The sequence below is a fragment of the Haematomicrobium sanguinis DSM 21259 genome (assembly GCF_000688395.1).
Taxonomy (GTDB): Bacteria; Actinomycetota; Actinomycetes; order Actinomycetales; family Micrococcaceae; genus Haematomicrobium; species Haematomicrobium sanguinis.
This window is the reverse complement of sequence record NZ_JIAG01000004.1, coordinates 1-57,234: the sequence shown is the minus strand read 5'-3', so window position 1 is coordinate 57,234 and position 57,234 is coordinate 1. Positions and strand designations below refer to the sequence as shown.

At 61.9% G+C, this 57,234-nt stretch carries 52 protein-coding genes, 1 tRNA gene, 1 other RNA gene and 1 pseudogene; 28 read left to right on the top strand and 27 right to left on the bottom strand.

The genetic code is table 11. The annotated features are described in order from the left end of the window. Positions 1-27 precede the first annotated feature (27 nt). The 3 genes from fbaA (at position 28) to O148_RS0104475 (ending at position 2,274) form a co-directional block, all read left to right on the top strand. Positions 28-1,047: a class II fructose-bisphosphate aldolase gene (gene fbaA / locus O148_RS0104485; protein WP_026529952.1), complete on the top strand. Its 1,020-nt coding sequence runs from the start codon at positions 28-30 to the stop codon at positions 1,045-1,047. A gap of 18 nt (positions 1,048-1,065) precedes the next feature. Beyond that, positions 1,066-1,485 carry a DUF3151 domain-containing protein gene (locus O148_RS0104480; protein WP_026529951.1) on the top strand — a complete coding sequence of 140 codons (420 nt, stop codon included), beginning with the start codon at positions 1,066-1,068 and terminating at the stop codon, positions 1,483-1,485. Between the two features lie 207 nt (positions 1,486-1,692). Beyond that, entirely contained in the window at positions 1,693-2,274 is a 582-nt protein-coding gene (locus O148_RS0104475) for a type 1 glutamine amidotransferase domain-containing protein (RefSeq protein WP_026529950.1), read from the top strand. A gap of 91 nt (positions 2,275-2,365) precedes the next feature. On the opposite strand, the gene O148_RS14845 is transcribed toward O148_RS0104475, so the two are convergent. Then, the gene (locus tag O148_RS14845; protein ID WP_084157073.1) at positions 2,366-3,493 is read right to left on the bottom strand and encodes a mechanosensitive ion channel family protein; all 1,128 of its coding nucleotides are present in this window, start codon (positions 3,491-3,493) and stop codon (positions 2,366-2,368) included. A gap of 197 nt (positions 3,494-3,690) precedes the next feature. On the opposite strand from O148_RS14845, the gene O148_RS0104465 reads away from it, so the two are divergent. The 3 genes from O148_RS0104465 to O148_RS0104455 are packed head-to-tail and all read left to right on the top strand — an operon-like array spanning position 3,691 to position 6,853. Further along, positions 3,691-5,019 (top strand): ABC transporter substrate-binding protein, encoded by a 1,329-nt coding sequence (locus O148_RS0104465; RefSeq protein WP_026529949.1) that lies wholly within the window; start codon positions 3,691-3,693, stop codon positions 5,017-5,019. After that, positions 5,016-5,960, top strand: coding sequence for a carbohydrate ABC transporter permease (locus O148_RS0104460; RefSeq protein WP_084157071.1), 945 nt, complete (start codon positions 5,016-5,018; stop codon positions 5,958-5,960). Before O148_RS0104465 ends, O148_RS0104460 begins: the two co-directional genes overlap by 4 nt. After that, on the top strand, positions 5,960-6,853 hold the full coding sequence (locus O148_RS0104455) for a carbohydrate ABC transporter permease (RefSeq protein ID WP_026529947.1): 894 nt from the start codon (positions 5,960-5,962) through the stop codon (positions 6,851-6,853). Before O148_RS0104460 ends, O148_RS0104455 begins: the two co-directional genes overlap by 1 nt. On the opposite strand, the gene O148_RS14840 is transcribed toward O148_RS0104455, so the two are convergent. Next, on the bottom strand, positions 6,846-8,099 hold the full coding sequence (locus tag O148_RS14840) for a low temperature requirement protein A (RefSeq protein ID WP_075204282.1): 1,254 nt from the start codon (positions 8,097-8,099) through the stop codon (positions 6,846-6,848). The two genes, O148_RS0104455 and O148_RS14840, sit on opposite strands and share 8 nt — an antisense overlap. 403 nt (positions 8,100-8,502) lie before the next feature. Here O148_RS14840 and O148_RS0104445 point away from each other — a divergent pair, with 403 nt between their 5' ends. From O148_RS0104445 to O148_RS0104410, 8 genes are all read left to right on the top strand, one after another. Further along, positions 8,503-9,792 (top strand): adenylosuccinate synthase, encoded by a 1,290-nt coding sequence (locus tag O148_RS0104445; protein ID WP_026529946.1) that lies wholly within the window; start codon positions 8,503-8,505, stop codon positions 9,790-9,792. A 3-nt stretch (positions 9,793-9,795) separates the two neighbouring features. Beyond that, positions 9,796-10,593, top strand: coding sequence for a carbon-nitrogen hydrolase family protein (locus tag O148_RS0104440; RefSeq protein ID WP_026529945.1), 798 nt, complete (start codon positions 9,796-9,798; stop codon positions 10,591-10,593). A gap of 122 nt (positions 10,594-10,715) precedes the next feature. Beyond that, positions 10,716-12,704, top strand: coding sequence for an ABC1 kinase family protein (locus O148_RS0104435; RefSeq protein WP_026529944.1), 1,989 nt, complete (start codon positions 10,716-10,718; stop codon positions 12,702-12,704). 90 nt (positions 12,705-12,794) lie between these two features. Next, on the top strand, positions 12,795-13,856 hold the full coding sequence (gene fepD, locus O148_RS0104430; RefSeq protein ID WP_026529943.1) for a Fe(3+)-siderophore ABC transporter permease: 1,062 nt from the start codon (positions 12,795-12,797) through the stop codon (positions 13,854-13,856). Further along, the gene (gene fepG, locus O148_RS0104425; protein WP_026529942.1) at positions 13,853-14,905 is read left to right on the top strand and encodes an iron-enterobactin ABC transporter permease; all 1,053 of its coding nucleotides are present in this window, start codon (positions 13,853-13,855) and stop codon (positions 14,903-14,905) included. The genes fepD and fepG overlap by 4 nt, the downstream gene beginning before the upstream one ends. After that, a complete protein-coding gene (locus O148_RS0104420) occupies positions 14,902-15,714 on the top strand; it encodes an ABC transporter ATP-binding protein (protein ID WP_026529941.1) in 813 nt (270 codons plus the stop codon). Before fepG ends, O148_RS0104420 begins: the two co-directional genes overlap by 4 nt. 21 nt (positions 15,715-15,735) lie before the next feature. After that, positions 15,736-16,701, top strand: a complete 966-nt coding sequence (locus tag O148_RS0104415) for an ABC transporter substrate-binding protein (protein ID WP_035744941.1) — start codon at positions 15,736-15,738, stop codon at positions 16,699-16,701. Positions 16,702-16,823: 122 nt separating this feature from the next. Continuing rightward, positions 16,824-17,228, top strand: coding sequence for an MmcQ/YjbR family DNA-binding protein (locus tag O148_RS0104410; protein WP_026529939.1), 405 nt, complete (start codon positions 16,824-16,826; stop codon positions 17,226-17,228). Between the two features lie 115 nt (positions 17,229-17,343). Here the strand turns inward: O148_RS0104410 and sph are convergent, their stop codons facing one another. Both sph and O148_RS0104400 read right to left on the bottom strand, forming a co-directional pair. Then, positions 17,344-18,348 (bottom strand): sphingomyelin phosphodiesterase, encoded by a 1,005-nt coding sequence (gene sph, locus O148_RS0104405; RefSeq protein ID WP_205618167.1) that lies wholly within the window; start codon positions 18,346-18,348, stop codon positions 17,344-17,346. A gap of 77 nt (positions 18,349-18,425) precedes the next feature. After that, positions 18,426-20,213 carry a glycoside hydrolase family 15 protein gene (locus tag O148_RS0104400; RefSeq protein WP_026529937.1) on the bottom strand — a complete coding sequence of 596 codons (1,788 nt, stop codon included), beginning with the start codon at positions 20,211-20,213 and terminating at the stop codon, positions 18,426-18,428. Positions 20,214-20,274: 61 nt separating this feature from the next. Here O148_RS0104400 and O148_RS0104395 point away from each other — a divergent pair, with 61 nt between their 5' ends. Next, complete coding sequence (locus tag O148_RS0104395; protein ID WP_026529936.1) at positions 20,275-21,282, top strand: NAD(P)-dependent alcohol dehydrogenase; 1,008 nt, start codon at positions 20,275-20,277, stop codon at positions 21,280-21,282. Positions 21,283-21,370: 88 nt separating this feature from the next. Here the strand turns inward: O148_RS0104395 and O148_RS0104390 are convergent, their stop codons facing one another. The 10 genes from O148_RS0104390 to O148_RS14825 all read right to left on the bottom strand — a co-directional run bounded on the left by O148_RS0104390 (position 21,371) and on the right by O148_RS14825 (position 33,575). Further along, complete coding sequence (locus tag O148_RS0104390) at positions 21,371-22,498, bottom strand: hypothetical protein (protein ID WP_026529935.1); 1,128 nt, start codon at positions 22,496-22,498, stop codon at positions 21,371-21,373. Between the two features lie 115 nt (positions 22,499-22,613). Beyond that, complete coding sequence (locus O148_RS17725) at positions 22,614-23,372, bottom strand: hypothetical protein (RefSeq protein ID WP_157374492.1); 759 nt, start codon at positions 23,370-23,372, stop codon at positions 22,614-22,616. Between the two features lie 435 nt (positions 23,373-23,807). Then, positions 23,808-26,132: a phosphoribosylformylglycinamidine synthase subunit PurL gene (gene purL / locus O148_RS0104380; protein ID WP_026529934.1), complete on the bottom strand. Its 2,325-nt coding sequence runs from the start codon at positions 26,130-26,132 to the stop codon at positions 23,808-23,810. Beyond that, a complete protein-coding gene (gene purQ / locus O148_RS14830; protein ID WP_051619832.1) occupies positions 26,129-26,944 on the bottom strand; it encodes a phosphoribosylformylglycinamidine synthase subunit PurQ in 816 nt (271 codons plus the stop codon). The genes purL and purQ overlap by 4 nt, the downstream gene beginning before the upstream one ends. Beyond that, entirely contained in the window at positions 26,941-27,222 is a 282-nt protein-coding gene (gene purS / locus O148_RS0104370; protein ID WP_026529933.1) for a phosphoribosylformylglycinamidine synthase subunit PurS, read from the bottom strand. The genes purQ and purS overlap by 4 nt, the downstream gene beginning before the upstream one ends. Before the next feature lie 131 nt (positions 27,223-27,353). Then, on the bottom strand, positions 27,354-27,905 hold the full coding sequence (locus tag O148_RS0104365; protein WP_026529932.1) for a hypothetical protein: 552 nt from the start codon (positions 27,903-27,905) through the stop codon (positions 27,354-27,356). 116 nt (positions 27,906-28,021) lie between these two features. After that, on the bottom strand, positions 28,022-28,930 hold the full coding sequence (locus tag O148_RS0104360; RefSeq protein WP_026529931.1) for a hypothetical protein: 909 nt from the start codon (positions 28,928-28,930) through the stop codon (positions 28,022-28,024). Further along, complete coding sequence (locus tag O148_RS0104355) at positions 28,914-30,200, bottom strand: aspartate kinase (RefSeq protein ID WP_026529930.1); 1,287 nt, start codon at positions 30,198-30,200, stop codon at positions 28,914-28,916. Before O148_RS0104355 ends, O148_RS0104360 begins: the two co-directional genes overlap by 17 nt. A 262-nt stretch (positions 30,201-30,462) precedes the next feature. Beyond that, positions 30,463-31,056, bottom strand: coding sequence for a recombination mediator RecR (gene recR, locus O148_RS0104345; RefSeq protein WP_026529928.1), 594 nt, complete (start codon positions 31,054-31,056; stop codon positions 30,463-30,465). A 38-nt stretch (positions 31,057-31,094) separates the two neighbouring features. Beyond that, on the bottom strand, positions 31,095-33,575 hold the full coding sequence (locus O148_RS14825) for a DNA polymerase III subunit gamma and tau (RefSeq protein WP_420805747.1): 2,481 nt from the start codon (positions 33,573-33,575) through the stop codon (positions 31,095-31,097). A gap of 220 nt (positions 33,576-33,795) precedes the next feature. Between O148_RS14825 and O148_RS14820 the strand changes: the two genes are divergently transcribed. Both O148_RS14820 and O148_RS16960 read left to right on the top strand, forming a co-directional pair. Then, entirely contained in the window at positions 33,796-34,977 is a 1,182-nt protein-coding gene (locus O148_RS14820) for an MFS transporter (RefSeq protein ID WP_051619831.1), read from the top strand. Continuing rightward, positions 34,943-35,161, top strand: a complete 219-nt coding sequence (locus O148_RS16960; protein ID WP_051619830.1) for a hypothetical protein — start codon at positions 34,943-34,945, stop codon at positions 35,159-35,161. The genes O148_RS14820 and O148_RS16960 overlap by 35 nt, the downstream gene beginning before the upstream one ends. On the opposite strand, the gene gluQRS is transcribed toward O148_RS16960, so the two are convergent. Continuing rightward, a complete protein-coding gene (gluQRS, locus tag O148_RS0104330; RefSeq protein ID WP_026529927.1) occupies positions 35,158-36,039 on the bottom strand; it encodes a tRNA glutamyl-Q(34) synthetase GluQRS in 882 nt (293 codons plus the stop codon). The two genes, O148_RS16960 and gluQRS, sit on opposite strands and share 4 nt — an antisense overlap. 28 nt (positions 36,040-36,067) lie before the next feature. Continuing rightward, positions 36,068-36,163, bottom strand: an RNA gene (ffs, locus tag O148_RS17340) — signal recognition particle sRNA small type. Positions 36,164-36,282: 119 nt separating this feature from the next. Here ffs and O148_RS0104325 point away from each other — a divergent pair. Together O148_RS0104325 and O148_RS0104320 are read left to right on the top strand one after the other, a co-directional pair. Then, positions 36,283-36,906, top strand: coding sequence for a hypothetical protein (locus O148_RS0104325; RefSeq protein WP_026529926.1), 624 nt, complete (start codon positions 36,283-36,285; stop codon positions 36,904-36,906). 75 nt (positions 36,907-36,981) lie between these two features. Further along, positions 36,982-37,066, top strand: a tRNA-Ser gene (locus tag O148_RS0104320). 12 nt (positions 37,067-37,078) lie between these two features. Here the strand turns inward: O148_RS0104320 and O148_RS0104315 are convergent. Together O148_RS0104315 and O148_RS0104310 are read right to left on the bottom strand one after the other, a co-directional pair. Then, positions 37,079-38,200 (bottom strand): sensor histidine kinase, encoded by a 1,122-nt coding sequence (locus O148_RS0104315; RefSeq protein WP_026529925.1) that lies wholly within the window; start codon positions 38,198-38,200, stop codon positions 37,079-37,081. Next, entirely contained in the window at positions 38,193-38,861 is a 669-nt protein-coding gene (locus tag O148_RS0104310; protein ID WP_026529924.1) for a response regulator transcription factor, read from the bottom strand. Before O148_RS0104310 ends, O148_RS0104315 begins: the two co-directional genes overlap by 8 nt. Before the next feature lie 117 nt (positions 38,862-38,978). Here O148_RS0104310 and O148_RS0104305 point away from each other — a divergent pair, with 117 nt between their 5' ends. The 3 genes from O148_RS0104305 (at position 38,979) to O148_RS17720 (ending at position 40,531) form a co-directional block, all read left to right on the top strand. Further along, the gene (locus O148_RS0104305; protein ID WP_026529923.1) at positions 38,979-39,614 is read left to right on the top strand and encodes a M15 family metallopeptidase; all 636 of its coding nucleotides are present in this window, start codon (positions 38,979-38,981) and stop codon (positions 39,612-39,614) included. 113 nt (positions 39,615-39,727) lie between these two features. Further along, positions 39,728-40,204 (top strand): MarR family winged helix-turn-helix transcriptional regulator, encoded by a 477-nt coding sequence (locus O148_RS14815; RefSeq protein WP_035744938.1) that lies wholly within the window; start codon positions 39,728-39,730, stop codon positions 40,202-40,204. 84 nt (positions 40,205-40,288) lie between these two features. Continuing rightward, positions 40,289-40,531 carry a hypothetical protein gene (locus O148_RS17720; protein ID WP_157374490.1) on the top strand — a complete coding sequence of 81 codons (243 nt, stop codon included), beginning with the start codon at positions 40,289-40,291 and terminating at the stop codon, positions 40,529-40,531. A gap of 52 nt (positions 40,532-40,583) precedes the next feature. Here O148_RS17720 and O148_RS14810 read toward each other — a convergent pair whose 3' ends face one another. Together O148_RS14810 and O148_RS0104290 are read right to left on the bottom strand one after the other, a co-directional pair. Further along, a complete protein-coding gene (locus tag O148_RS14810) occupies positions 40,584-41,531 on the bottom strand; it encodes an oxygenase MpaB family protein (protein ID WP_240470789.1) in 948 nt (315 codons plus the stop codon). Next, positions 41,528-43,261: a cation:proton antiporter gene (locus tag O148_RS0104290; RefSeq protein ID WP_026529922.1), complete on the bottom strand. Its 1,734-nt coding sequence runs from the start codon at positions 43,259-43,261 to the stop codon at positions 41,528-41,530. The genes O148_RS14810 and O148_RS0104290 overlap by 4 nt, the downstream gene beginning before the upstream one ends. 79 nt (positions 43,262-43,340) lie before the next feature. On the opposite strand from O148_RS0104290, the gene O148_RS0104285 reads away from it, so the two are divergent. Next, a complete protein-coding gene (locus O148_RS0104285) occupies positions 43,341-43,637 on the top strand; it encodes a type II toxin-antitoxin system VapB family antitoxin (protein ID WP_026529921.1) in 297 nt (98 codons plus the stop codon). A 53-nt stretch (positions 43,638-43,690) separates the two neighbouring features. Continuing rightward, positions 43,691-44,356 (top strand): LytR C-terminal domain-containing protein, encoded by a 666-nt coding sequence (locus O148_RS0104280; RefSeq protein ID WP_026529920.1) that lies wholly within the window; start codon positions 43,691-43,693, stop codon positions 44,354-44,356. An 85-nt stretch (positions 44,357-44,441) separates the two neighbouring features. Here O148_RS0104280 and aceB read toward each other — a convergent pair whose 3' ends face one another. Continuing rightward, positions 44,442-46,079 (bottom strand): malate synthase A, encoded by a 1,638-nt coding sequence (gene aceB / locus O148_RS0104275; protein ID WP_026529919.1) that lies wholly within the window; start codon positions 46,077-46,079, stop codon positions 44,442-44,444. Between the two features lie 155 nt (positions 46,080-46,234). Beyond that, positions 46,235-47,557 (bottom strand): isocitrate lyase, encoded by a 1,323-nt coding sequence (gene aceA / locus O148_RS0104270; protein ID WP_026529918.1) that lies wholly within the window; start codon positions 47,555-47,557, stop codon positions 46,235-46,237. A 184-nt stretch (positions 47,558-47,741) separates the two neighbouring features. On the opposite strand from aceA, the gene O148_RS0104265 reads away from it, so the two are divergent. Then, complete coding sequence (locus tag O148_RS0104265) at positions 47,742-49,235, top strand: helix-turn-helix domain-containing protein (protein ID WP_420805746.1); 1,494 nt, start codon at positions 47,742-47,744, stop codon at positions 49,233-49,235. 81 nt (positions 49,236-49,316) lie between these two features. Here the strand turns inward: O148_RS0104265 and O148_RS14805 are convergent, their stop codons facing one another. Continuing rightward, positions 49,317-53,030 carry a S8 family peptidase gene (locus O148_RS14805; RefSeq protein WP_169737500.1) on the bottom strand — a complete coding sequence of 1,238 codons (3,714 nt, stop codon included), beginning with the start codon at positions 53,028-53,030 and terminating at the stop codon, positions 49,317-49,319. Between the two features lie 176 nt (positions 53,031-53,206). Next, positions 53,207-54,034 carry a hydroxymethylpyrimidine/phosphomethylpyrimidine kinase gene (locus O148_RS0104255; protein ID WP_026529916.1) on the bottom strand — a complete coding sequence of 276 codons (828 nt, stop codon included), beginning with the start codon at positions 54,032-54,034 and terminating at the stop codon, positions 53,207-53,209. Between the two features lie 38 nt (positions 54,035-54,072). Here O148_RS0104255 and O148_RS14800 point away from each other — a divergent pair, with 38 nt between their 5' ends. Both O148_RS14800 and O148_RS0104245 read left to right on the top strand, forming a co-directional pair. Beyond that, positions 54,073-54,546, top strand: a complete 474-nt coding sequence (locus O148_RS14800; protein WP_157374489.1) for an SdpI family protein — start codon at positions 54,073-54,075, stop codon at positions 54,544-54,546. After that, entirely contained in the window at positions 54,537-55,085 is a 549-nt protein-coding gene (locus O148_RS0104245; RefSeq protein ID WP_026529915.1) for an AAA family ATPase, read from the top strand. Before O148_RS14800 ends, O148_RS0104245 begins: the two co-directional genes overlap by 10 nt. A gap of 5 nt (positions 55,086-55,090) precedes the next feature. Here the strand turns inward: O148_RS0104245 and O148_RS0104240 are convergent, their stop codons facing one another. The 3 genes from O148_RS0104240 to O148_RS0104230 form a co-directional block, all read right to left on the bottom strand. Further along, the gene (locus tag O148_RS0104240; protein WP_157374488.1) at positions 55,091-55,567 is read right to left on the bottom strand and encodes a hypothetical protein; all 477 of its coding nucleotides are present in this window, start codon (positions 55,565-55,567) and stop codon (positions 55,091-55,093) included. After that, positions 55,536-56,018: a hypothetical protein gene (locus O148_RS0104235; protein ID WP_026529913.1), complete on the bottom strand. Its 483-nt coding sequence runs from the start codon at positions 56,016-56,018 to the stop codon at positions 55,536-55,538. Before O148_RS0104235 ends, O148_RS0104240 begins: the two co-directional genes overlap by 32 nt. Positions 56,019-56,121: 103 nt before the next feature. Next, positions 56,122-56,799 carry a TetR/AcrR family transcriptional regulator gene (locus O148_RS0104230; protein ID WP_026529912.1) on the bottom strand — a complete coding sequence of 226 codons (678 nt, stop codon included), beginning with the start codon at positions 56,797-56,799 and terminating at the stop codon, positions 56,122-56,124. Between the two features lie 200 nt (positions 56,800-56,999). Between O148_RS0104230 and O148_RS17715 the strand changes: the two are divergent. Continuing rightward, a pseudogene (locus tag O148_RS17715) lies at positions 57,000-57,234 on the top strand (hypothetical protein); the annotation flags it as partial.

Sequence of the window (57,234 nt, the reverse complement as noted above, 5' to 3'; positions counted from 1 at the left end):
GAATCTCATGCTTTAGAGGAGTTTGTTGTGCCGATTGCAACACCGGAAATCTACGCGGAAATGATCGACCGGGCGAAAGCTCAAGGCTTCGCCTACCCCGCGGTGAATGTAACCTCGTCTCAAACGCTCAACGCAGCATTGCAGGGTTTTGCGACCGCGGGCTCGGACGGCATTGTGCAGGTTTCCACCGGAGGCGCAGCCTACTGGTCCGGTGCCAAGGTCAAGGACATGGTCACCGGTTCCCTCGCGTTCGCTGCCTATGCGCGCGAAGTGGCCAAGAGCTACCCGGTCAACATTGCGTTGCACACCGACCACTGCCCCAAGGACAAGTTGGACGGGTTTGTGTTGCCGCTGTTGGAAGCCTCGGAGAAGGAAGTGGCCGCCGGTCGCGATCCGCTGTTCCAGTCCCACATGTGGGACGGCTCGGCCGAGACACTGGAAGAAAACCTGCGTATCGCCAAGGAGCTGTTGGCTCGCACCAATAAGGCGAAGATCATTCTCGAGGTAGAAATCGGTACCGTGGGCGGTGAAGAGGATGGCGTGGAGAACGCGATCAATGAGAAGCTCTACACCACCGTCGCCGATGCGCAGGCCACCATTGATGCGCTGGGTACCGGCGAGAATGGCCGCTACCTGACCGCGCTGACCTTCGGTAACGTGCACGGCGTGTACAAGCCGGGCAATGTGAAGCTTCGCCCGGAAATCCTGAAGGAAATCCAGGACGAACTGGGTGCCAAGACCGGCAAGAAGGACCCCTTCGACCTGGTTTTCCACGGCGGTTCCGGGTCCTCGCAACAGGAGATCGCGGATGCGGTGTCCTACGGCGTGGTCAAGATGAACATCGATACCGATACCCAGTACGCCTACACCCGTCCCGTTGCCGGGCACATGTTCACCAAATATGACGGTGTGCTCAAGGTAGACGGCGAAGTCGGAAACAAGAAGGATTACGATCCTCGCGTCTGGGGCGCCCTGGCTGAAGAAGGTATGGCTTCCCGCGTGGTCATCGCCGCCGAAGAGCTCGGCTCTGCGGGCAAGGGCCTCTAGTCTTTCGGGCTGATTGCTATGTCGGACGAGTTCAAGAAAAACCTGATGGGTCCCGAACCGACTCTCCTACCGGAAGAGCCGGACGTGATGCGCGGCTTGGCCGAGGGTAAGAGCGCTCGGGAATTGGTGGCCAAGACACCGACGAGTTCGCTCTTGTGGGCGTTGCTCTCCGATGAGGCGTTCACACGAGGTCAACCGCTTGAGTCCTATGCGTTCGCGCGCACCGGTTATCACCGCGGGCTGGATGCCCTGCGCCGCAACGGTTGGCGCGGTGCGGGCCCCATTCCGTGGGATCACGAGCCGAATCAGGGGTTCTTGCGTTCGCTTTACGCTCTGGGCCGCGCGGCCCGTGCCATCGTGGAAGATGACGAGGCCGAGCGTGTGGACAAGTTCTTGGACGATTCCGACCCCTCTGCCCGCGCACACCTGGAGCCCTAAACCCTCCCCGCGTTTCGCATCCCCGTACCGCATTTTCAGCCCCACATAGGGCTCGTGAAATGCGGTACGGGGATGCGAAACGCGTTTAAACGGGGAGTCTTGTGGACTGTCCTCGCTCTGAGTAGCGTTGAAAGTGGTTCAGCCCGTAGCCCGGCTGGACCGGGCTACCTCTCTCGAGTTGAACCACCAACTACTCAAGGAGGAAACATGGCCGACTATGATCTCACCGGCAAAAAGATTGCCTTCCTGCTCACCGATGGCGTGGAGCAACCCGAACTGACCGAACCGTGGAAAGCGGCCCAGGACGCGGGCGCGCAGACGGTTCTTGTCTCGCCATCGGAAAACGATCGAATTCAAGCATTCAAGGGCGACGTCAACGAAGCAGATACATTCCAAGTTGATGTTCCCGTCGCTACCGCTGACCCCAACGACTATGACGCCTTGGTGTTGCCCGGCGGAGTCGTGAACTCGGATACCTTGCGCACCGACCAGGATTCGGTCCAGTTTGTGCGCTCGTTCTTTGACGCGGGCAAACCGGTGGCCGCCATTTGCCATGCACCGTGGATATTGATCGAGGCCGGCGTAGTGGACAACCGCACCCTGACGTCATATCCCTCGCTGCAAACCGACCTGAAGAATGCCGGCGCCGAGTGGGTGGATGAGGAAGTCGTGGTCGATCAAGGCTTGGTCACGAGCCGCACACCGGATGACCTCGCCGCGTTCAATGACAAGATGCTGGAGGAAATCTCCGAGGGCGAGCACGAGGGTCAGATCCCCGCCAACAACTAACACGTTTCGCATCCCCGCACCGCGTTTTCATCCCTATATACGGCTCTCGATTTGCGGTACGGGGATGCGAAACGAGGGTTGGGTGGGTGGGTTAGTTTTGTTGCGGTGCAGTGCCGTTCGGCTCCATTTCCCAGCGCTGCTTGGGAAGCGCCTCCGGGTAGCGGGCCGCGACAAAGTCGACCAGCTTCTCCCGTACCGCGCAACGCAGGTCCCAGATGTCGGAGGAGTCGCGAGCCGAAACGAGGGCTCGCAGCTGTACGGTTCCGCCCACCGCGTCGGTGACCACGAGCGAACCGACTCGCTTATCCCACAGCGGCTCCTCGGGTAGAATCCGCTCCAACTCGGCGCGCACCTCGGCCACCGGAACGGTCCAGTCCACATCCAAAAACACGGTGCCCAGCAGCTCGGACCCTTTGCGGGACCAGTTCTGAAACGGGGTCGTCGTGAAATAGGTCGAGGGCAGAATGAGTCTCGTCTCGTCAAAAAGCGTCACCACTACGTAGGTCAAGGTGATCTCTTCGACATTGCCCCATTGCTTGTCCACCACGACCACATCATTGATGCGAATCGCGTCGGTAAAGGCTAGCTGCAAACCGGCAAAGACATTGGTCAGCGATGACTGCACCGCCAGGCCCGCAACAATCGAGAGCAGACCGGCTGAGGCCAACACGCCAGCGCCAAGCGCGCGAACTTCAGGGATCGTCAGCAGCATTGCGGCGACCGCCACCGTGATGAGTACCGCCGAGATCACGCGCTTGAGCAACGTCACCTGGGTGCGCAGCTTAGCCATGCGCCGCGCGTCAGAAATCTTGTCGCGGTAACGATGCAGCACCCCGGCCTCGGCGATACCTAACGCCACCACTGCCAACCAGGCAATCGCCGCAATCAACACCAGCGGTCCAATGAAATTCACCGCGGGGAGCCACGGCTTCTCGACACCGATAACGTTGAGCGCGATTAGCGAGGCAATCGTCGTCACCACAATCATGAACGGCCAGCGCATCTTCGCGACCGAGTCCCGAAGCTGTGGGCGATCCCGGAAGATGCGTCCAAAGACCATGCGCAGAACCGTGGCCAAGATAAAGGCACCTACCGCCGCAATGGCCACTGCTACTAACGGCCAGATCCACACCCACGCCTGTGTCGCGGTCTCTGCAACTCCGTCCCCCACGTCCTGTAAGACGTTTGAGGGACTCGGAGAGGGGGTGGGGGAGGGCATAGCTGAACGAGAGAGGAACTCAGGCATTTATCTACATTCGCACGAGTAGATCAATGCTGCCACCATGAAAACGCAACAAACGCTCCAAAGCCGGCGCTAGCCCGCCGTCGTGCTTCACAAGACTGTGGTAAATAGCCGACTTCACTCCAGGATTCAACCCCTAAAAATAGATGTCGATGTGACGTACGCTACTCTCTATGGCCGCACCGAAATCACCCGCCTCCACCCCGCCGCGGGAGCCACATCACCTTTCTCGGCGACAGGCGTTGGGACTTGCCGGGGGCGCCGCGCTGCTTCCGCTGTTGGCCGGATGTGGGAATGACGCGGTCAAGGACATTACCTACCTCAATGCGAAGTCCGAGATTAAAGAATTCCTAGACACATTGGTGGGCGGGTTCAATGAGTCGCAAAATGACGTGCGGGTCAAGGTCGATTTCGATTTCGTGAAATTTGTGCCGAGCCTGGTGCGGGGTAAGCCGTTCAACGCGGTCACCATGAACCTTCGCTGGGACACGGCGCAGTACGGGTTGCGCGGTGTTTTCCGGGATCTTTCGGATTTGCCGATTGTCGCCGACATGAACCCGGACATGATGGAATTGACCCGCGGCTTTGGGGCGTTGGAGGGGCAGACCAGCATCTTGCCGTTTGCGATCGCCGGTGCCGGGGTGCTGTATAACAAGGCGATTTTTCGGGACCTGCGGTTGGAGGTTCCGCGGACGTGGCCGGAGTTCAAGAAGGTCGCCAAAGCGCTCGGCGACGCGGGGAAGATCCCGGTTTACGGAACATTCCGCGATGCTTGGACTTTGCAGCAGGGGCCCTTTGACGCGGCAGCGGGCGGGCTGGTCGATGTCCAGGGGTTCTTCGACCAGATGTACGCGCTCGGGCCCGACTTCAGCCCGGATACCTCACCGGTGTCCTTCCAAAAGGACTACGTGGACGCGGCAATTCGCGTGGTGGAACTGTTTCAATTTTCGCAAAAGGGCGCCTCGACCGCGCTGTACCAGAACGGTCACGCGGCCATGGCTCGCGGAGAGGCCGGAATGTACATCATGGGGCCCTGGGGGATCGCACCCATCATGGCCATTAATCCGGAGCTTGAGTTAGGCACGTTCCCGGCGCCCATGACCGATGATCCCGACGGTGCGAAGGTGAGAGTGAATGTGGACATGTTCGTGGGAATCCCACGAGAGGCCTCGAACCAGGACGCATCGCTCAAGTTCGTAGAATGGCTGGTCAGCAAGCCCGTCATTGATGAATACACGAGCGCCAACGGAGCATACTCCCCGCTCAAAAACGCGCCCGTGCCGACCGATCCCAAAATTGATGGACTCAATGAAGCGATGGCGGCGGGCCGGTTCTTTCAGGGCGCGTCCACCTACATGTTGAGCGGCATGCAATTGGAACCGCTACTGCAACAACTGACGTTTGACCGGAATGTTGACGCGTTTTTGCGCGCGGTCGATGACGATTGGGCGCGCGTGGCCCGCCGGCCCTCCGCAAGCCTGAAAGACGGGAGCGCGTCATGACTCAAATCGTGCAACAGCCAGGACGCCCGGAATCCGGAGAGCCCGAGCGGTCCATCCCGGCAGCGCAACCGAACAGGCGGAAATCGCGCAAGATCGACCCCACGTTCTACTGGATGTTCGTTCCGGCGCTGGTGTTCTTCTTTATATTTTTCACCGCCCCGGCAATCATCGGCCTCTGGTTCTCCTTCACCAACTACCCGGGTTACGGTGTGTGGGACTTTGTCGGCATCGCCAACTTCCTGAGCGTGTTTGTGGACCCGGTGGTGTTGCGTGCGTACGTTTTCACCATTGGTTTTGCCATCGCGACCACGGTGATCGTCAATGTGATCGCGATGTCCCTGGCGATCGCGTTGAACGGCAAGATCAAATTCAAGACCACGTTGCGCACCATGTACTTCATCCCGATGGTGCTCTCCATGATCGTGGTGGCCTACGTCTTCAACTACCTCTTCACCACCACGTTGCCGGGGCTTTTCGCCCAGTGGGGCTGGACGTTCTGGTCCTCCAGCATGCTCTCAGACCCCAATTGGGCCTGGTTCCCGATTGTGATTGTGTCGGCGTGGGCGGGCATTCCGGCCGCGACCATTATTTACATCGCGGGGCTGCAAAGCATCGATGACGAAGTGTATGAAGCGGCGGACATTGACGGTGCCACAGCCTGGCAAAAGTTGCGTGGCATCACCTTGCCGTTGCTCTTCGGATTTGTCGCCATCAACCTGGTGCTGGGGTTTAAAGCGAATCTCGGTGTGTATGACCAGGTTGTCGGTATGACGAACGGTGGCCCGGCCGGCGCAACGACATCGGTGGCGCAGGTCATCTTTACCGGGTTCAGCGGAGGCTACTACGGCTACCAGATGGCCAACGCGTTCATCTTCTTGCTGGTGACACTTGGCTTCTCCATTATTCAACTGCGAGCCATGCGACGTAGGGGAGATGTGTAATGTCCAGCGTGAGCGCAAACCCTGCTGCGAGCCGCGACGCAAGCACCCGCCGCCCCCGCCGGATCGGCCGCGAAGGCTACAAGGTCAACTGGTGGCTGACGGCCCTGCTGATTGCCGGAACCCTCACCATCCTCATCCCGCTCTACTTCACCATCGCCATGGCTCTCAAGGAGCCGGCCCAAATTGTGGGGCAAACCGGGCTCGAGCCGCCGGACCCGGTGCGCTGGGCAAACTTTGCCGAAGCCGCCGAAACCGTGAACTTTGGCCGCGCCATCCTCATTACGGCGCTCATTACGGTCTTTAGCGTCCTAGGCAGCCTGGTGCTGAGTTCCATGGTGGCCTACTCGGTTTCGCGAAATTGGGATCACAAGTTCTTCCGGTATGGGTTCATCTACCTGCTTTCGGCGATGTTTGTGCCCTTCGTGGTGGTGATCCTGCCGCTCACTAAGCAAACCGGGTTGCTGGGCCTGGACAACCCCATTGGCGTCACCATTTTGCATATTCTCGCGGGGCTCCCGTTCAACACACTCCTGCTGATCGCCTTCCTCCGCTCGATCCCGCCGTCCCTGGAAGAGTCCGCACTGATTGACGGTGCATCGATTTGGAAGATCTACACCTCCATCATCGTTCCCTTGCTCTCGCCGATGCTCGCCACGATCGGCATCTTCGCATTCCTTGCGGCCTGGAATGACTTCCTCATGCCGCAAATGATCATCGCGGATCCGACAATGCAAACTCTGCCGGTGCTTCAACAGCTCTTCCAGGGCGAATTCAACCAGAACTATCCGCTGGCGTTCGCCTCTTACCTGATGCAGATGGCACCCACACTGATCGTCTATATTGTTGCGCAGCGCTGGATCCTGGCCGGAGTGTTGCGCGGCGCGGTCAAGTAGCGCTCGGGCGCTCGCCGCCCTTCCCGGCGCCCTGCCCGGCGCCCCGCCCCGCGCCCTTCTCGCCGTCCTGCCCGGCACCCGCCCCGGCGCCCATCGCAGTGCCCTTGCGCGCCACCATGATGACCAGCACAATCATGAGCACCGCGGCGACCTGCAAGGAATACGGCGCGAAGGACGCAAGCGCAATGAGCAGCGCACCGAGCGGCAAAACCAGGTTGATCGGCCCGGAGCACAGCGGCCGCACAATCAAGAGCCACACAAAGAACACGAACACCGCGACCGGCACGCACAGTGTCGCAGCAGCAGCCGCGGCCGCAAGCCCAGTGGTGTGCGTCTCAAAGTTCAGCGCAATTTCGATACCGGAGGACACCGCGGCGGCGGAGGCGAAAATAAAGTAGTGGCCGTAACCCCAGCGAACCGAGGTGCGCAAGTCACCGATCAGATCCTGCTGCGGCAACGCGAAATACAGCCACCACATGCACGCCACAATCGTGAGGCCGGTGATGGACAGGAGCACCAGGTCGCCGAAAATTTCCGGGTCCTGCCCGGCCTCAATGACCGAGTTCGTGGACGCCAGAATCGACTCGCCGAGCACAATGATCGTGAACAGCCCGTACCGCTCGGTCAGGTGGTGGCGGTGCCATTCGGTCGGTTTAATGCGCTCGGCCAAGAACGGCACCGAAATTTCAAACAGCATGCCCAGCCAGAACAGCGGAATGATCCATTCGCGCGGGCAGAAGAAGAGAAACAGTACCCAGTAGATCTGCACCGCCGCGACCCCGAACGCATAAGCGAGCGCGGTTTTGCGCCCCACCGGGTCGCTCAACGCGGCGCGCAACCACTGCAGAATCATGGCGACGCGCATGATGATGTACCCGGTGACCCCGAGCGTGAAGTTCGGCTCGGTCGGGTTCGCGATCCCCTCGATCCCGGCCGCAAACGTCAGCGCACCGCCCATCTGCACAAACGTGAGCACCCGGTAAACCCAGTCATCGGTGCCGTAGGCAGTGGCGAACCAGGTGAAATTCATCCACGCCCACCAAATCCCGGCAAAGACCATGAGATACCCCATGATGCCGACGGTAAACGTGCCCTCCTGCTCAAAACTGTGCAGGTTCTTGCTCGCAATCGACACCGCCACCACAAACACCAGGTCGAAAAATAGCTCGAGCGTGGTGGCGGTGTGGTGCGGTTCGTTCGGGTCGCGGCGGCGCATTGGCGGCAGCGCGCGTAAAAGTGAATTCACGGTGTCTCCCTTGGGTGTTGCACTCATGCTAACCGCCAATCCCCCCGCTGGGGAGGGCGCGCGTGCGGTGAGGTGCGGGCAAAAGTGGGGAACACGCCGTCGTACTTCTGCCTTTGTCCCCGCCCGCGTAGGCGCAGATTAACGAAGTTGTGCGGAATTCCGCACAACTTCAGCGATCTGCGCCAACTTTTTCGGCATGTGAAGCACGACGGCGCGTCCCCGACACCCGCGGCCGCCTCGCCTTGGAAGCCGGTCGCCAAGAGCGAACGCGGCGGGTTCGCCCGGGCGCGTGGGCCGTCGATCCGGTAAACTTACACAGTAAGAGCCCCGAACACTCTTACACCGTGATTGCGATCAGGTGCCAGAAGGTCCGGGGCATACGTTTGCGATGGGGGAGGATCCCATGCCAGCTATTGTGATTGTCGGCGCTCAGTGGGGCGACGAAGGTAAAGGTAAGGCCACCGATCTCTTGGGCGGCCGCGTGGATTACGTGGTCAAGCCCAACGGCGGCAACAATGCGGGCCACACCGTGGTGGTCGGCGGCGAGAAGTATGAGCTCAAGCTCCTTCCCGCGGGCATCCTGTCCCCGAACGTGATTCCGGTGATCGGCAACGGGTGCGTGGTGAACCTGGAGGCGCTCTTCGAGGAGAAGGACGCGCTGGATGCGCGCGGCGCCGACACTAGCAAACTCAAGGTCTCCGCGAACGCGCACCTGGTGGCCCCGTACCACCAGATTCTGGACAAAGTCACCGAGCGGTTCCTGGGCAAGCGCGCGATCGGCACCACCGGTCGCGGCATCGGCCCGGCGTACATGGACAAGGTGGCGCGCCTCGGGATCCGCGCGCAGGACGTGCTGGACGAGTCGATCCTGCGGCAAAAGGTCGAGGGCTCGCTGCACCAAAAGAACGAGCTTCTGGTCAAGGTCTACAACCGCCGCGCCGTGCTGGTGGATGAGATCGTGGACTACTTTATGAGTTTCCGCGACCGGCTGGCTCCGCTGTTGGTCGATGATTCGCTGCTGCTCAACGAGGCGTTGGATGACGGGAAGCTCGTGCTCATGGAGGGCGGGCAAGCGACGCTCTTGGACGTGGACCACGGGACCTACCCGTTTGTGACCTCGTCCAACCCGACCGCCGGCGGTGCCGTGGTTGGCTCCGGCGTGGGCCCGACCCGCATTTCCCGTGTGGTCGGCATCATCAAGGCGTACACCACGCGAGTGGGCGCGGGCCCGTTCCCGACCGAGCTTTTCGACGAGATGGGCGAGTACCTGCAAAAGACCGGCGGCGAGTTCGGCGTGAACACGGGCCGCCCGCGCCGTTGCGGCTGGTATGACGCGGTGTTGGCGCGCTACTCCTCAAGGGTCAACGGGTTCACCGATTACTTCCTGACGAAGTTGGACGTTTTGACCGGTATCGAGCAGATCCCGGTGTGCGTCGCCTATGACGTGGACGGCGTCCGCCACGACGAAATGCCGATGACCCAGACCGAATTCCACCACGCGAAGCCGATCTTCGAGTATCTTCCGGGCTGGACCGAGGACATTTCTGGGGCCAAAACGTTAGACGATCTCCCTGCCAATGCGCGCGATTATGTGCTTACCTTGGAGAAAATGTCCGGCACCCGGTTCTCCGCGATCGGCGTTGGCCCGGACCGCGACCAAACGATCGTCATCAATGACCTCGTCGAGGAGTAAACAATGCGCGTGAGCGTCGGACAGTTCCGCCCTACCGGTGACCTGGAAGAAAATCTGGGGATGATCGCGGAGCTGGCCGCGCGTGCCGCGGCGGACTCCAGCGAACTGCTGATCCTGCCCGAAGAGTCCATGTTTACCGTCGGCAAGGTCTCCGGCGAGCTTGCCGACGCGGTGGAGTCCGGGTGGGCGCGGTTTTTGGGCGCGCTTGCCGACATCGCGCGGAAGAATGGCCTGGCGCTCATCGCGGGCGGCTATGAGCCGAGCGGCGATCACCGCCCGTTCAACACCCTGGTGGCCATTAATAACGACGGCGATACGCTGGGTACCTACCGCAAGCTTCACCTTTATGACGCCTTCAGTTATCAGGAATCGACGAAGATCCGTCCCGGGGACGGTGGCACTACCGTGGTTCCCGTGGGTGACCTTAAAGTCGGGTTGATGACCTGTTATGACCTGCGCTTCCCCGAGATGGCGCGGGCGCTCGCCGATTCCGGTGCCGATTTGGTGGCGGTTCCGGCGGCGTGGTTCAAGGGTGAAAATAAGATTGATCACTGGGAGACCTTGCTCAAGGCGCGGGCGATTGAGAACACGGTGTGGGTTGCCGCCGCCGGTACCTCTTCCGGCCATACGATCGGTCACTCTGCCATCTTGGACCCGCTGGGTATTCCGGTGGATTTCTTGGATGACGAGGTTGGCGAGATTGTCACGGTGGATGTCACCGGGCAAAAAATCGCGGACGTCCGCTCTTTCTTGCCGGTGCTCGCCAATCGCCGGTTCGCGCCGAACTCGCAGATTTCCTAGGCCGGGGCACGGGGCGAAGTTCGGCGCTGGCCCGCGAGGAATCCATGGTTGTTGGCGAATTGCTGCCAATATCCATCAAAAGTTGCATGAATGGGCCTTGATTGCGCTTCTATGCTGGAAGCGTGGATCTTCTGTTTGTGCTGCTCTCCTTTGTCATGGGCCTCATCGTGGCGTGGCTCATTGCCATCGCGGGGCGGCGCATCCTGAACGCTCCGGTCGGTTGGCCGCGCTCGCTGCTGGTCGGCATCGTCTCCATCTACGTTTCCGGCGGAATGCTCACCTTTGTGGGATTGGCCGCCGGGTTGGTGGATCAGAACGCCAGCCCGCTTGTGGATATGCCGGTGCTCTTGCTGTTCGCCGGTCTCACGATTGCTTGGGCGTTCGCGCTTTCTTTTGCTTCCCTGGTGGTCCTCGAAGCGGTCATCCCCACCGGCTCCATCACCCCGCCGTGGTTGTGGCTCAAAGAGTGGCGCTCTCGCCATCGCCGCAATAAGCGCTACCGGCAGGTGACCGCGAGTTTCCTTCGTCACGGGCTCGCTCGTTTCATGCGCCAGGGCGCCGGCGGCAAGCGGGACCTCGCGCCAAACCGCGAAACCGCAAGACGCTTGCGCATGGCGCTGGAGGAATCCGGGGTCACCTTCGTCAAACTCGGCCAAACCCTCGCCTCACGCCCCGACCTGCTGCCGCAAGACTTTGTAGAGGAACTCTCCCTCCTGCAAACTTCTGCCGCGCCCATGCCGTGGGAGAACGTATCGGAAGTCCTGACCGCGGAGCTTGGCGATACGGACGCGATCTTCACCTCCATCAACCGCCAACCTCTCGCCAGCGCATCTCTTGGCCAAGTCCACGAAGCCACCCTCCGCGACGGCACCGACGTCATCGTCAAGGTCCAGCGGCCCGGGGCGCTGAATCAGGTGGAAGTGGACCTCGACATCATTGCCCGCATGTCCAGCTGGCTGGAAAAGAAGACCGCGTGGGGCAAAAGCATCGGGCTCACCGCTCTCGCCGAGGGCTTTAGCGAGTCCCTGCGCGAGGAACTGGATTATCGCGTCGAGGCCTCGAACGCCCGGGCGATGGAGCAAGCCTCGGCCGGAACCGAGATCGCCATTCCGCATGTTTTCCAGCAGTGGACGCGGCACCGGGTCCTGATCATGACTCGACTTGACGGGGTGCCGCTCTCCGAAGCGCGCACCACCCTAGCCAACCTCGACCCCGCGACGCGGGCAGCCAAGGCCGAATACTTGCTCTCCGCAGTGATGGACCAAATCACCAAATCCGGTACCTTCCACGCGGACCTGCACCCGGGCAACATCCTCATCTCCGAGACAGGCGGGCTTGGCCTCCTCGACTTCGGCTCCATCGGCAGACTCGATAAACCCGGCCGCAATGCACTGGGAATGCTCCTCTTCGCCGTGGATGCCGGCGATTCGCTGCGCGCCACCGACGCCCTCATTGACCTGCTCGGCCGCCCCACCGACCTGGACGAACGCGCCCTCGAAAAGGAAATCGGCGCGCTCCTCACCCGCGTCGACACGTACGGCGGCTCAGACTCCAACACCCTGTTCGGGCAGGTCTTCACCCTGCTCATGCGCCACGGGTTCGCCGTCCCCGCCCCGGTCGCCGCGGCCTTCCGGGCGCTCTCTTCCCTCGAGGGCGCACTGGTCTTGATCGACCCGCGCCAAGACATGGTCACGCTCGCCCGCGAATATGGGCGCGAGCGGCTTCGCGAAGAAACCAAGAACTTTGATCTCAAAGACACGGCGCAAGAATTCGCAATGACCTTCCTCCCGCTGATGCAGCGCCTCCCACGGCGGCTCGACCGGATCACCGATGACCTGCAGAACGGTAATTTCGCGCTCAACGTCCGCGCCTTCACTGCACCCGAAGACCGTTCCTTCCTCGTTGGCATGCTTCAACAGCTCGTGACAGTAGTCCTGGCCGGATTCGCCTCCATTGGCGGCATCATGTTGTTGACCGCGGACTCGGGCCCCATGATTACCGACTCGGTCCGCCTCTACGCATTCTTTGGCTACTGCCTGCTCTTCGTTGCCTTCGTGCTTGCGCTCCGCGTACTCATCCAGGTGATTAGCTCCACCCGCTCGGGACCATAACAGGTAAGAGCACCTAAACACAGAGTGCGCGCACCACGCGAAGCTGATATGTTGGTAAGGCTAACCTAACGCTCCCCCAAGAGAGTTCCCATGTCCGCCACCGCGCTCAAGACCGAGGCGCCCGCACTGACCGCGAAGCCGCCACGCGCCGCGATTAAGTCCCGATCCTGGCGCACTCTCGGACTCGTCATCGCCCTGGCAGCGCTCGCACTGGTGGCCGTCTTGAGCATCAGCGTCGGCGCGCGTCCCATCCCCTTCAACGAAGTCCTTTCCGGGCTCTTCAACCCGTCCGGCACCGAGGCCGACATCATTATCGGCGAATCCCGCCTGCCGCGCACCGTGGTCGGGCTCATTGTCGGCGCGGCACTCGGCGTCGCGGGAGCGCTCATCCAATCCCTCACCCGCAACCCGCTCGCCGATCCCGGCATTCTTGGCGTCAACGCGGGCGCCGCCTTCGCGGTGGTTCTCGGGGTCGCACTTTTCGGCGTCACCTCCATCATGGGTTACATCTGGTTCGCGTTCGCCGGCGCTATTATCGCCACCTTCGCGGTCTACCTGATCGGCGCCGGCGGCCGCGGCCCCATCAACCCGGTCCGCCTGACTCTCGCCGGAGTTGCGCTCGGCGCCGTCCTGCAAGGCGTCTCCACCGGGATCTCGCTGCTGAATCCGGAAGCGTTCAACCGGATGCGCTTTTGGGGCGCCGGCAGCCTGGCCAACCGCGATCTGGAAATGGCGTGGGTCATCCTGCCCTTCATCGCGGTGGGCATCGTCATCGCCTTCGCGGTCTCCGGCTCGCTCAACACCATCGCCCTGGGCGATGACACCGCCACCTCGCTCGGCACCAACGTCAACCGCACCCGCCTCTTCACCGTCATTGCGGTCACCCTGCTGTGCGGCGCCGCCACCGCGGCCGCCGGTCCGATCGGCTTCGTTGGCCTCATGATCCCGCACGTCGCCCGCTGGATTGTCGGCCCCGACCAGCGTTGGATCTTCGCCTATTCCATCGTCCTCGCGCCCGCGCTTCTGCTCCTCTCCGACGTCATCGGCCGCGTCATCACCCCCGGCGAACTGCAGGTCGGCATCGTCACCGCATTCGTCGGCGCCCCCGTGCTCATCGCCCTGGTCCGCCGCAAAAAAGTGAGCGGACTATGAGCAGCGCACCGGTCACCTTCTCCCGTACGACGACGTCCCTCACCACACGCGGCATATCGGCGGTTTTCCATGTGCGCACCATGGTGACGAGCCTGGTGGTGCTGGCGATCGGTGTCCTCCTGGGGATGGTCGCACTCGGTGTTGGCGACTACGAGCTCAGTATCGGCGAGGTCGCTGCAACCTTTGTGGGCCAAGGGCCAGCCGGTGCGGAATTGGTGGTGTTGGAGTGGCGGCTGCCCCGGGTTCTCGCCGCGCTCGTGATTGGTGCGGCGCTGGGCATGAGCGGGGCCATCTTCCAGTCGCTCACCAAGAACCCGCTCGGTTCCCCGGACATTATCGGTTTCAATACCGGCGCGTACACCGGGGCGCTCCTGGTCATGATCGTCTTCAACGCGAGCTACTACGCGGTTGCATTTGGTGCGATTGTCGGCGGACTCGCGACCGCACTCTTGGTGTATGTCTTTGCGTGGCGGCGCGGCATGCACGGTTTCCGTCTCATTATTGTGGGCATAGCCATTTCGGCGATGCTCGCTTCGGTGAACACCTGGATCATTGTGACCGCGGAACTGGAAGCCGCCATGGCCGCGGCAGTCTGGGGTGCCGGCAGTCTGGACGGCATCTCCTGGGGGTACACGCTGCCCTCGGCGGTCGCGATCGCGGTGTTCATGATCCTCGCGCTGGTCCTTTCCGGAAAATTGCGGATGTTGGAAATGGGGGATGACGCCGCCGCCGCGCTTGGCGTCAACGTGGAGCGCTCCCGCGTCCTCCTCGTGATTGTCGGCGTGGGTTTGACCGCCGTCTGCACCGCCGCAGTGGGGCCGATCGCTTTCGTCGCCTTGTGCGCACCCCAGCTGATGAAACGCGTCGCGCGCACCACGAGCGTCGCGCTCTTGCCTTCGGCAGCCATGGGCGCCACCCTGCTCATGGCCTGTGATCTCCTGGCGCAGCGTGCGTTTGCGCCGATCCAGGTACCCGTTGGCGTCATCACCGTGAGCCTCGGCGGCATTTACTTGATCTGGTTGTTGGTAAAGGAAGCCCGAAAGTCATGACATCCCAAGACCGGCTCAACGCCGCGAACGTTACGCTCGCCTATGACAAGCGGGTCATTTCCGAGCAGTTGAGCGTCAGCATCCCTGACGGCTCCTTCACCGTCATCGTCGGCCCGAACGCGTGCGGCAAGTCCACGCTCTTGCGCGGCCTGTCCCGGCTGCTCAAGCCTAGTCGCGGCGAGGTCGTCTTGGATGGCAACGACATCCACTCGTACCCCGCAAAAGAGGTTGCCCGGCGGCTCGGCTTGCTGCCGCAGACCTCGATCGCACCCGATGGCATCTCGGTTGCCGAACTCGTTGCCCGCGGTCGCTACCCGCACCAAAAACTCTTGCAACAGTGGAGCGCCGAGGACAAGCAAGCGGTTGCCCAAGCCCTTGCCGACACCGATTTGACCGAGCTTTCCGGTCGACTCGTCGATGAGCTCTCCGGCGGCCAGCGACAACGGGTCTGGGTTGCGATGGCCTTGGCGCAAGAGACGCCGATACTGCTCTTGGACGAGCCCACGACCTTCCTGGATATCGCCCACCAAATCGACCTCATGGACCTGTTCGCCCGGCTCAATCGGCAGGGCCGAACCATCGTCGCGGTGCTCCACGATCTCAACCACGCCGCCCGCTACGCCACCCATATGATCGCGATGAAGGGTGGCGAGGTCGTGGCCCAAGGCGCTCCGACAACTGTGGTCTCCCAGGATTTGGTCGAGGAAGTCTTCGGCCTGCCCTGCGTCATCATCGAAGACCCCGAGTCCGGCACCCCGCTCGTTGTCCCCCGCTTCAATCCACACTTTTCACCAACCCCGTCGCTCTAGTACCCCAGGAGAAAGCCCCCGATGATCACTCGAGTCTTGTCACGCCGTCGTACATTTGCTCTGGCCGCTATTGTGGGGCTGGGCCTTGCCGGATGCTCCGCGCAAGTGACCGAAAGCGCGCCGTCGGCGAGCGATGCCGGGGCGTGGAGTGTGCAACTGTCCGGGTATGACCGGGAATTCACACTGCCAAAAGCGCCCGAGACGATCGTTACGGATGCATATTCGGCGGCGTCGATGTGGGATTACGGGGTGCGCCCGGACGGGGTGTTTGGGTACGGGCAGGAGGGCACGAGCATTGGAAACGCGCAGGTGTCCGAGATGAAGAATGTCGGCAAGGACGCCGAACTGAACTTGGAGGCGCTCGCGCAGATCGCGCCGGACGTGATCATCGGGTACGGCAATCAGGACGGGACCGGGTACACCTGGTGGGATGAATCGGTGCAGGCGCAGGCCGTGAAAATTGCGCCGTTCTTGCCGGTCGGCGGGGACAACGCCGAGGACCGGATTGTGTTTTACGAGCAGCTGGCGAAGAAGCTTGGCGGGGATACGAGCGCGGTCGCGGCGGACAAGGCCGAATATGAGAAGGCAGTGGAGCGGTTGCGGGCGTTGCCGGAGTCGGCGAAGTCGCTTCGGATCCTGGCGCTCAGCGGGGATGACCAGACCGCGTACATTGGGCGGACGGCGATCGCGCAGTTGAATTTGCTGGACTCGTTGGGGCTAAACGTGGTGCGGGCCGGGGAGGATGCGAACCGGGCGTGGGGCCAGATGAGTTGGGAAGAGGTGTCCTCGGCCGGCTCCGATGTGGTGCTGAACCTGGACACGACCGCCGATGTGGTCTCGCGGAACGCGCTGTACCAGGCGCTGCCTGCGGTGAAGGCCGGGCAAGTGATCGGTTGGGATGACAAGCGGCCGTACACCTACGCGAGTTACGCGAAGTGGCTGGGGCAGTTGGCCGATGCGTTGGAGAGCGCCCAGCCGATCGCCTGAGGACAGCGGCTCACAAATTTTGCACAACTTTGAAGAGGGCCATTCACATTTGCCCTAGTCAGAGCGGTGCGCCCCGCGAACGCACTGGGGAAAACGGTCAAAGTTGTGCTGAAATGGTGAGCATGAGCGCACTGGAACAGTTGCGGACACTGTGTTTGGCATTGCCGGGAGTGTTTGTGGACTACCCGTTTGGCCCGGATGCGGCCGTGTACAAGATCAAGCCGCGCTCGGACAACGTGAAGATGTTCGCTCTCATTTTCGAGGGCGCGCGTGACGCCGGGGGCGCCGGTCCCACCATCAACCTCAAATGCGATCCGGAACTCGCCGTTCAGTTGCGCACCCAATACGAGTACGTCCGGCCCGGCTACCACATGAGCAAAAAGCACTGGAACAGCGTCGATTGCGGCGGATCGGTGGATTGGGAGTTCGTCGGGGACCTTATCGAGGACTCGTATGATCTGGTCGTCTCGGGGCTGAAGCGCAGCGATCAGGAGTCGCTCGGGTGGCGCCGGGTTGCCCAGGGCTAGCGGCGGCGGGTCTAACGGTGCAACATTGACGGCGCCGGCGGGCAAAACCCCTAGCCAGGGTTTGCCCGACGGCGCCGGCTCTCAAAGTTGCACGGAACGGTACGCTAGTGCCCGCTCAGCCCGCGGCCCCAAAGACCGGATAGTGGTCTGAGTAGTCGGTGTAGGTGTAGTCGCGGAACCAGGACGTCACGGTCCACGGCTCTGAGTGCACTTCCCGCGTGGTGGAAACCCATGGGCGGTCCAAGAAGTTGCCAATGGGCAGCACGTAGTCGAGCTGTTCTGGAGCGGTTCCGGGGTAGCGGAAGGCGGCGATCGAGTTGCCGGAAGGGTCAAAGGACAGCGGGCCGGCGAACGTCACCGGGCCCGCGCCGAGGGCGGCCAAGGTCGTATCCAGCTCGGGGGTGCCGCCGATGACGTTGAGATCGCCGGCGAGGAACACCGGCTCATCTGCGGGGAAGTTTTTGGCGTCGATGAACGCCTTGATTTCGGCGATCTGTGCGGCGCGCACGCGAGCGGGTTCCCCGTCGCCGCAACCCGAGTCCTCGGACTGCAAGTGCGTGCCAATCAGGTTGACCGGTCCGGCATCGGTTTCCAGCCGCGCGTAAGCAAATCCCTTGGAGGACATCGCCTCAAAGCTGCACCCGGCGCTAAAAATGTACTGTTCCTTCCGGCTGATCGGCCACTTGGACGCAAAGGCGACACCGCCGTCTTCGCCCACCGATTTCCAGGTGCCGCCGGTCGCGTCCCAACCGGACTTGCTCCGTCCCACCCAGCCGGTGGAGTAGGGGTATTCGCCGCGCAGGTTCGTCAAGAGCCGCTCGCTCGCGGCATTGTCCTGGCCCTCCTGGAACACCACGGCGTCCTGCCCGGAGACAACGCCGTCCCGGGCAATCAGGTCCGCCCGCTCGCGCTGCCCCCAATTGGTCAGCGACTGCGGCAAGTAAAACATCACATTGTAGGTCGCGATCTTCAGGTCCTCGGCCGAGCGCGCGGCGGCTCCTGGCGCGGTAGCGAGCTCAGCCGAGGGCGAGGCGGTGGCAACGGGCACGGCGGTGACGGCGAGCGTGGCAGTCAGTGCCAGGCTCGCGGTGAGAGCGCCAAGAGTCTTCAGAGTTTTCACAGTCCCCGAATCTAGGGACCGCAGATGACCCGCGCACCCAACCGCACGTAAACCCCAGGCGAACTGTCGGTGAGAAGTTAGCGTGCGCCGGTCTGCGCCAGCGCATCCGCCGCCCGCACGAGCCCCAAATGTGAAAACGCCTGCGGATAGTTCCCGGCCATGCGGTTGGATTCAGCGTCATACTCTTCGGAGAGCAAACCCAACTCGGAGGAGTAGCCCAAGAGCCGGTCCATGAGCTCCTGCGCATCGGTGACGCGGCCGGAGCGCGCATACTGCTCCACCAACCAGAAGCAACACACCAAAAACGGGTGCTCGCCGGGTTCCAGTCCATCCAACCCAGCCTCGGTCCGGTAGCGCAAGATCAACCCTTGGCTATCTAGCAAGTCCCGCTCAAGGCGAGCAACGGTACCAAGCATGTGATCGTCGTCGTACTCCACAAAGCCCACCTGGGGCAACACGAGCAGGGAGGCGTCCACCTCGGTGGACCCGTAGCTCTGCGTGAAGGAGTTGATCTCGGCATTCCAACCGTGCTCCATGACCTCGGCGCGCAGCCGGTCGCGCAACTCCTCCCACCGCTCAACCGGCCCCTCGAGCCCGTACTCGCGTACCGCCCGGACGCCGCGGTCAAACGCCGCCCACATCATGACCCGCGAGTGCGTGAAGTACTTCTCCTCCCCGCGCATTTCCCAGATTCCGGTGTCCTTACGGTCAAAGTTCTTCTCCGCGAACCAGAGCAGGGCGCGCTGCAACGGCCAAGAAAAGTGGTCCTCGGTGACCCCGATCTGGCGCATCTTGTCCAGTGCGACCATCACCTCGCCGACCACGTCCGCCTGGTACTGATCCACCGCACCGTTGCCGATCCGCACCGGGCGGGAGTTCTCGTAGCCGGGCAGGTAATCCAGCGTCTTCTCCGGGAGTTCGCGCTCGCCGGCGACGCCGTACATGATTTGCAGGTCGTCGGGGTCCCCGGCCACTGCGCGCAACAGCCAGTTGCGCCATTCGCTCGCCTCGGCCGCGTGGCCGTGCAGCATCATCGCCTCCAGGGTGAGCGCCGCATCGCGCAGCCAGCAGTAACGGTAATCCCAATTACGTTCGCCGCCGAAACTTTCCGGGAGGCTGGTGGTCGGCGCCGCCACAATCCCGCCGGTCGCCTCATGCGTGAGCGCCCGCAACACGAGCAGACTGCGCTCCACCGCCTCCGGGTACACGCGCGTGCCCGAGCAGGAATTGGCCCAACCACGCCAATAATCCGCGGTGGTTTTCAACGCCTCATCCACGTCGATGAACGGCGGCACATTGCGGTGCGAGGGGAACCAGGTGAGCTCCAGGTCCACCTGCTCGCCCTGGCGGACATCGAAGTTTTGGCGGTGCTTGTGATCAACCGCCTTGGGGATTTTGTCACCGCGAAGAACGACGGCGTTAGGCCCGGCAATTGCCAACAGCGCGGTACCGTCGGGGTACTTTTCGCGACGAACCCAGGGGAGCTCTTTGCCGTAATTGAACCGGAATTCGATTTCCTGGGTCATGGTCACTGTTCCGGACAGGCCCTCAATCCGGCGCACGATCGACGCCTTTTTGTCGCCAACCGGCATGAATTCGGTGACCTTCGCTTCCCCGGTGGCGGTGCGCCATGTGGTCTCCACGATGAAGGTGCTCTCACGGTAGCGGCGCGCGGTGACGTGGGCGTTATCGTCGGCGGGGCGGAGCAGCCAGCGGCCGTCGTCCTCGGTGCCGAGCAGTGCCGCGAACACCGATCCGGAGTCGAAACGGGGGAGGCACAGCCAGTCGACGGAACCGTTTTTTGCGACGAGGGCGGCGGTGCGTTGGTCGGAGAGCAGGGCGTAGTCTTCTATGCGTGAGGGCATGATTCCATCGAATCATATTTACTGGAAATCTCGGGACTCTCGTAAAGGCAAGGAGGGGCAGATGCGTGCCAGTGTGTTGGTCAGGGCCGGTGAGGTTGTGGTTGAGGAGCGGGCGGAGCCGCCGGCGCCCGCCGGCGATGTGTTGGTGCGGGTTTCATCCGTGGGTGTGTGCGGGTCCGATGTGCATTACTACCGCGAGGGCCGCATTGGCGACTTTGTAGTGGAGGCGCCGCTCGTGTTGGGGCATGAAGCGTCCGGGGTGATTGAGGCCGTGGGCGCCGGGGTGGATGCCGGCCGGGTGGGGGAGCGCGTCTCGATTGAGCCGCAACGTCCCGCAGGGTTTTCCCCCGAGGTGCTTGCCGGGCGATACAACCTGGACCCGGGAATGGAGTTCTTTGCGACTCCACCGGTGGACGGGGCGTTCCAAGAACTGGTGAGCGTTCCCGCGCACTTTGCGCACCCGGTGCCGGAGGCGGTGTCCGATGATGCGGCCGCGCTCATGGAACCGCTGTCGGTGGGGATCGCCGGTGCACGGAAAGCCGGGGTGACCGTCGGGGATCGCGTGCTCATCGCGGGCGCTGGTCCCATCGGTTTGGTGCTGGTCCAGGTGGCTCGCGTCTTTGGGGCGAGCGAGATTGTGGTGACGGACGTGTCACCCGAGCGTCTTTCGGTGGCCGAGTCGATGGGTGCTACCGAGGTTGCCGATGCGCGCTCCGCCGACTTCGCAGGGCAGGACCGGTTCACGGTGTTCTTCGACGCTTCCGGCGCCGCCGCCGCGATCACGGCCGGGCTACGCGCTCTTGGCCCGGCTGGGCGCGCGGTGCTGATCGGGATGGGAGCCGACGAGATTCCCTTGCCGCTCGCGCTGGTGCAGAACAAGGAGCTCACCGTCACCGGAACGTTCCGCTATGCCAACACCTGGCCGACCGCCATCGAGCTCGTCGCCTCGGGCAAGGTGGACTTGGACGCTCTGGTCAGCAACCACTACGGACTCGACGAGGTGGAAACCGCACTCTCCACCACCCAGGACGCTGGCGTCCTGAAGAACATGGTCACCCCGAACGCCTAACCCCCAAAAAAGTTGACGCAGATTACCGAAGTTGTACGGAATTCCGTACAACTTCGGTAATCTGCGTCAACTATTTCAGCTGAGACTCCTACCCGCGTGCTTTGGCGACAACCGCTTCTTCATCGGTCACCGCGAAGTCATAGATAAACTGTCGATCACCGAGCTGCGTTCCGAGCTGGGGGAGTTCGACGTCGCCAGTAAATGCTGCATCTGAAAGGCTATACACCTCGATCGTCGAGGACAGGCTGTTGCTCAGGTTGAGACGCATAAGGAAGTTATCGCTAAATTTGAAGATACCTGGATCGATTCCGACATCGAAGTTCTCCAGCGCAAACCTGGTAGCAGTCAGACCTGTGTCGACATTGGTGGTCAGCACGACTCCATTCCCGGCAATCCACCAAAGTTCTCGGCCAATTAGTCTATTCCCCACGAAAAAAGGGTCCGGCTGTCCCTCTTTGACTCTGTCAACTTCGAGTGCGCCGTGAAGCTCAGTAACCTTCACCGACTTTTGCGATGTGTTCCAAGCGAGCAAGACGGAGCCTGAAACGTTCTGAAGGTTCTCAGTGTCCGCCATTGTTGAGTCATCAGGGTAACTATCAAGAATCTGATATGCGACTCCATCAGCACACGGCAAGTTAGGATCACCGCCTGTCTCCAAGAACCGTTCCGGAACATAGCTGATCACGGGACTGGAGTTATTTTCAGGCCAGAGCTGTATGAGACTTTTTGGGCTATTAAAGTAGTTGTTATCGATTTCGGTCGATGAGATGGAAGGGTCATAGATTGCGAAAGATGAGTCTCCGCAGTCAGCAAAACCGGTGAGAAACTGATCGTAAACAGTTTCGTTGCTCTCATTCTCCGTGTGCGAAAGTACGCGAAAAACGTACCCATCACCATTGTCAGCAAAGCCAGAGTTAAAAATCGAAAGAAACGAACCCTGTCCACCCACCGGAATGATTGCCGAAGCCCCAATTTCACTCTCAAGGCGTTCCCATTGGTCAAGAGTGTTGCCCAGCCGATAATCGTTCTTTCGGTCTACAAAATAGAGAAAATTGTCGCGGAAGACGATTGGTGCTTCTCCGATACCAAGCGTTTCAAAAGATTGCCATTCAGAAACTTTAGAGTTCAGAAATAGCACCTTTCCTGTACCTTCGGCAAGGACTAAGCCACGCTCGTCTGCAGCAACCGAAATCGCTATCAGGCTGTCCTCAAGCATGGCTACTGGGTCTCGCTCAACCGATGAGCATGAAGAGATCGCGACGCAAATCAGGGCGGCCGCCCCAAGGCGTTTCCACCGTGGGGCGGCCTGACGAAGACTTTTGATCATCTCGCTAGTACTTCGTCTGGTACCACTTAGTCCAACTGGAATTTGCAATGTCGGCTGGATAAACTCCGGAGCCTCCATTCGCATCAAGATCAATCCCTCTCGACTTCCAGGCGGCCCACACGAGTTGCGAACAGTTGTAAACGTAATCGTTCACCTTTTTGTTGTCCCAGAACACGATGTTGTAGCCGGTGCCTACCTTGCTTCGCGCAAATGAACCCGCTGCATTCTTGTTCCCTGACGGCGCGTTGTAGCCAACGAAGTATTTGTATGCCGGCGCCGGCGCGGTTACGCTGTTCGCGGACGTTACCCGTGTTCGCTGTCCAATTCCAACTGCTTCTACGTAGTAGTCGCGGGTGTTGTAAATTCCGTTGTGGCCGTGCTGAACTCCAAAGGTACTGTTGGAGGAGTAGAACACGTCTCCAACATTGTTGGCCCGGCCAAGTGAGACTTTTCGGGTGCTACCACCGCTTGAATAGGGAGCGGCCACGCCAGAAGCCCTGTCGATGGCTCTCGCATCATTCGTTGCAGCAATAGATTCTTGAACAGCGCGAGCTGCTATCGACTCTACCGGTTCGCCGGTTCGCTTTGACTGTGCGGTTAGGGCTGTGAGCGTTTGTTGTTCCGTTGATCCCGGAACCGCTTTTGACAACGTCGTCAAATTGGACTTCAAATCATTCTGGCTTTCTGCGGCCGATGCCCCGGTTCCGCCAGCCGCAACTAGAGCCACGACAGCAACTGCCGTGATCATTGCTTTACATTTCATGATTTCCCCACAATCCCCGCACTTAGGCGGAACATCGATACAGTGCCCGATGCGACCTCAGTGTCGCACCATCGACCGACGATTGCCTAACCATAAGTGCACAAACTAACTAATGCAAGTCAGATCCTCACGCTATCTAATTGTGAGGTAATGAAAATTACTTAGCCAAACTAAATATGGATCATGATGCTGAAAATTTAGTTCAAATCGTCTTTCGAAATAGTCGACGGCATGTTAGATTGCTGGGTTTACCCAGGACGCGGGCGTGCTGAAGAACATGGTCACGCCGAGCGCCTGACCCCCCAAAAAAGTTGACGCAGATTACCGAAGTTGTACGGAATTCCGTACAACTTCGGTAATCTGCGTCAATAAAAATGGGGGAGTGGGGAAGCGAGAGACCCGCCCGGGCGGGAGAGCGGCTGAGGTAGGCGCGCGCTACCCGAACAGCTTCGGTAGCGTCCCCTCGTGCGCCTCGCGCAATTGCGAAACCGGCATCGGCGCGACACCGGAAATGCGCAACTCTTCGCCAGCGCCGTCCACCACGCCAATACGGATGAACGGCTGATTCCGCGCCGAGCACATGTCCTTGAACCGCACCTCTTCGCTGCGCGGCACGGACACAATCGCCCGCGCTTGCGACTCGGAGAACAGCATCGTAAACAGGTCCACGCCGTCCCGCTCGGCCACCTCGCCGAGCCCCACCCGTGCGCCCACGCCAAAGCGCAGCACCGACTCGGCCAGCGCCGCGGCCAGACCGCCTTCGGACAAATCGTGCGCGGAGTCGATCATGCCGTCACGTGACGCGTTGATCAGAATCTCGCCAAGCAACTTCTCCGCGGCCAAATCCACAACCGGCGGCAAACCACCCAGATGCCCGCGCAGCTTCGCCCACTCGGAACCATCCAGCTCCGGCCGGGTCACCCCGAGCAGGTAAATCGCCTGCCCGTCCTCGCGCCAACCGGACGGCGTCCGCCGAGTCACATCATCAAAGACGCCGAGCACACCGACCACCGGCGTGGGGTGAATCGCCACCCCGCCGGTCTGGTTGTACAGCGACACGTTTCCGCCGGTCACCGGGATGCCCAGCTCTTGGCACGCATCGGCCAAACCGCGCACCGACTCGGCAAACTGCCACATCACCTCGGGGTCCTCGGGCGAACCAAAATTCAAGCAATCGGTCACCGCAAGCGGCTTGGCTCCGGCCGTCGCGACGTTCCGGTAGGACTCGGCCAGCGCCAACTGCGCACCCTGATACGGGTCCAAATACCCATACCGTCCGTTCGCGTCGGTCGAGACCGCAACCCCGAGCCCGGACCGCTCATCCACGCGCACCACACCGGCGTCATCCGGCATCGCGAGCGCAGTATTGCCCTGCACGTACCGGTCATACTGATTGGTCACCCAATCCTTGGATGCCATGTTGGGAGAGGAGAGAAGTTCGACGACGGCACTCGCCAATTCCTCTTCGCTCGCCGGGTTCTTCGCTCCCTCGGGCGAATCGGCAAAGCGATCGGCTTGCACACGGTCTTGCCAGGACGGGCGAGCGAACGGGCGCTCGTACACGGGTCCGTCATGGGCAACAGTACGCGGATCGACGTCCACAATCGTTTCGCCGTCCCAGTCAATGATGAGCCGACCGGTATCGGTCACTTCACCCAAAATTGAGTACTCGACCGCCCACTTGTCCATGATCGCTTCAAAGGTGGCAAGGTTCTCCGGGGTGACGACCGCCATCATGCGCTCTTGCGACTCGGACATCAGAATCTCACCCGGGGTCAGCGACGGGTCACGCAAGAGCACCTTCGTCAGTTCCACGTGCATCCCGCCCTCACCATTGGAGGCCAGTTCGCTGGTGGCACAAGAAATGCCCGCGGCGCCCAGGTCTTGAATGCCTTCCACCACACCGGACTTGAACAGCTCCAGGCAGCACTCGATGAGCACTTTTTCCGCAAACGGGTCGCCCACTTGAACCGAGGGCCGCTTGGACGGCTTCGCGTCATCGAAAGACTCGCTCGCGAGCACCGAGGCGCCGCCAATACCGTCGCCGCCGGTGCGGGCACCGAACAAAATGACCTTGTTCCCCACACCGGAAGCATTGGCCAAGCGAATGTCCTCATGGCGCAATACGCCCACCGCCAAGGCATTGACCAGCGGATTGCCCTGATACACCGAGTCGAAGACGACCTCGCCACCGATATTGGGCAAACCGAGCGAGTTGCCATAACCGCCAATACCGGACACCACGCCGTGCACCACGCGGGCGGTATCCGGGTGGTTCACGTCGCCGAAGCGCAGCGGGTCCATGACGGCAACCGGGCGCGCGCCCATGGAAATAATGTCGCGCACAATGCCGCCGACGCCGGTGGCTGCACCCTGATAGGGCTCCACGTAGGAGGGGTGGTTGTGCGATTCGACCTTAAAGGTCACCGCCCACCCGTCGCCAATGTCCACGACGCCGGCGTTCTCACCAATGCCGACCAAGAGATGTTCCTTCATCTCATCGGTGACCTTCTCGCCGAACTGACGCAAGTGCACCTTGGAGGACTTGTAGGAGCAGTGTTCGCTCCACATGACCGAGTACATGGCCAACTCGGCGGCGGTGGGACGGCGTCCCAAAATGCGCTTAATATCCTCGAACTCGTTTTCCTTCAGGCCGAGTTCGGCCCACGGCAGGTCCACCTCGGGAGTGGACGCGGCCTGCGAAACGGTGTCGATATTGAACTGGGCAGTATGAGATTGGGTGGATGTTTCGGTGCTCACTTGGACGCCTCCGCGGCGGTTGCAGAATGGGGGGACGTGCCTTCCACCAGTGAAGACAGCAGGGATGTGAAAATGCGCAGCCCGTCGGTTCCGGAGCCGAGCGGCACCTCACCAAAGCCGGAGGAGTCCGGCCCGAAACCGGCCTCGACCGCGTGCTCGGGGTGCGGCATGAGTCCGACCACATTGCCGCGCTCATTGGTGATGCCGGCGATGTCATTGCGGGAGCCGTTGGGGTTTATATCCATGTATCGGAACACCACCCGCCCCTCGGCCTCCAGCGCATCCAGCGTCCGCTGGTCCGCCACATATTGACCGTCCTGGTTCTTCAGCGGAACCACAATGTCCTGACCGGCTTCGAATCCGCCGGTGAACGCCGTCGCAGTGTTTTCCACCCGCAATTTCTGGTCGCGGCAAATAAAGTGCAGGTGATCGTTCTTGATCATGGAGCCGGGCAACAGGTGGGACTCGGTCAAAATTTGGAAACCATTGCAAATGCCCAGCACCGGCAACGGTGCATTCGTCGCCGACGCCGCATCCACAATGCGAGACATGAGCGGGGCAAACCGGGAGATCGCCCCGGCACGCAGGTAGTCCCCGTAGGAGAACCCGCCGGGAATGATCACCGCGTCGACGTCGCCCAGCGAGTCGTCGCCGTGCCACAGCGACACCGCCGTTCCGCCGGCCAACCGCACGGCGCGGGCAGCGTCCCGGTCATCGAGAGTACCCGGGAAGGTGACCACGCCGACCTTCACATCGGCAAAGGCATCCGGGGCGCCCGCCTCGGTGTAGGACCCGATCAGCGGCAGGCTCATGCGCCGGCTCCGGCGGTCGCGGCATCCTCGGCGTCCACAAACGCCACCGAAACCACGTCTTCAATCACCGGATTGGAAAGCAAGGTGCCGGCCGCCTCGCGAGCCCGCTCGAGCATCTCAGGTGAGGCATCGCCGTCGTAATTCAATTCAAATCGCTTGCCCTGGCGCACGGAAGCGAACCCCTCAAAGCCCAGGCGTGGCAACGCCGCGGCAATCGCCTTTCCCTGCGGGTCGAGAATTTCGGGTTTGGGCATGACGTGGACAACGATCCGAGGCATTGGGGCTCCTTGAGGCGCAAAAAAGGGAGGTACCTCCCAGTTTAGCGTTTTGCGCGCCCGGTTTATGCCGGAGTGACCCCGGTTACAGTGCTGCCACGCCCCCCGGTTTCGCCCGGACGCGACTCGGTCCGCTAATTAACCGGGGATGCGCCCTTACCCAAGAGCGGCTCCAGGGCGTTCCACTTGGCGATCTCGCAACCGTCGCCGCGGCTGAAGGTCTGGTCCACGGTCTTTCCGTTATACGTTCCTACGACTACCGCGACCGACGGCCCACCATATTGCGTGGTGCAGTTGACGTTCGGGTTGCGCGTCGCCTCGCCAGTGAGCACGCGCTCCCAAGAGTCCGGCAAATTGCCGCACAGGCTTTCCGCGTTGGACACGGTGCTCATCGCTTGCGCCGCGCCGCCCTCGCAAACAAGGACCACCTCTTTCGGTTCGGCATTGCTGGTTTCGGCAATGCTGGCGCGCAGGGCGACTACGTTTTGGCCCTGCGGCAAATCCGCGGCGGAGGGCTTGTCGGGGAACACCGGGTTTTCGGTAATTGGCGGGGCGCTTGGGGCCCCGGTTGCGCCATCGCTGCTGGACCCCTCCGGTGCCGCGGCCTCATTGCCGCACGCGACGAGCGCCACCATCAACGCGAGCGCGCTGGCGGGGATGGTCAATGCCTTGACTACGTTTTTCATGATGCCTCCTGGTCGCGCGAGTGGGGCGGCGACGATTGAGCCGCGGCGGCCTCACAGATACGGACTATGTCCTTATGTTAACCAGGTCACACCAGCAATCCCTGGGATTTTCCTGACTATTGCGTGTCAATCGCGTGCAAAAGCTCGGCGCGCAGCACCGCCGATTCCGCTGCAAACGCGCGCTGCGCCGCGACATACTCCGCCTTCCCGGCGGGCGTTTCAATCGCAATCGGCGGATAACCCCAGTCCGCCAAATCATAGGGCGAGGCTTGCATATCCATCGTGCGGATACGCCGCGAGAGTTCGGCGGCGCGCACCACCAAATCGCTGGGCACCAGCGGCAGCAACTTGTATGCCCACTTATACACATCCATGTTCGCGTGCAGGCACCCCGGCTGCTCCAGCTCCGGCGCCGATTCCCGCGTCGGCGTCAGCTCATTGAGCCCGCGCGCCTCCGGGGTATAAAACCGGAACGCGTCAAAGTGCGTGCAGCGAATCCGATTCGCCTCCACCACCGTGTCCGTGCCCGCCGCGCCGAGCCGCAAATCCAGGTAATCATGCCGCACCTCGTTGACTTCCGACCGATACGCCATCGCCCACTCGTGCAGTCCGAAACACCCGAACTGCGCCGGCCGCGCCTGGGTGCGCTGCAGCAGATCGCGCACGTACGTCACCATGGTTCCCCGCGCCCGAGCGAACGCTTCGCGATCAAGGGTCGCGGCCGCCGTCGTGCGTGAAATCCCTAAACCGGACCGCTCGCTGGCGGTGAGCGGGCGATAAAATTTCCAGCCCAGGCGCACCTTTGCCTGTTCGTGAAGCACGACGGCGTTGCCTCCCGGGTGCCAGCGCGCCAGTTGGCCGGGGGTCAGCGAGTAATAGGTGAACATGAAGTCGTCGACGGGGTGTTTTTCGCCGCGGCTGCGCCTGGTGAGGAAGCCTTTGCTGAGGTTCTGGGCGCGCTCGTGGTGGGCGCGTTCTTGCTCTTCCGGTTGTGCCGGGAGGTACAGCTTAGCGGCCGGTGCCACCGTGAACTTCTGCCGTTTCTTCCGAGTCCAGGCCGAAGGCGGCGTGGACGGCGCGCACTGCGGTATCGAGTTTGTCGGCGTGGGTGACCACGGAAATGCGGATTTCCGAGGTGGAGATGACGTCGATATTGACCCCGGCGGTGGAGAGGGCATCGAAAAAGCGTGCGGTGACGCCCGGGTTGGAGCGCATGCCGGCGCCGACCAGGGAGAGTTTGCCGATCTTTTCGTCGTACTCGATCTCTTCGAAGCCGACGCTGGGCTGGGCCGCTTCCAGCGCTTTGATGGCTTTGTCGCCGTCAGTGGTGGGCAGGGTGAAGGAGATGTCGGTGCGCGCGCTCGCGTGGGTGGAGATGTTTTGGACGATCATGTCGATGTTGATGCCGGATTCGGCGATGATCGTGAAGATTTCGGCGGCTTTGCCGGGGATGTCCGGCACACCGATGACGGTGAGTTTCGCTTCCGAGCGGTCGTGGGCGACGCCTGCGACGATGGGCTGTTCCAAGGGTTCTCCCTGTTGGATTCGGATGTTGTCATTCGGGTCAGGTTGCACCCACGTCCCGGTGTCATGGGTGAAGGAGGAGCGCACGTGAAGCGGGACGCCGAATCGGCGGGCGTATTCGACGCTGCGCAGGGCGAGGATTTTCGCGCCGGATGCCGCCATTTCCAGCATTTCCTCGCTGGAGACGACCTCGAGCTTTTTGGCGCTGGAAACCACGCGCGGGTCGGCGGTGTAAATGCCGCTGACGTCGGTGTAAATTTCGCACACGTCCGCGTCCAGGGCTGCCGCGAGGGCGACCGCCGTGGTGTCCGAGCCACCGCGGCCCATCGTGGTGATTTCGTTGGTTTCCCGGGTTTGGCCCTGGAATCCGGCGACAATGGCGATGTCGCCGCGCTCGATCGCGGTTTTGATGCGGTGCGGCGAGACGTCCACGATCTTGGCGCGGCCGTGGGAGGCGTCGGTGATGAGCCCGGCTTGGGATCCGGTGAAGGACTGTGCGCGTCCGCCGAGCGTGTCAATGGCCATGGCGAGCAGAGCCATGGATATGCGTTCGCCGGAGGAAAGGAGCATATCCATTTCTCTGGCGGGCGCCTGTTCGGTGACCTGGTCGGCAAGGTCGAGGAGTTCGTCGGTGGTGTCTCCCATTGCCGAGACGACGACGACCACTTGATTGCCGCCGCGCTCGGTGTCCACGATGCGTTGCGCCACGCGTTTGATGCCCTCGGCGTCAGAGACTGAGGAGCCGCCAAACTTTTGGACAATGAGCGCCATAGGGAAGTTGCCGATCTTTTGTGGGTTGTTGCTGGCCGGGCCGCCGCGGGTGCGGATGCGGGCCGCACCCTGGGTATCCGGGCTGTTGGCCGTGCGGATGCGGTCCGCGTTCGCCGTTGAGCGTGACCAGTTTAGCGCCGCGCCGGGCTGGGGCGCGAAATGCGTTACGCCCCGGGTGGGGAGGTCCGCCGTTAGACTCGTCTGCACGTAATTCCGCTCGAATTACGTGCAGAAGCGTCTAACGGCGTGCGGTAGTGGGGATTTAGACCGCGCGGCGGCCGGAAATGGCGCGGCCCAGGGTGAGCTCGTCCGCGAATTCCAAGTCGCCGCCGACCGGCAGCCCGGAGGCGAGGCGCGTGACGGAGATCCCAATGGTGCGCAGTGTGCGGATCAAGTAGGTGGCCGTCGCTTCACCCTCCATGTTGGGGTCGGTGGCGATGATGATTTCTTGCACGGTTTCATCGGCGAGGCGGGTCAGCAGTTCGCGGATGCGCAGATTTTCGGGGCCGATTCCGGCGAGCGGGTTAATCGAGCCGCCAAGCACGTGGTAGCGGCCCCGGTAGGTCGAGGTGCGCTCAATGGCGAGGACGTCTTTGGATTCTTCCACCACGCAAATGGTGGACTGGTCGCGGCGCGGGTCTGTGCAGATGGAGCAGGTTTCCTGTTCGGTGACGAGTCCGCAAATTGTGCAGAACTTCACCTTGTCCTTGACCGCGACGATGGCCTTTGCCAGCGACTGCATGTCCTCCGGATTAGCGTCCAGGATGTGAAAGGCGATGCGTTGCGCGCTCTTCGGGCCGATTCCGGGTAGCCGACCGAGCTCGTCAATGAGTGACTGTACTGCGCCTTCGAACACGGTGCCCTTCTCAATGCTCTGGTAAAAAGTGTGGGTAGCTAGTCGAAGGTGCCCAAGTCTCGCTCATCGATGACGCGGGCGCCAAAAATCTTTTCGATTGCCGCCTTGCCCACCAGTCCGGATTCTTCCAGCGTGAGGTCATCGTCGCTCGGGACGTCCTCCGGTTCCTCAGTCGATTTTACGGGTTCCGGCGCGGGTTGTGTGGGAGATTCACCCTGAGCCCAATCGGGTTTCGCGCTCCGGTTATCGAAGGATGCCACGGACTCGTTGGCCCAAGAAGTGTCGGTCCACGAGGCGGAGCTGGCTGACGCAGAGCTGGGCGACGCAGAGTTGGCCGGGGCGGTGCCCGTCGCCGGGGCGTTCGCGGAATTCTGGCTCGGCGTGGGGTTGGCTGAAGCCCCAGGACTTGGGGTGCCAGGATTCGAGCTACCAGAGACCGGTGAGTCCGGACTCGAGGTGCCCGGACTAGAGGTGCCCAGGCTCGTGGCGCCCAAGCCAAGGGCGCCGCTCTCGCCCGTGAGTGGCGATGAGGTACTGCTACGGACTTTTGGGTCGGCACCACCGCCCCACGGATCGCCGGACACTGGCTGGTTCGTCGACCGGCCCGAGGAACCCGAGGACCCGGCCACTTTCGCAACCGTGTCCATCCCCAGTACCTTTTTGACCGCTACCTGCAAATTTTCTTGATGCTGGCCGCCGAACGCGTTGGCCGAGCCCATGTCGCTAAAGCTCAGTTCCACTGTCCGCCCGTCGAAGCCGACCGGCGTGGCGTTGGACAGCATGATCCAGGTGGCACGCCGAATGCCCTTGAGCGTTTCTTGAATTTCCGGCCATGCGCGGCGCAACAATTCGACCGATGAGGCCCCGTCATTGCTGGGGGCCTGTTCTGCCGGGGGTGTGGACTGTTGAGGTTGCCCCGGCTCAGGCGCGCCGGCCGTATCGCCGTCAACTGGCGGGTGGGACACGGCCTGGACGACCGTTTCCTCGCGGGCGGCCTCATCCTCGTCGCTGAGTACGGAGAGCGGCTCGCTCCTCTCGCCGCCATCGTCGCCATCTGCAAGGTGCTCACGCACTTCGGCGGACACATGGTTCTCCGCGGGAGCGGGGCTGTCCGGTTCGGTGGTGTCGTTTTGTGCCGCAACAGCCGTGACAGGTTGGCTGTTTGCTCCGTGGGCTTCTGAGTCCGGCTCCCATGTAGAGGCAGGAGCGGGCGCAGGGTCAGGGTTCCTCGCTGGTGCCGCACCTGATGTGCGTTCGGGTTCTGCCCCGCGGACCGGTTCAGAGCCGCGTTCAGAGCCGCGTTGAGAGTCAGGAGCGGGAGCGGGTGTCGCTGCCGAGCCGGAAGGAACTCCGCCGTAATTGAGCCGTCGCTCCAACTGATCCAACCGGGTCCCAACCCCGGAGGCCGAAGCATCTGATGCAGGCAACATTAGACGCGCGCACAGCAATTCCAAGTGCAATCGCGGCGACGTGGCGCCGGTCATCTCGTTGAAGGCCCGGTTTGTCACGTCGGCGGCGCGCGAAAGTTCGCTAGCCCCCAACTGCTGCGCTTGGGTGCGAAGCCGCGCCAACTGATCTTCTGGCATGCCGCGCAGGATGACTTCCGCGTTCTCCGGCATGGCTCGCACAATAATCAAATCGCGGAAGCGCTCCAGTAGATCTTCGACGAAGCGGCGCGGATCGTGACCGGTTTGGATGACCCGGTCCACCGAGCCGAACAGCGTGGCGGCGTCGCCCGCGGCCAAGGAGTCCACCACGTCATCTAGCAGAGCGGTATGTGTGAAACCGAGCAAGGACACGGCCAGTTCGTAGTCGACGCCGTTATCCCCGGCCCCAGCGATCAGCTGATCCAACACCGATAGAGAGTCGCGAACCGAGCCGCCTCCAGCGCGAACCACAAGGGACAGCACACCAGGAGCAATCGTCACGCCTTCTTGATCGCTCAGCGACTGCATGTACTCCATGAGCGGCTCGGGCGGTACCAATCGGAACGGATAGTGGTGGGTCCTGGAGCGAATCGTTCCAATCACCTTGTCCGGCTCGGTGGTGGCAAAGATGAACTTAATGTGTTCCGGCGGCTCTTCAACAATCTTGAGCAACGCGTTGAAACCGGCCGAGGTCACCATGTGCGCCTCGTCAATAATGAAGATTTTGTACCGGTCGCGAACCGGCGCAAAGGAGGCGCGGTCCCTCAGATCGCGGGCATCGTCGACACCGCCATGGCTCGCCGCGTCGATTTCGATGACATCGAGGCTGCCGGTGCCGCCCCGAGCCAACTCGACACAGCTGTCACAGACACCGCACGGGGTGGGTGTCGGTCCCTGGGCACAGTTGAGGCAACGCGCCAGGATGCGCGCGGACGTGGTCTTCCCGCAACCGCGCGGACCGGAAAACAGGTAGGCGTGATTAACTCGGTTCTTTTCCAGCGCGGTCATCAGCGGCACAGTGACATGATCCTGCCCGATGACATCTTGAAAAGTGTCCGGGCGGTATCTGCGATAAAGGGCTGTGCTCACCATCAAACCTTAACCGTTGGCACCGACATTGTGCACCCCGCGGCGTCCACTTCCGCTGACAGCCCACGTCACGGCGTTCCGGTAGGGTCGTTTCGACAATGTAGGGCCGTATACGCCCCTACATTGTCGAAACGCCCCTACATTTCCGCCGCGCGCACTCGCGCCGAGTGTTGAGGGAGCAGTGTGGCGGAATACATCGGTATGGGGGAGCGCTGGGAGGATCATGAGCGAGACGGCATCGGGCGCAGCAAGTGGGCAGTTGCGGCTACTTGGCGACGGCCGCGCCACCCTCGTCTTTTCACTCTTAACCTTGGTCACGCTCATCGCTTTCGAGTCCTATGCCATCACCACGGCCCTGCCCGTCGTCGCAACCGATCTCTCCGGGGAACAATGGGCGCCGCTCGCCTTCGCCGGAACACTGACCACCTCTCTGATCGGCATGACGCTCGGCGGTATGCTTGCCGATCGCGCCGGCACCTTCCAGCCGTTGCTGATCGGTGGCGTGTTCTTCGTTGTCGGCGTCCTGCTTTGCGTCATCGCCCCGCACATGTGGGTCTTCATCCTCGGCAGACTGCTCCAGGGCGTCGGCGGCGGCATGGCAATCGTGGTGCTCTACGTGGTGATCGCCCGCGAATTCCCACCGGCCCTCCACTCGAAAATGTTTGGCATGCTCTCGGCCGCCTGGCTCATCCCCGCTTTCATCGGCCCGCTTGTCTCCGGCTTCTTCGTCGAACAAATTCATTGGCGCGCCCTGTTCGGCCTTGTCACGGTGATCGCCCTACTCGCCCTCGGCTCCGTGCTGTATAGCGTCCGCGGCGCACAAGGAGTCGCCGACCCCGATCTCATCGACCGCACCAAAATTCTCTGGGCTATTTTGGCCGCGCTCGCCGCCTTGTCCCTGCACCTCGCGGGTCAGCAAAGCCAACCCTGGAACTATCTGCTGGTCGCGGCCGGGATTATTGCCGTCGCGTTTTGCGCCTACAAACTCCTCCCCAAGGGCACCCTTCGCGCCCGCACCGGCGTGCCGCGCCTGGTCCTCTTGCGCGCGCTTTTTGGTGCCACGGTCGCCGCCGCCGACGTCTACGTCCCGCTCTATCTCCAGCACGAACGCAATTTCACCCCCACGCTCGCAGGGCTCATCATGGCGCTCGTCGCCATCGGCTGGGCTACCGCGTCCTTCGTCCAAGGCCGGGTCGTCAAAGACAGTCAAAGCGCGCGCCCTGCTCATCGCCGCTGTTCTCGCGCTCGCGGGCCCCCTCTCGATGCTCGCCTACGTCACCGGCTCCGCCGAAGTATGGGTCGTGGTCGTGGGCAATTTCCTCATGGGCACGGGCATGGGAACCATCTTTCCGCAACTAGCCACCATCGTCATGCGCCTGTCCACGCCGCGAAATCAGGGCGCTAACGGCTCGGCCCTGCAAACCGCCGACGCGCTCGGCTCGACCACCATGCTCGCGCTCACCGCGGCGGCCCTGACCGCATTCGCCTCTGCCGGATACGCGGCGACATACCTGCTGGTGTCCGCGGTCGCGCTCCTCGCCCTCGCGCTGACCCTGACCGCGGCCACCCAAAAGCCGCGCGTGAACTAGCTGCCCAGATTCGAAACGACCCACGGCTCTCGCGGCAGCGCCCCCGGATCAAACGCGGCCAACGCGGCGCTCAGCGAGTGGTTGGGTAATCCCAGCGAGTCCAGGATCAGTGCGCGCACCTCATGAGGTTCGACGGCGATGCTCGCCAAGTCCTCAAGCGTCACCGCTCCGTCCCGCTTGGCAAGGCGCTGGCCGTCGGCGTTCAGCGCAAGCGGGACGTGAGCGTACTCCGGGGCCGGGTAGCCCAGGAGCGAGCCCAAATAGGCTTGGCGCGGTGTCGACGAGAGCAAATCATCGCCGCGTACAACCTGGTCGACGCCTTGAGCGTGATCATCCACCACGACAGCCAAGTTGTATGCGGGTGCGCCGTCATTGCGACGAATAACAAAGTCATCGACGGCGCCTTCGTACTCCCCGTGTATGAGGTCGGAAATTGCCCACTGATTCACGCGCGAACGCAAGCGAAGCGCGGAAGGGCGGGATCGCCGTCGTTCTTCACGCTCCTCATCGCTTAAGTCGCGGCAGGTGCCCGGGTAGTGGCCGGGGAGCGCGTGCGGCGCGCTGGCGGCTTCGGCAATGTCGCGGCGGGTGCAAAAGCATTCAAAGGTGAGGCCGCGGGCGGTGAGCGAGTCGATGGCATGCTCGTAGAGTGCGAGGCGCTCGGATTGGCGGGCGGGCGTGCCGTCCCAATCGAGTCCGATGTCGGTGAGTTCGCGGATTTGCTGGGCCTCGCTGCCGGCGCGGACGCGATCCAGGTCCTCGATGCGCAGCAGGAAGTCGCGCCCGGTTGAGCGGGCGAAGAGCCAGGCGAGAATGGCGGTGCGCAGATTGCCCACGTGCAAATTTCCGGTGGGCGAAGGGGCGTAGCGGCCGGCCATGAGTCCTCGCGGGGGTGGAGTGTGAAACGTAGAAGACCCCTCATGCACCTGCCAGAGCCCGTTTACCCTTGCTACCTTCCGGTCCTGGGGGAGTTCACAGGATGACACCACACGAGGGGTCGGCCTCTAGTTTAGCTTAGGTGCGGGTCCGGGTTGAAATTGCTCGGCGGCCGCTGGTGTGTGCGGGGAGTCGGCGCGGCGGGTACTCTGGGGAGATACATCTGATGTCTAAGGGGCGGTGTGATGGTGGGAACTAGGTCGGGCAACGGTGCGCGGCTTCGCGGCGGCGTGATTCTCGGGCTGGTAGTCGCGGCGTCCCTGGTTGGCTGTGGCGTGCAGAAGGCCGAATCCGGCGTGGATGGTTCGCAAGGCTACGTGGGGGCCTCGGTGTCCCGGCCCGATGGGGCGAGCGGGCCCGCGACGGCGAGCCCGAGTGCCGAGAAGACCACGGTTGTTCCCGAATTGGCGTCAATGAATGTTGGGAGTGCGCGGCTGATCGAGGTGCCCGCATCCGCGGCAACAGGCGAGCCGGATCTGGGCGCCACCGTCGCGGTGGAGCGCGTGTACAAGCTCAGCGAAGAGCAGGCGGCCGGTCTCAACGGGTTGACGTCGGAAGGCGGTGTCACGCTCGCCGGTGGGCAGTATGTCGGCGTGGTGAAGGACACTGGGCGGAAACCCGGGTCGCTGAAGGTGTTCGGCAGTGGCGCTGACACGCAAGTGCGTGTGGTGACCGGGGCCCAGAGCGAAGAGTTTGTGTCCACCCGTTGTGAGTGCGATGCAGTGGAGAACCCCGGGTTTATCGAGCGGGCGTGGATTGTGCCCCTGGATATTAGTGTCGAGCAGGCGAGCGCGCTGGTGGTGCGGTAAGCGCGGGTCCGGCCGATTCGGATACATCGGCGCTCTCGGGTATCCTAGAATCTGCTCTTCTTCAAGAGCACACCTGGAGGATTCGCCTAGCGGCCTATGGCGCACGCCTGGAACGCGTGTTGGGTTAACGCCCTCGGGGGTTCAAATCCCCCATCCTCCGCGGATGAACAGCCTAGTCAAAACCGTTTTGACTAGGCTGTTTGCTTTTTAGGCGAAGCGTTGCGCGCAAGCCGCCCTCGGTCCTCGCCCGTAACTCGAGCGAGCCGCCCAAAGCCTGAGCGATGGAAGAGGTAATGGCGAGGCCGAGACCCACGCCCTGGTGCTCTGCGTTGCTGCCGCGGGCGCGGGATCCACGGTGAAACGGTTCCAGCAGTTCCTCGATCGTTGCCGGGTTCAAAGGGGCGCCCGTGTTTTCGACAGTGAGAACCGCCTCATCATGATCCTCAAAGGTGCGGATCCACAGGGTCTTTTGTGGGCCCGCATTGTGCACAATGGCGTTCTGTACCAGATTTGTTGCCGCCCTATTAAGGAGCATTTGGTCGCCATGGCTGGCGGCCGGTTGCGTGTCGCTGAGCACGGTGACTCCGTGAGCTTCGGCCATGGGGAGGCTGACTTCCAGGGCCTCCTCGGCTGCGAGCGAAAGGTCTACCGGCGCGGATTCGAAGTCGTGGCCCGTCTCGACCCGGGAGAGCGTCAAGAGGGCTTCCACGGTGTCGATGGAGCGGTCGTTGGCGCGCTCCAGTTGGTTGAGCATGGAAGGCACGTCGAGGTTGGGCGTCGCACGGGCCACGTCCACGAGTGCGCGATTCAACGCCAGCGGGGTGCGCAACTCGTGCGAGACATTGGCCGCGAACCGGCGCTGCTGGGCGATCTGTGCCTGAATGCGGTCAAGCATGGTGTTGAACACGTCGCCCAGTTCCCGGAATTCGTCCTGCGGACCGGGGAGTTCAATGCGGTGCGCGAGGTCACCGCGACTCACGTTGAGGGCTGCCTGATGGATCGTTTCCAGCGGCCGAAGCATGCGTCCTGCCAGCCACCATCCGCCGGCGAGGCCCAAGAGCCCCAGAAAGAGGAGCGTCCAGAGCGCTGCTGGCACAAAGACATCTAGCAGATCTTGCTGGTTCGGTGCCCAGCCGCCGTCATTGCGCACCAGCGCCTCATTGGGCACGTACCGCAACAAAAAGAGCCCGACGGTGAAGAGCATGACGCCGGAAAGCACCAGGAAAATGGCGTAGCTCAGGGTGAGCTTCCAACGGGCGGATAGGCCCGGGCGCCGGGGCCCGTCCTCATTCATTGCTTTCACCAATGCGGTATCCCACTCCCGCGACCGTTTCGATGAGCCAGGGTTCACCCAGGCGTTTGCGTAATCCGGAAATCGTAATGCGGATGGCGTTGGTGAACGGGTCCGCGTTCTCATCCCAGGCCCGCTCCAAAAGCTCCTCGGCGCTCACCACGCCACCGTTGGCTGCCACGAGGATTTGCAGTACCGCAAACTGTTTGCGGGTGAGCGCGATATAGCGGTCATTACGGTAAACCTCGCGGCGGAACGGGTCCACCCGCAAACCCGCTACCTCCAGAACCGGTGGCCTCGATTGGGCGGCCCGGCGTTCTAGCGCACGTAATCGCATGACCAGTTCTCGCATGGCAAAGGGTTTGGTCATGTAATCATCTGCGCCCAACTCAAAACCGCTCACCTTATCGTCGAGCCGATCGGCAGCGGTCAGCATTAGCACTCTCGTGGAAGCTTCTAGGCCAGAAAGGTGCCGGGAAATGTCATCTCCGGACGGCCCCGGAATGTCCCGGTCCAAAATGGCGACGTCGTAGGCGTTGATGTCCAAAAGTTCGAGCGCCTGCGTGCCGGTGTGCGCTATATCGGCGGCAATGGCCTCGAGGCGCAGGCCGTCGCGAATGGCCGTGGCCAACTCGGGCTCGTCTTCAACAATCAGCACGCGCATACCGCGAGCTTACTTGGCCTCACCTATTGTCCTCGTATTGAAAAACCGCAACGTTCTGGCAACACCACACTCGATGAAATGGTCTACGTCTCTACCAATCGTTCAAAGGATGTAGACATGAACACTGTTCGAATTCGTCAGCTTGCCGTGGTTGTCATGCTCATAGCCGTGGCGTTGGTTGTTGCGGCAGCCGCAGCGAACTTCTTTGCCGGCACAGGCACCCAAGGCGCTTCTGCCGGTACCCCTGCCATCCCAGGTATCGGCGCGTCCGGAGGTGCAAAATCCGTTGACGGCAAGATTGGCCGCGAAGACGGCACCGTTCCGGACGGCGGGGCATTTGTCAGCGACCTGATTCCTGCCCTCGCCAACCTCTCGCCTGAGTTGCGTGACGCACTCACGGCGGCCAGCCGGGACGCCGAGGAGTCCGGGGTCAGCATCGTCATCACCAGCGGATGGCGCAGTGCCGATATGCAGAAGTACTTGAGCAGCAAGGCCGCCTCTGACTACGGTTCATCGGATGAGGCGGCGCGCTGGGTCGCCGCGCCGGGAACCTCGTCACACGAGACGGGAGACGCCGTTGATGTGGGGCCGATGGCGGCCTCGGACTGGCTTGCCCAGTTCGGCAGTTCCTACGGATTGTGCCAAACCTACGCGAACGAGTCCTGGCATTATGAATTCCGCGCAGAAGCGATTGATGCAGTCTGCCCCGCAACCTATGAAGACGCCACTGCGGACCCGCGGCGCGCCGAGTAGCGGGCCACGGCCGCGCTGGTGACGCATCAATAGGTTTCACGAACTATTGACCAGACCAATTAGAATTCTTGGTGTGCTCACTATCGGCACACGAATTCCGCAGGAGGCACCCGGTGTCCACCATTACAACTGACGATCCGCTCGCACTTGAACGCCAAGTGTGCTTCGCGCTGTCCCTCGCTTCGCGTAGCGTTGTCGGCGCATATAAAGAGGTCCTCGACCCCATGCACCTCACTCATCCGCAGTATCTGGTGATGCTCGCGTTGTGGGAGGAAGCGCCGCTCTCGGTCAAGGCGCTCAGCGCCCGTCTGGCGTTGGAGCCTGCCACGATTTCCCCGCTGTTAAAGCGACTCGAGTCCCTGGGATACATCGCCCGCACGCGCGACAAGCATGACGAACGCGCCCTCGCCGTGGAATTGACCGAGCGCGGCACAGCGCTTCGGGAACAGGCCGTCCACATTCCGGAAAAGATGAAGGCCAAATTGGGGCTCAGCGATCAGCAGCTCGGGGATATCCACGCTGCGATGATCAGTTTGGTCGACGCGGCGCAGGTTGCCCGCGACAAAGCGCCCCATTCCCGCACCTCCTAACGGTGAGCTTTCTCAACCGCGCTTGCGCCGACACGAATATAGTTAGTACACTAATGATAAGAGGACTAACTGAAAGGTGTCGCGGTGAGTAGGAAGTTCTGGAATTTTTATAAGAAGTCAAACGATTTCACCCGAATGTTCTTCGGCCCGGCCGCTCGTGGAGCCGGATATGTCGAGGGTCCTGAGAAGCGTCCGGCTAACCCGAGTTGCCCGGAGTGCCAGCGTCCGCTCGCCGAACACACCATCGAGCGCAGCCTGAATCAGCACACCCCGACGCGCATGTATTGCCCCGACGTTCCGGCCGCAACGAACACCCCCGCCGCCTAAATCTATGTAGCGCGACACGCCGAGGATTCACCGGAATCCTCGGCGTGTCGCGCTACATAGACGAGGGGGGGCGGGGGTTGGCGGCGATTCGGGCGCGGCGCGCAAGGGCATTCTTTGCGGCCTGATTCGCGCCCAAGCCGAGCCGCAAATACGCCAACGCCAGCCGAGTCTTGAGCACCAGCCACCGCGACGGCGGCCCCTCCTTCACCCCAAGCATCCGCTGATATTCACGCGGCAGCGATGCTCTTGCCGCGTCGAACAAAATTCGATAGCCGCGCAGTTGCGAAGGCGGCAGCGGCGGGTTTTGTAGAAAATGTACGACGTCGGTCACTCGCCTTCCGGCACGCAGCTCGCCGTGGAATTCGCTCACCTGGGCAGCGAGTTCGGCGCTGGAGTGAGGAGGTTGGCTCACCTTCATGAGTTCGGCGGCCTTTGCCCACTGGTCAATGTACGCGTCGCGCCCGCCCGGGATTTTTGGGCCGTAATAGCCATGCGCGGTGACGAAGGAATCGGTAAAAGCCAGGTGTACCCAGCGTGCCAGGTGCGGGTCGTTGGCGCTGTAGGAAACATCGCGTCCCTCCGCATCCACGTAGGTGCCCCGCACCGGCACATGAAGCTTGCGCACCCAATCGCTGGCCCCGCGAGCGGCTTCGGTGGAACCGAAAGTGAGGGAGAAGACCCAGCGGATCGTGCCATCGAGTCGACCTAAGGGGTCCTCTTTGTACCGCGAATGATCCACCACGCCGGCAAGCGCCCCCGGATGCAGAGCTTGCATGAGTAGCGCTCGCACCCCGCCGACCACGGCACACGTGTCGCGGTGCACCACCCATACCGCGCTACCGGGTTCGAAGAAGCCGGGGTCATCCCCGTCGGCCAAGCGCGCTACCCACGCCGGGATCTCATCCTGCCCCGCCGAAAAAGTGCGCCGCAATCCGGCGCGCCACCGCGCGAGGAGGGGAAGGCTCATCAGTGTGGGACCGCCGTCGTGCATCTTTTTCATGAACGCATGCGGGATTGCCAGGAGGTGTCCATGGAGAGCTCATCCGCGTCAAGCTCCTTGAGGACGGTGCGCAGGACTGCGTCGGAGATGTTGCCGGCGTCGCGCTCTTCGATGAGAACCTGGCGGCGCAATTCGAGCAGTTCGCGGCGCATTGCGGCCATGGCGGCGCCCTGCTTTTCGCGTTCGGTGCTCTTCGGCGCGCTTTCGAGGGAGACGGTGCGCGCGTCCGCTGAGTCGGCGACGGTTTCGGCGTTGCGGGCCATTTCTTGCTCTTGCATGGCCTTGAATTTTTGGCGCAGGTGCTCGGCCTTGTCCGGTGGGAGGTTATTCAGGAAGTCGCTACCCTTTTCTTCGAAAAGTTGCCAGGCGCGCTTGAAGGTTTCCTTCATGAGGCGTTTTTCGGCGCGGGCGTCGGCTTCGCTCTCGTGGGGGTCGGTGACGTTTAGGCGCCGGATCAGCCAGGGCAGGGTGAGGCCCTGGATGAGCAGAGTGCCGATGGTGACAACGAACGCGCACAGGATGATCAGTTCGCGGCCAGGGAACGGGCCGGTAGCGCTCATGACCGGGATAGAGACGGCGGCCGCGAGGGTTACGACGCCGCGCATACCGGTCCAGGAGACCACGGCCAACTCCTGCCAGGTGAACGTCGGCGGATGCGGGAGTTTGTGTACCGGGCGTCCTGCTGCGACCGCACGGGCGTTGCGAGCCTCGGCGCGGGTGCGTTGCCGTGCGCGCAGGGCCCGGGTGATGCGCCAATTGCCGGGCCAGTAGGTCAAGAAAATGAAGGCCGGGCGGATGGCGATGACGGTGATGAGGACCGCGGTGGCGATCGCGAGGCTTGCGCCGATGCCGAGTTCGCCGTTGCCGAGCTCGCGCAAGATGGTGGCGAATTGCAGGCCGATCAGGGCGAAGACGAAGGCTTCCAAGAGCACGTCGAGGGAGGCCCAGATCGGGGTTTCTTGCAGTCTGGTGCGGTAGTTGGCCCTGGGCGCGGTGTAGCCCATGTAGAGGCCCGCGGCGACGACCGCGAGGACTCCGGAGCCGTGCCACTGCTCGGCCAAAAGGTAGGCCATGAACGGCAGAATCAGGTTGAACGCGGTGGAGATGGCCGCATCTTTCAAGTGCATACGGATCCAGTTGGCGGCCAAGGCGAGCAAGAGGCCAACGGTCACGCCGACCGCCACTTTCACCAGGAACATGGCAATGCCCTGCGGGATTGACGGAACGCCGTTGGTGACCCCTTCCAAAAAGAGCGTGACGAGGGTGAGAGCGGCGGCGTCATTGATGAGGCTTTCCCCGGAGATCAGGGTCATGACCTTGCGGGGCAGGCCGAGCTTCTTGCCGATCGAGGTGGCGGATACGGCGTCCGGCGGGGCGACCACGGCGCCCAAGAGAAGCGCGGCCGCCCACCCGATCGACGGGTACAGGAGCATGACGACTGCGCCCACCACTAGGGCCGTGACGAGCACCAAAAAAATGCCAAGCCGCTCGATTTGCTTGCGCGATTCCTTAAAGCCTTGGTAGGAAATGTCCAGCGCCGCCGAATACAACAGCGGAGGTAGCACCAGGGTCAAGATCAGTTCCGGCTCCAACTCCACGGCAGGCATTCCGGGGATCAGGGAGACCAGGAGCGCCACCGCTGTCACCAGTAGCGGTGCGGGCCAGCCGAGACGTCGCGCCAAGGCTGTGAGCGCCAAGGCACCCAGTATCACCAAGAGAAGGAGTTCCATGATAACCATTTGGCCACAAGGCGCTTCATTTTGCGAGATTCCGTTTCATTGCAGGCGGTTTGGTGCCTAGGCTGGGAGGGTGATTTTCAAAGCCGTCGGAGATGCCCGCCCGTACCCCGAACATGGGTATGTGACGCCCAAAGACTGGGCCGAGGTGGCGCCGCGGCAGGTGAAGCTCGCAGACCTTGTCACCACCAAGTCAACGTTGAATTTGGATGCGCTGCTGGCCGAGGATTCCACCTTTTTCGGGGATCTTTTTCCGCACGTGGTGCAGTGGCAGGGGAACTTGTACTTGGAAGACGGGCTTCACCGTGCCGTAAGGACCGCGCTCCACCAGCGCTCCATACTGCACGCGCGAGTGCTGGAACTTGATTAGATCGTTATCGGTGGCCGGTAACGTTTCGTTGGGGAGCAGAAAACTACATCATTATGGCGCGGGAAACTGACGGTTCGCAGCAGGAGTGGAACGGGCACCACGTGGTCAGCGGTGACGATCTCGAGTATGTGTTCGAGGACGAGGATCTCGTCGAGGACGCTGACGAAAGGACACGGCGCTCCCGGAAACGGCGTCACACCGCGGTGCTTCTGGGGTTGGTGGTGCTTATTGTCGCGGCGGTGTGGTTTGCGTGGATGGTGGGAAACGGCACCATTCGCATTGGTCAGCCGGCGCAGGCGGGCAATGACGCGCCGCCGCCGTGCCCGACCGAAACTCTCGATTACCCGCAAAAGCTCGATTCGTTCTTGGTGGGTATCTATAACGGCACCAGCCGCAACGGGTTGGCCGCAGATGTGGCCGAGCAAATGAAGCAGCGCGGGTTCGCCATTGGCGCCGTCACCAATGGGAAGCTGACCCAAAAGAATCTGGTGGCGGCGGTGATTTCCGGGCCGTCCGGTCGGGCGAATGCGTTGGCCGTGCAGGCGCAAATCCCCGGGAGCGATTACTTTGAGGATGACCGGCCCGAAGCGACCGTCGGGGTGATCCTCGGCAACAAGTTCGAGGGGTTGCAGGATCCCAAGAAGGTTGTCGCCGAGGCCGGGACGTTGCAGTGCCCGCGCTTTGAGAACAGCGACGTCAAACCCACCGACGCCCCCTAGCCAAGGCAAATTTAAGCGCCTTTCCCGGTTTTCAGCGCCATGTAGGACGCTGAAAACCGGGAAAGGCGCTTAAATTTGCGGGGGGTTAGGCGGCTTGAGCTACCGGTTCTGGATTTTCGTGCAGGAACCGGGCGTACGCCGGGATGGTCAAGAAGGTGGGGAACTCCTCGCCAAGAGCCACCTCTTCGAAAATATCGCGCGCATCGTCGAAGCGGTCTTCGCTCTCGCGGTCGAGCTCGTCAAACACCTCGTCCAGGAGTTCCTCCACCCATTCCCGACTCACAATTTCGCCGGTATCGGTAATGGCGGAGGCATGAATCCACTGCCAGATCTGCGAACGGCTGATCTCCGCTGTCGCGGCATCCTCCATCAGGCCGTGAATCGCGGCGGCACCGTTCCCGCGCAGCCAGGACTCGATATACCGCAGCCCGATATCGATATTGGCGCGAATCCCAGCCTCGGTGATCGATCCCTGGGTCGAGGCAATGTCGATCAAGCTACGGTCATCCGGGGTGACGTCCTCGCGCAATTTCTCGCGCTGGTTCGCCCGCTCGCCCAGCACCTCGTCGAAGACCTCGCGAGCAATTGGCACCAGATCGGGGTGCGCCACCCATGAGCCGTCGAAGCCATCGGTCGCCTCGCGCAACTTGTCGGCGCGAACCTTATTCATAGCCAGCTCGTTGGCCTCTTCGTCGCGGCGGTTCGGAATGAATGCGGCCATTCCGCCAATTGCGTGCGCACCGCGGCGGTGGCATGCCCGCACCAGCTGCTCGGTGTAGGAGCGCATGAACGGCTGGGTCATGGTCACCTCGGCGCGGTCCGGCAACACAAACCGCGGTCCACGGCTCCGGAAGTTCTTAATCACCGAGAAGATGTAGTCCCAACGCCCGGCGTTGAGCCCAGCAGCGTGATCGCGCAACTCGTAGAGAATCTCCTCCATCTCAAATGCGGCGGTGATGGTCTCAATCAGCACGGTCGCCCGGATGGTGCCTTGCGGAATCCCCAGAAGTTGCTGCGCCTGAACAAAAATGTCATTCCACAGCCGCGCTTCGAGGTGGTTCTCAATCTTCGGCAGGTAAAAGTATGGCCCGCGCCCACCGGCAATGAGCTTGTGCGCATTGTGGAAGAAGTACAGCCCGAAGTCGACAATGCCGCCGGCAATCGGAGTGCCGTCCACCAGCATGTGCTTTTCCGGCAAGTGCCAGCCGCGCGGGCGCACCACAATGGTCGGCAGTTCAGTGAGTTCGGTGGACTCCAAACGGTATTCCTTGCCGGATTCGTTGGTAAAGTGCAGCCGCGCATCCAGCGCGTCCTTCAAATTCAGCTGCCCATTGATCACATTCGACCAGTTCGGCGTGGAGGAATCCTCCATATCCGCCAGCCACACCTTCGCGCCAGAGTTCAGCGCGTTGATTGCCATCTTGCGGTCAACGGGGCCGGTGATCTCGACGCGACGGTCCTCCAGACCGGGCGCCGTCGGGGCCACTTGCCAGCTGTCATCCTCACGGATGTGGCGGGTGTCTTCGCGGAAGCGGGGGTCCTGCCCGTTGGCAATCTCGTGGCGGCGCTGTTGACGCATCTGCAGCAGTTCCTGCCGGCGCGTGTGCGTCGCCTTGTGCAGTTTCTGCAGAAACTCGATCGCCTGGGGCGTCAGAATCTCTTCCTGACGCGGGATGGGGGACGCGGTCAGTTCCACGCCGTTCAAAGTAATGGGGTCATTCATGGTTATCAGTCCTTTGTTCTTCCCCGTTTCACATCCCCGTACCGCAAATTGAGAGCCGTAAGCGGGGATGAAAATGCGGTAGCGGGATGCGAAACGAGGGGTCGGGGAGGTGCGGGGCGCGCTCGAGGCGAGCAACGCCGTCGTGCTTCATGTTTTTAATGGAATTGCTCGGATTCGGTGGATCCGGCAAGCGCGAGGGTGGAACCGTTCGGGTTCAGGGCGGTGGACACCAGGTCAAAGTAGCCGGTGCCGACCTCGCGTTGGTGTTTGGTGGCGGTGTAGCCGCGGTCTTCGGAGCCGAATTCCTTCTCCTGCAGCTCGACGTAGGCGCTCATGCCGCCTCTAGCGTAGCCGTGGGCAAGGTCGAACATCGAGTAGTTCAGGGCGTGGAATCCGGCCAGGGTGATGAACTGGAAGGTGAAGCCCATGGCGCCGAGTTCGCGCTGGAATTTGGCGATGGTCTCATCATCCAGGTGCTTCTTCCAGTTGAAGGAGGGGGAGCAGTTGTAGGCGAGCATCTGGTCTGGGAACTCGGCCTTGACGCCCTCAGCGAATTTCTTGGCAAGCTCCAGGTCCGGGGTGCCGGTCTCCATCCAGATGAGGTCGGAGTACGGCGCGTAGGCCTTGGCGCGGGCGATGCACGGGGCCAGGCCATTGGTGACCTTGTAGAAGCCCTCGGCGGTGCGCTCGCCGGTGATGAATTCCTGATCGCGCTCGTCGACGTCGGAAGTGATGAGGGTCGCCGCTTCGGCGTCGGTCCGGGCGATGATGACGCTCGGAGTGCCGGAAACATCGGCGGCGAGGCGCGCAGCGTTGAGGGTGCGGATGTGTTGTTGGGTGGGGATGAGGACCTTCCCGCCCAGGTGACCGCACTTCTTTTCGCTGGCCAGTTGGTCTTCCCAGTGAACGCCGGAGGCGCCGGCGGCAATCATGGATTTCATGAGTTCGTAGGCGTTCAGCGGGCCGCCGAATCCGGCCTCGGCGTCGGCGACGATCGGGACCAGCCAATCTTCAACGCTGTGCTTGCCCTCAGAGAACTCGATCTGGTCGGCGCGCATCAGGGCGTTATTGATGCGGCGGACGACCTGCGGGACCGAGTTCGCCGGGTAGAGCGACTGGTCCGGGTAGGTCTGTCCGGAAAGGTTCGCGTCTGCGGCGACTTGCCATCCCGAAAGATAGATGGCCTTCAGCCCGGCCTTGACCTGTTGCACGGCCTGGTTTCCGGTGAGCGCGCCGAGGGCGTTGATGTAGTTGCCGTCCTGCTGGTCGTCTTTGAGCTCGGCCCAGAGCTTTTGCGAGCCGCGCTTGGCCAGGGTGTGTTCTTCTTGGACTCGGCCGCGAAGCTTGATGACGTCCTCGGCGGTGTAGTCGCGGGTGACGCCGTCCCAACGGGGATCGGCATCCCATTCCAGGGCGAGCTCTTGGGCCTCTTGCTCCGGGGTCTTGATGTTCTGCTTGTCGAAGGGTGACGGTGTCATGGCGGTTGGTCCTTTCGGGTGCCGATTTCGCTGCTTGTGGCGCTCGGCCGCATCTTTTGCGGTTGATCGCTTTGGCTGCGAGTGCGGCTTTTTCTTGCTGGTAGAACCAGTTTTGCGGGTGCCGTGCCCAGAATTCTAGAGAATTTTGTGGAAAGAAATGCGTTTCTTCACATATTCTGGGGTTATGACGGAAACGGGATGGGCTAAACCGGGTCAGGACGCGGTATCGGGTAAATCGGCGCGAAAAAACGCGATTGATGTCATTAGCGTGGGCAGACGGATTCGGCATTTGCGCAAGGAACGCAAGCTCACACTGGAGGCGTTGGGCGCCGCTCTAGGTGTGGCGCCGTCGCAACTGTCCATGATTGAAAACGGCAAGCGCGAGCCGAAACTCAGTGTGCTTCAGGGGCTTGCCGAGTCGTTGGACGTGGGACTGGACGAGCTTCTGGGCGCCAAGCCACCGAGTCGACGCGCTGCCCTGGAAATTGAACTGGAACGTGCGCAACGCGGTCCGCTATATGAGTCCCTGGGCCTGCCGCGAGTGAAAATTTCACCGCGAACGCCGATGGATGTGTTGGAGTCCCTGGTCGGAATGCAACGCGAACTCGAGCGCAAAATGAATGAGCAAGCGGCCACCCCGGAAGAGGCGCGGCGGGCCAATGCCGAGTTGCGGTTCCAGATGAAGGCACGCGACAACTATTTCCCGGAGTATGAGGCCGAAGCCGGAAAGATTCTCAAACTGGTTGGGCACACGTCCGGCCCCTTATCCCAACACGTCATCGCGGACATCACCGAGAAGCTGGGTTTTACGCTGCATCATGTGGGCGACCTGCCGCATTCCACTCGATCGGTCACCGACCTGAAAAATCGGCGAATTTATCTGACCCAGTCTCAACGCAGCGACCATGACCCGCGGTCCGTCCTGCTTCAGGCGCTCGGCCATTACGTGTTAGGGCACCAAACCCCCACCAATTACGGGGATTTCTTGTCACAGCGGGTGGCCACGAATTACTTCGCCGCCGCACTCCTGCTCCCAGAGAAAGCGACGGTGAGTTTCCTCCAACGCGCGAAGGCGGCCAAAGAAATAGCGGTGGAGGACCTGCGGGACGCGTTCGCAGTGTCCTATGAAACGGCGGCGCACCGGTTCACCAACCTGGCCACAAAGCACCTGGATATCCTGAACCACTTCCAGAAGGTGCACCGCTCAGGCATCATCTACAAGGCCTACGAAAACGACGGCGTCACCTTCCCCATGGACCACACCGGCGCGATCGAGGGCCAGCCGGTTTGCCGTCACTGGACTTCCCGCGAAGTGTTTGACGTCCCGGATAAATTCAGCGCTTTCAACCAATACACCGACACTCCGGCCGGAACCTTTTGGTGCACGGCACGTGTGGAGCGCAGCGCGGGCGGCGACTTTTCCCTGAGCATTGGCGTCCCATACGTGCACGCAAAGTGGTTTCGCGGGCGCGAGACGATGTCTCGATCAAAATCGGCGTGCCCTGACCCGTCATGTTGTCGGCGTCCCCCGGCCGCGCTGACCGAGGATTGGGCGGGACAAGCGTGGCCGAGCGCCCGGGCGCACTCGCACTTGCTTGCCGCAATGCCGCCCGGAGCGTTCCCAGGGGTTGATGAGACCGAGGTGTACTCCTTCCTCGAGGCGCACACGAATTCTTAGCCGACCTCGCACAAGAGAAGTGGCGGGCCAGCCTCAGCTAACCCGCCACTTCTTTAGTGCACCCCCTAGAGTGCCCGGAGACTAGGCTCCGGAGTGTTTGCCGTTACGGATCACGTAGCGGACTCCGATCAGTACCAGTCCGGCCAGAACCAGCGCCAGCGCGCCAATCCAAAGCCCGGTTCCGGTGGCACCGGTGTCCGGGAGGCCGTCCGTGCTCGTGGGGCTCGGCGTTGCGGTGTCGCTCGGCCCGCCGGTCGCGGTCGGCTCGCCCGTCGGCGACGGTGTGGCGGTTGGGGAGTCCGACGGCGATGGCGTACCTGTGGAGGTCGGCTCACCTGTTGGGGTGGGCGTCTCGGTGGGTTCGCCGGTTGGCGTCGGCGTGCCGGTCGGCGTTTCAGTGGGACTCGGCGTCACGGTGGGTTCATCGACAACGTTCACCACCTGCTCGCGGCTACCGCTGGCATTGTGCAGGTACAGGAAGAGCGCCTGCGCCGTGGTTTGCGCTTCGGCCTGAGCATCGGCAGCCCCACTTTGGCCGGCGTCAGCGGAACGCGTGACCTTGAGCGCAGACTCGGTGTCACCCACAAACAGGTAACCGTCAGGTGAGTCACCCTCGAAGTTCAGCGTCGGGCTCGCCGGGTTGTAGCTGATCCACGGAGTCTGAGTGACCGGAAGCGGTTCCTCATTGTCATCATCCGAGGTCGCGTACTGGCTTTCGGCAATGACCTGGTAGCTGAACTGCGGGTTCTTCGGGTCCAGATCCATCAGCGCAAGCGAGACCGGCAAAGTCACCACATTGCTGTCAAACACGTTGGTGTCCACATCGCCCAATTGGCCGTTGATCGGTTCCAGCCCGCCCTCGATCGGTTCGCCATTACCGTCACGCAACACCGAAACGTTGAGGTCGATGCCGTTCAGACGCCCAGGCGTGACCAAGTACTCTGGCTTCTCATCGCCATTCGTGTCGATCTGGATGGTGAAGTACACGTTATCCAGAACGGGCCAGTTGGCGTAGGTGGCAAAACCGAAGTTCAGCATGCCGTCGGCGATCGGGTCTTGTCCGGCCGCCTTCAGATTCGCGAACGTCGAGTTGACGCCCACGGCCTGCAAGGTAGCGGCCTTCACAATGTCGGAGACGTCGTCACCCGGTGCCGATTCGGCCTGGTAACCCAGTTCGAACGGGGCATACAGCGAGGTGTAGTTCTCATTTCCTTCACCCTGGTTGATCCCGCGTCCGGTCAGGACAACATTCGCGGAATCCTCGCCGTTAGGCAGAACCACGTCACCATCCACACTCAGGTCCGAAGTCGGCTTCGGGGCGGCCTGAACCACCACGTTCAGAGTAGGCTGACCGGCCGCCGCAAAGGTGACCCGGGACTGCAACTCTGCCACGTATTGACGGCCAATTCCCTGTTGCTCGCGTTCGGTGCCTGGCGTGATCGACTTAGCTAACGCCGTCGTATCTGGAATATCCAAGGTGACGTCAACCGTGGCGGTGCCCCCAGCGGGTACCGTCACCGAGCTTGCGCTCAGGGAGAACGTGGCACCGGGGACGGCGCTCGCCTCATCCAGCGCGGCCGAGTAGGTGACCGGCGCGTTTGAGGTGTTGGTGAGCGTGATCGACTTCGTCGAGTTGATCGCGTCCACGCCGGCTTCCACCACGCCAAAGACCACCGAGGTTCCGATGGGGTCATCGGTTGCGGCGGCGTAGACCGGGGTTTGCAATGCCGAGAGCACATCGGCGCGGCCGGTTCCAGCGCGGCTCGGGCCCGCAGGGGTGGTGCCGTCCACGTTCTTGACCGTGTTGGAAGAGGTGTTCATGAGCTTGCTCTTGACCACTTCTGGTTGCGCGCCAGCTCCGTCGGCGCCGTAGACCAATGCGGCGAGGCCGGACACGTTCGGGGCGGCCATCGAGGTGCCGGACATGCTGGCCAGACCGTTACCGGTGCCTACCGCGGTGGATCCGATGTTGGAACCCGGGGCCGCGATATCCGGCTTGATGGTGCCGCCGTAACCGTGGCCGCCGCGCGAGGAGGAATCGGCAATAACGTCCTTCAACCCGGTTTCGAAGACGGTGCTTCCGCTGCCTTCGAGGTCAATGGTCAGTTGCAGATCTCCGGCTTCGGCGGCAGGGCGCAAGCGGTCCGAATCGGTCTTGGTGAACTGGAAGCCAGGGATCGTGGCGTTGCCCGCGATGCCCGCGTCAAACACGTCAACCTCGGAGTCCATGAGTACGCCAAGCGCGCCTGCGGCTTCGGCGTTGTTGTAGCGCACCGCGGAGCCGCAAGGGAACTCGCCGCCCTCGCTCCACTGGAGCCACACCCACTTGCCGTCCAGCGAGCCGTCGGGGAAGGCGTTGCAACCGAATTGATTATCGGTTGGTGCCATGACCACCTCATTGGCGGTCAACTGAGACTCGCTTGCCTGCGAATAATCAAAGTTCGCAGAGATCTGGCCGTTGGCCGGCCCTGCAACGTCTTCTGGCGCGGTCACGTTCGCGATGTTGTACGTTTGCGTGCCGTAAGTGCCGTTGGTGTTCGCCACGGTGAGCGCGGACTTGTAGGCACCGGGGGAGCCGGAGACGTTGTACACGTCGCCGGAGTTGCCCGCCGAGATGACCATCAGGATGCCGGCCTCTTGCAGCGCCGCCACAATCGGTGCCTCGGCAGAAGTGTCGACGCCAAAGGAGCTACCCAAGGACAGGTTTACGACCTTGGCCATTTTGCTCGGGTCGGTGTAGACCGTGGGATCCAGGACCTTGTCCAGTGCGTCACCGGTGAGGTTGGTGGAGCCTACACAGCCGAAGACGCGGAAGGCCGCGATATTTGCCTTCGGGGCAGTGCCCGGGCCGATCTTCATGTCCATGAGCTGATCGGCACTGAGCGAGGAGTAATCGCCGTTAAAGGTGGAGCCGTCCTCGTTGACGCCATAGCCGCCCGCGGTGCCGGCAACGTGGGAACCGTGCCCGGCTGCAGAGCAGTCAATAGGATTGCCGTCCGGGGACGGGGTGGGGTTGTAGGTCGATGAGGAGGGGTCGGCGTCATAGTCATCGCCGGCTAGGTCATAGCCGCCGACGAACTTGGCCGGGTCATACAGGCCGGAGTCGGCCGCGGGCAGCTCCATCTGATCGGTTGCTTCCGCGAAAGCGTCGCGCGTTCCCGGTCCGCCGAAGTTGGAGTGCGTGTAATCGACGCCGGTATCAATCACCGCAATGGTGACGCCCTCGCCGGTCTGGCCCGTGTCCACCCAACTGTTCAGGGCGCGCACATCTTGGTCGCCGCCCTTATTGGTGCGCTCCTGCGGGGTGATTTTGGTGATGGAGGCGACGTCGGAGCGTGCGGCGAGCTCGTTGAGGCGGGAAGCGTCCACGTAGAACGCGACACCGGCCACGGCGTTGGTGGTCGTGTAAATGACCTTCGGCTCGCCCTTAGAGTCACGCGTAGCAAAGACATCAGCAATAGCCCGACCTTGCGCCTCAATTTGCGATTGCACGGCCTGCGCTTCGGCGGCCTTGTTTTCCGGGGCGGCCTTCCCGTCCAGCACGGCCTGGCTTTGCGTCGCAAAGTATGCGGCTACGCGGTCCTTCAGGACAACATATACGGGGACTTCGCCGCTGGCACCGGCGAGATTGGGGCTGAGCGTAGCGCCGGAAATTCGCTCTGACTTAAGGCTGACGGCGCTTGGCGCTCCATCGTCAGCGGTGGCAATCCCGGGCACACCAAGCGAGAGCACAAGGAGGGATCCCAGAGCTCCTGCCATGATCGCGCGCTTACGGGAACTCTGTGGTTGTGACACAAACATCTCCTCATAGACACAAAGAACGGCACACCCAGACATGGCCGTGATGACCAATCTTGGGTGGGTGCAGGAGCAAGCCAGGGGCGGCCGAACTTCACATCAGGCCAACACCCGAGGACGCTTAGCCCCCTCACGAGTGATGCATTTCACATTTGCCGAAATTCGCGGCAAAGTCAAGAGGAGCGTAAGCCCGCCTGGAACACCGCGTCGAAGGGCGCGTTCGATGGCACCCGGGCTTGGATGGCCTCGGTGACAAAGGCTTTTGCCAGCCGCGCGGCGTCGTACGCGGTATTTCCCTTGGCCAATTCCGCGGTGACCGCCGCGGCCAAGGTGCACCCGGCGCCCGAGACGGCGACCTCGCCCACCTTAGGCGCCACGAGGAATTCTTCGACCGCACCGTCGACAAACGCATCCACCGCGTCCGGCCCGGCGATGCGCACGCCGCCCTTGGCGAGCACGGCCGCGCCCGAGGTCTCGTGAATGCGCCGCGCGGCTTCCATCAGGTCCTCCGGCGTCTCGATTTTGGACATCCCGGAGAGCGAGAGCGCCTCAAAATGATTCGGGGTCACAAACGTCGCCTTCGGCAGAATCTGCGCCTTGAGCGCATTGTCCGTGTCCAGCGCGTGCCCGGGCTCCTGCCCCTTGCAAATGAGCACCGGATCCAGAACCACGTCCCGCCATTCCTGGGTGTCCAGCGCCGCCTCGACCGTGTCGATGGTGGCTGGCGAACCGAGCATCCCGATCTTGGTGGTGTTGATCGCGTAGGTCGCGAGAATCGCTTCGAGCTGCTCGGCAATGACCTCCGGCGGCACCGGCATGAAGCGGTGATTCCAGTTGTCGGCCGGGTTGAAAGAGACGATGCAGGTCAGCGCGGCAATCCCGAACACCTCGAGTTCGGCGAAGGTCTTCAGGTCGGCTTGCGCGCCCGCGCCGCCGGTGGCTTCGCTGCCGGCGATGGTCAGTGCAATGGGGGGAGTGGTGAGCGAATCGTTGAGAGGCATAGCACTATTGTTCGCCTTCTGAGAGGCTAGTGGCAATTATGAAACTTTTGCCCATCCTTCTGGCGATGGATTTGCTGATCCTCGCCGCGGTATTCAATGTGATTGCCGCGCAGGGGCGCGCGGGCTCGCTGGGGCGCAACGCGGTGTTTGGGATTCGTACGCGGGCCACCATGATGAACGACGGCGCGTGGCTGGCAGGCCATCGAGCGGCCGCCGGGGCGTTGGGTACTTTGGTGCGCTGGTGCCTGGTCGCGTCTGGGGTGACCCTGGCGTTGTTCTTTGTGGGGCTGGCTGTTGAGTGGGTTTCTGGGGGTGGCGGTCGGCGTGGGGCTCGGTGCGACAGTTTTGCTGTTGCTCGGGTTGATTCCGGTGGTGCGGAGTGCGAATCGGGCCGCGCGGGCGTTCGCGACGAAACTTCCGTGAGCACTAACTGCCGTTCACGCTCACGGAAGTATCTTGGTGAGCGCTATCTCGAGTTAACGCTCACGGAAGTTCAGGCGTCATGGCGCTGATTCTGGTCACCGGGATCTCTGGATCCGGGAAATCCGCCATCTTAGAGCGGCTGTGCGCCCGCGGCATACCTGCTTTTGGGGTCGATGAGGATGGTTTTGGGGACTGGATTTCGCGATCGACTGGGCTAGCCGAGCTCGGCGACCCAGATAATTTCGACGAACACGCATGGTTTGCAGAGCATCACTGGCGCTACAACCGAGCCCGCGTGGAGAGGTTGGCTCGGGATGCTGATCGGCGCGGGCAGATGGTGTTCTTGTGCGGAAACTGCGAGGGTGAAGACACAGTATGGGACCTGTTTGATCGAGTGATCGTGTTGCAGATTGACGAGGCAACTTTGAGGCATCGTTTGGAAACCCGTACGGGTAACAACTACGGTAAGCACCCCGATGAGCTCCGCGACGTACTCGCCTGGCACGAGGGCTTGTATGAGAACTACGCGAAGTATGGCGCGACTCTGATCAATGCAACACGGCCTTTGGATGAGGTGGTTTCGGGGGTACTTGCGCTCAGCGGGTCGGGGCGGCAGGTGGATCTCTAGCGGTGTCACGGGTTGTGCGGTCTTGAAGAGACCATAACGGTTTCACAGAGCGGTATTGCAGAGGCTCGCGCGAGTGCGGGAACCAGTGCGAAGGACAAGAGCCATAACAAGGGTTCTGAGTTGCCGGTGGTTGTGACATCCACTGCTTGCGGTGCCATCGATGCCAACATGAGCGTGGCGAAAACAAAAACCAGCGCGACATGAAGGTACTGGCGGGGTTGGCGCTTCAATAGCTGATGGGCAATCGAGATGGCAAGAATCGACCCGAAAGAGAGCACAAGGACACCGAAGCAGAGGAGTATCACCAAGTAGACAAGGCCGGAAGCACCCCAGGATGGTTCTCTCGCCTTAGCCATGACGAAGGGAACGACGAATAGCAACTGGGCGCACACCAGGACGAGTCCCATCCGCCACCGTGCGCGCCGCGACATCATGAGCCGGACGCTTTGGTTAGTGGGGTGCTTGGCTGGTGACGTCCTCATGCGAGGGCCCTTCGCCCCGTGGGGTGTTGGTTGCGCGTTGCGATTGAGTCTTGATCAGCCTGCTGACGAGCAATCGGGCTAAAAACGTGGCCGCGGCAATCGTGGCGAGTAACTGGAATGATCCTTCAAGAATCTGCCACACCGAGTTTTGTGAAGCATCGCTCCAGATGGCGTCAATTCCAAAGAAAATGAGCAGCCCGACAAGGTAGACGGCACCTGCCATCGCGACGGCGTGAAGTAAATGGGATCTCACGCGGCGCAGCGCATACTGGACGATGCAAACGGTAGTGATGCCGACGGCGAAAAGCGGCAACGCCCAGGCGAAGCCAAAGAGGAGAAACTGGCCGAGATCTGCGAGCAAGCGCCAGGGATCAATCGTGGTGCGATTCGCATAAGCGGATGTGAGCACGAGAGTGGAGTAGGCGAGCAGGTACGTGATCAACGATCCCACTATGATAGGCAGCGGCGTGACGACCCAAGGGTTCTTAGTGCCTCTCATCGCAAGGCCCTTGGGTTCGAAGAGTTTGATTTCCAGGCGGGTCGCAGCGTTGTGCTCATGAGAGATCCGCCCCTGTGCGCACCTTTGCGACGAGTTTGACGATGTCTTTCAACAGGTTTCCGGCGATCGGGATTCGCGTGAGATTGAGAATCTTGCCAATCAGGGGGGTGGCGGCGTCAATCAACTGGTGGGTGCGGCGCTGATCTGGAGACTTGTCGTAAACCCAAAACAGCGTGAGGCCCAAATATGAGAGCCACAGCGTTTCCGGCAATTCATCGCGAATTGCCTGCGGCACCTTGACCGAAGACTGATTTACAGCCCTCTCGAAAATAGAGATAGAACGACGACGTGGCTCCGCGGACTGCTCACTCAAGGGATTCGACGCGGAGTCAGGGTTGAGAGCAACCGCCGCGAACGTCGAACCAAACTGGTGATACGGGGCCATAACGTCGAAACCCGCATGAAGAACGGCCCGCAGTTGATCGGATAGCGGTTTTCCCTCGAGGCCCTTCAATCGATCCATTGCCAATGCGGAATGTTCAGCCTGAACGCGAATGTATAGCTGTTGGACCAACTCGTCTTTCGAGCCAAAGTAGTGGTAAGCATTGCCCGTCGACACGCCGGCGTCCGCGGCGATCTGGCGCATTGTGGTCGCCTCATAGCCTTGCGTCTTAAATCGTTCCAAAGCCACATCAATCAGTGTGGAACGAGTCTGCTCCCCTTTGCGCGCCATCTCCGAACCTCATTTTTGAACGTGTTCAAAAATAAACGTACCGCAGAAACTGAACACGTTCAACTCTCGTTTCGCATCCCCGTACCGCATTTTCATCCCCTTATACGGCTCTGTGAAGTCTCAATACATAGTGGACAGTTAGGTCTCAATACATAGTGGACATTTGAGCGTGCTGGTTTGTGGCGGTTGAGAATGCGGGGATGACTCGTATTCCTGATCAAATTCGTCAGCTCGTTCTCTCCTGGCCGCAGAACGCCTCTCATGGTGATGTGGAAGCGTTTTGCTTGCGGCATGGAGTATCACGGTCGTGGTTTTACCGGGTCCGTGCGTTGGTGCGCGAGCAGGGTGTTCAGGACGCTGCGCTCAAGGGCTCGCGAAAGCCTCTCTCGCATCCTCGGCAGACCAGCGATTTCGTCACTAAAGCGGTCTTGCTCG

Coding starts and splice junctions, on each gene's coding strand:
- O148_RS0104280 (WP_026529920.1), top strand. CDS start 43,691: ATGGCGCGGGAAACTGACGGTTCGCAGCAGGAGTGGAACGGGCACCAC.
- O148_RS0104315 (WP_026529925.1), bottom strand. CDS start 38,200: ATGAATGAGGACGGGCCCCGGCGCCCGGGCCTATCCGCCCGTTGGAAG.
- aceA (WP_026529918.1), bottom strand. CDS start 47,557: ATGACACCGTCACCCTTCGACAAGCAGAACATCAAGACCCCGGAGCAA.
- O148_RS0104480 (WP_026529951.1), top strand. CDS start 1,066: ATGTCGGACGAGTTCAAGAAAAACCTGATGGGTCCCGAACCGACTCTC.
- O148_RS0104290 (WP_026529922.1), bottom strand. CDS start 43,261: ATGGAACTCCTTCTCTTGGTGATACTGGGTGCCTTGGCGCTCACAGCC.
- O148_RS0104265 (WP_420805746.1), top strand. CDS start 47,742: ATGACGGAAACGGGATGGGCTAAACCGGGTCAGGACGCGGTATCGGGT.
- O148_RS0104420 (WP_026529941.1), top strand. CDS start 14,902: ATGACATCCCAAGACCGGCTCAACGCCGCGAACGTTACGCTCGCCTAT.
- O148_RS0104445 (WP_026529946.1), top strand. CDS start 8,503: ATGCCAGCTATTGTGATTGTCGGCGCTCAGTGGGGCGACGAAGGTAAA.
- O148_RS0104310 (WP_026529924.1), bottom strand. CDS start 38,861: ATGCGCGTGCTGATTGTTGAAGACGAGCCCGAGTTGGCCACGGCCATT.
- fepG (WP_026529942.1), top strand. CDS start 13,853: ATGAGCAGCGCACCGGTCACCTTCTCCCGTACGACGACGTCCCTCACC.
- O148_RS14800 (WP_157374489.1), top strand. CDS start 54,073: ATGAAACTTTTGCCCATCCTTCTGGCGATGGATTTGCTGATCCTCGCC.
- purQ (WP_051619832.1), bottom strand. CDS start 26,944: ATGAGCCTGCCGCTGATCGGGTCCTACACCGAGGCGGGCGCCCCGGAT.
- O148_RS0104305 (WP_026529923.1), top strand. CDS start 38,979: ATGAACACTGTTCGAATTCGTCAGCTTGCCGTGGTTGTCATGCTCATA.
- purS (WP_026529933.1), bottom strand. CDS start 27,222: ATGCCTCGGATCGTTGTCCACGTCATGCCCAAACCCGAAATTCTCGAC.
- O148_RS0104415 (WP_035744941.1), top strand. CDS start 15,736: ATGATCACTCGAGTCTTGTCACGCCGTCGTACATTTGCTCTGGCCGCT.
- O148_RS17725 (WP_157374492.1), bottom strand. CDS start 23,372: ATGAAATGTAAAGCAATGATCACGGCAGTTGCTGTCGTGGCTCTAGTT.
- O148_RS0104255 (WP_026529916.1), bottom strand. CDS start 54,034: ATGCCTCTCAACGATTCGCTCACCACTCCCCCCATTGCACTGACCATC.
- O148_RS0104240 (WP_157374488.1), bottom strand. CDS start 55,567: ATGAGGACGTCACCAGCCAAGCACCCCACTAACCAAAGCGTCCGGCTC.
- O148_RS0104400 (WP_026529937.1), bottom strand. CDS start 20,213: ATGCCCTCACGCATAGAAGACTACGCCCTGCTCTCCGACCAACGCACC.
- aceB (WP_026529919.1), bottom strand. CDS start 46,079: ATGAATGACCCCATTACTTTGAACGGCGTGGAACTGACCGCGTCCCCC.
- O148_RS0104460 (WP_084157071.1), top strand. CDS start 5,016: ATGACTCAAATCGTGCAACAGCCAGGACGCCCGGAATCCGGAGAGCCC.
- O148_RS0104440 (WP_026529945.1), top strand. CDS start 9,796: ATGCGCGTGAGCGTCGGACAGTTCCGCCCTACCGGTGACCTGGAAGAA.
- O148_RS14825 (WP_420805747.1), bottom strand. CDS start 33,575: ATGGTGAGCACAGCCCTTTATCGCAGATACCGCCCGGACACTTTTCAA.
- gluQRS (WP_026529927.1), bottom strand. CDS start 36,039: ATGGCCGGCCGCTACGCCCCTTCGCCCACCGGAAATTTGCACGTGGGC.
- O148_RS0104325 (WP_026529926.1), top strand. CDS start 36,283: ATGGTGGGAACTAGGTCGGGCAACGGTGCGCGGCTTCGCGGCGGCGTG.
- O148_RS0104365 (WP_026529932.1), bottom strand. CDS start 27,905: ATGAAAAACGTAGTCAAGGCATTGACCATCCCCGCCAGCGCGCTCGCG.
- O148_RS0104395 (WP_026529936.1), top strand. CDS start 20,275: ATGCGTGCCAGTGTGTTGGTCAGGGCCGGTGAGGTTGTGGTTGAGGAG.
- O148_RS0104390 (WP_026529935.1), bottom strand. CDS start 22,498: ATGCTTGAGGACAGCCTGATAGCGATTTCGGTTGCTGCAGACGAGCGT.
- O148_RS14810 (WP_240470789.1), bottom strand. CDS start 41,531: ATGAAAAAGATGCACGACGGCGGTCCCACACTGATGAGCCTTCCCCTC.
- O148_RS0104465 (WP_026529949.1), top strand. CDS start 3,691: ATGGCCGCACCGAAATCACCCGCCTCCACCCCGCCGCGGGAGCCACAT.
- O148_RS0104355 (WP_026529930.1), bottom strand. CDS start 30,200: ATGGCGCTCATTGTCCAAAAGTTTGGCGGCTCCTCAGTCTCTGACGCC.
- O148_RS0104410 (WP_026529939.1), top strand. CDS start 16,824: ATGAGCGCACTGGAACAGTTGCGGACACTGTGTTTGGCATTGCCGGGA.
- O148_RS0104475 (WP_026529950.1), top strand. CDS start 1,693: ATGGCCGACTATGATCTCACCGGCAAAAAGATTGCCTTCCTGCTCACC.
- O148_RS0104455 (WP_026529947.1), top strand. CDS start 5,960: ATGTCCAGCGTGAGCGCAAACCCTGCTGCGAGCCGCGACGCAAGCACC.
- fepD (WP_026529943.1), top strand. CDS start 12,795: ATGTCCGCCACCGCGCTCAAGACCGAGGCGCCCGCACTGACCGCGAAG.
- O148_RS14820 (WP_051619831.1), top strand. CDS start 33,796: ATGAGCGAGACGGCATCGGGCGCAGCAAGTGGGCAGTTGCGGCTACTT.
- O148_RS14845 (WP_084157073.1), bottom strand. CDS start 3,493: ATGCCCTCCCCCACCCCCTCTCCGAGTCCCTCAAACGTCTTACAGGAC.
- O148_RS0104230 (WP_026529912.1), bottom strand. CDS start 56,799: ATGGCGCGCAAAGGGGAGCAGACTCGTTCCACACTGATTGATGTGGCT.
- O148_RS0104245 (WP_026529915.1), top strand. CDS start 54,537: ATGGCGCTGATTCTGGTCACCGGGATCTCTGGATCCGGGAAATCCGCC.
- O148_RS16960 (WP_051619830.1), top strand. CDS start 34,943: ATGCGCCTGTCCACGCCGCGAAATCAGGGCGCTAACGGCTCGGCCCTG.